Origin of the sequence: Janthinobacterium sp. LPB2021202312-11-4 (genome assembly GCF_037049705.1) — a bacterium.
GTDB lineage: Bacteria > Pseudomonadota > Gammaproteobacteria > Pseudomonadales > Pseudomonadaceae > Aquipseudomonas.
In genome coordinates this window covers 1-57,276 of sequence record NZ_JBAGKV010000030.1, presented here as the reverse complement: position 1 = coordinate 57,276, position 57,276 = coordinate 1, and the positions used below count along the sequence as shown (strand labels likewise).

Here is a 57,276-nt window from a genome sequence, read left to right as displayed (position 1 = left end):
CAGTCAGTGTTTGCGGCCGGTACTGAGCGGGTGCTGCGTTATCAGGATCTGGCGGCGCTGCGTGAAGGGGATTACTTCAGCGAGGGCAAACTGCGTGACTGCGACGGGAATGAGATTCCGGTGGTGGAAGCGGCCCATGAGTCGAGTGAGCATCGGGCGGCTCATGCAAAAAGCGGTGAGCATGTCTGATTGCTGCACTGGCTAAACGGGCTGTAGATCAAAAGATCGCAGCCTTCGGCAGCTCCTGCAGAGACTCGCGTCATCTGTAGGAGCTGCCGAAGGCTGCGATCTTTTGACTTTTCATGCACCCACAAAAAAGCCCCTGAACCTTTCGATTCAGGGGCTTTTCGTTACTTCTGTCTGGCTCCACGACCTGGACTCGAACCAGGGACCCAGTGATTAACAGTCACTTGCTCTACCAACTGAGCTATCGCGGAATGGCGTGTATGTTACTGATTCAAAAAGAGAAGTCAAGCACCCATTGGTCACTTGAGCGATTCAGTGGCGGCAACGGTAGTTTATCGGCCATTGGCGGTTACCAGAACCGTAGCAGAGGTCTACCATAGCCGCCCGGAAGTGTTTACACGCGCTGCCGGCCATTCGCCGAAAAGGTAAGCGCCATGAACCATCCAGTACTCACATCGCCAAACAACGGGGTGTTCGCATGAGCATCGCCCAGATCAGCCTGCCCAAAGGGGTTGGCCCGCACGCCGAGAAACTGTTCGACGCCATCACTCAGGCCAGCACCGCCGACGAACTGAATCGCGCCGGTGGCAAGGCTGAAGGTTTTGTCCTTGGCCTGGAAAGCGCCAAGGCGATCAAAAGCCAAGTGGCTGAATCGCTTTACGTGGCGTATGACGACGCCGCCAGCCAGCGCGCAACCGAACTGGCTTAACCGCCGAAGGTGAAGGTGCCGAGCATCAGCTTGGCATACAGCGACGTGGCGCCCAGTTGCACCAGCCACAGGGCCAGGCCGCCAAGAAACACGCCGGCAGCCACTTGCAGCACCAGATTGTTGCCGCGTTTGGTCGGGGTGGTGCGGGGCGCGAAATGGTCCAGTTCGTCCCGGTCAGCGCGTAGGTCGTCGTTTTTCATGTGAGCTCTCGTCGATATTCCAGGGTGTACACAAACGTTGTAGGAGCAAGGCTTGCCCGCGATGGCGGTTGATCAGCCAGTGGCTATGTTGAATGTCATAGCCTCATCGCGGGCAAGCCTTGCTCCTACAGTGGATAGCTGTGTGGAGTTTAGAGGGCACAGACATCGCTTTGACACTTATCTGCGACAAATAAAAAACGGGAAGCCCAAGGGCTCCCCGTTTTCGTATCACGCTGAGACTCAGATCACCGCAACGATGGCCTTGGTCACCGCGTCGATGTTGCTCTGGTTCAGCGCTGCCACGCAGATGCGGCCGGTGTCCAGGGCGTAGATACCGAACTCGCTGCGCAGGCGAGTCACTTGCTCAACCGTCAGGCCGGAGTAAGAGAACATGCCGCGTTGACGACCGACGAAGCTGAAGTCGCGCTGCGGTGCCTGTTTCGCCAGCGCCTCGACCATCTGGATGCGCATGCCGCGAATCCGCAGGCGCATTTCGGCCAGTTCTTCTTCCCACTGCGCGCGCAGTTCCGGGCTGTTCAGCACGGCGGCGACGATGCTTGCACCGTGGGTCGGCGGGTTGGAGTAGTTGGTGCGGATTACGCGTTTGACTTGCGACAGCACGCGGGCGCTTTCTTCTTTCGATTCGCTGACGATCGACAGGGCGCCCACGCGCTCGCCGTACAGCGAGAAGGATTTGGAGAACGAGCTGGAGACAAAGAAGGTCAGGCCCGATTCGGCGAACAGACGCACAGCGGCGGCGTCTTCGTTGATGCCGTCGCCAAAGCCCTGGTAGGCCATGTCGAGGAACGGTACGTGACCTTTGGCTTTCACGACGTCCAGAACGTTGTTCCAGTCCGCCGGGCTCAGATCGACGCCGGTCGGGTTGTGGCAGCAGGCGTGCAGCACAACGATGGAACCGGACGGCAGGGCGTTCAGGTCTTCCAGCAGGCCGGCGCGGTTAACGTCGTGGGTCGCGGCGTCGTAGTAGCGATAGTTCTGCACCGGGAAACCGGCGGTTTCGAACAGTGCGCGGTGGTTTTCCCAGCTTGGGTCGCTGATTGCCACGACGGCGTTCGGCAGCAGTTGCTTGAGGAAGTCGGCACCGATTTTCAGGGCGCCCGTGCCACCAACGGCTTGGGTGGTGAGGACGCGGCCGGAAGCGATCAGTGGCGAGTCATTGCCGAACAGCAGTTTCTGCACGGCCTGGTCGTAGGCGGCGATACCGTCGATTGGCAAGTAGCCACGGGAAGCGTGTTGAGCGACGCGAATCGTCTCGGCTTCGACAACGGCGCGCAGGAGTGGAATTCGCCCCTCCTCGTTGCAGTAAACACCGACCCCCAGGTTGACCTTGTTGGTACGGGTATCGGCGTTGAATGCTTCGTTGAGGCCCAGGATTGGATCGCGTGGTGCCATTTCGACAGCGGAGAACAGGCTCATTTTTGCGGCGGCTCTGAATGGAGTGTGGAGGGACGTGTCGCGCTCCAGCCGAATGCACTAGAGCGGTGCACAAACGGGGAGCTAGTATAAAGGCCATCTGCGATGGCTGGCGACAGACGATTCGGCTTTTGGGGCAAGTTTTTTCGATTATTTTTCGACCGTTAGTCGATTGGCATCGTCAAAGACTTCGAGGGATGTAGGACGTTTGCCTTGAAAGCGCGGGCAATCGGCTCCACATTGAGCTCAATCCAGTTTTTTCCTCGGGCGACATCGGTCGTTTGCGGTCTTTCTCGTTCCTGTCCGGTTTGACCGTGCAAGGCGCGAATCCAGAGGTTTCGTATGTCTGAATTCCAGCTAGTCACCCGCTTCGAGCCCGCCGGCGATCAGCCGGAAGCCATCCGCCTGATGGTCGAAGGCATCGAAGCCGGGCTGGCGCACCAGACGTTGCTCGGTGTGACCGGCTCGGGCAAGACCTTCAGCATCGCCAACGTGATCGCCCAAGTGCAGCGTCCGACCCTGGTGTTGGCACCGAACAAGACCCTGGCCGCGCAGTTGTACGGCGAGTTCAAGGCGTTCTTCCCGAACAACGCCGTCGAGTACTTCGTTTCCTACTACGACTACTACCAGCCCGAGGCCTACGTGCCGTCGTCGGACACCTTCATCGAGAAGGATGCCTCGATCAACGACCACATCGAGCAGATGCGTCTCTCGGCGACCAAAGCGCTGCTGGAGCGCAAGGACGCGATCATCGTTACCACGGTGTCCTGCATCTACGGCTTGGGCAGCCCGGAAACCTATCTGAAAATGGTCTTGCACGTGGATCGCGGCGACAAGCTCGATCAGCGCGCCTTGCTGCGCCGCTTGGCAGACTTGCAATACACCCGCAACGACATGGATTTCGCCCGGGCGACTTTCCGGGTGCGCGGTGATGTGATCGACATCCACCCAGCGGAATCGGATTTTGAAGCGATCCGCATCGAACTCTTCGATGACGAAGTGGAGAAAATTTCCGCCTTCGATCCGTTGACCGGTGAAGTCACCCGCCAGTTACCGCGTTTCACCTTCTACCCGAAAAGCCACTACGTCACCCCACGGGAAACCCTGCTCGGCGCTATCGAAGGCATCAAAGTCGAGCTTCAGGAACGCCTGGACTACCTGCGCAGCAATAACAAACTGGTAGAAGCCCAGCGTCTGGAGCAGCGCACCCGGTTTGACCTGGAGATGATCCTCGAACTGGGTTACTGCAACGGCATCGAAAACTACTCGCGCTACCTGTCGGGCCGTGAGTCCGGCCAGGCGCCGCCAACCTTGTTCGATTACCTGCCGGCCGACGCCTTGCTGGTGATCGACGAATCCCACGTCAGCGTGCCGCAGGTCGGCGCGATGTATAAGGGCGACCGTTCGCGCAAAGAGACGTTGGTGGAGTACGGCTTCCGCCTGCCATCAGCGCTGGATAACCGGCCGATGCGGTTCGACGAATTCGAACAAATCAGCCCGCAGACGATTTTTGTCTCGGCCACGCCGGGCAACTACGAAGCCGAACACGCCGGTCGCGTGGTCGAGCAACTGGTGCGCCCGACCGGTCTGGTGGACCCGCAAATCGAAATCCGTCCGGCGCTGACCCAGGTCGACGACCTGCTCTCGGAAATCGGCAAGCGCGTGGCCCTGGAAGAGCGGGTGCTGGTCACCACGCTGACCAAGCGCATGTCCGAAGACTTGACCGATTACCTGGCCGACCACGGCGTGCGTGTGCGTTACCTGCACTCGGACATCGACACCGTGGAGCGGGTCGAAATCATCCGCGACTTGCGCCTCGGCACCTTCGATGTGCTAGTGGGGATCAACCTGCTGCGTGAAGGCCTGGACATGCCGGAAGTGTCGCTGGTGGCGATTCTGGACGCGGACAAGGAAGGCTTCCTGCGTTCCGAGCGCTCGCTGATCCAGACCATCGGCCGGGCGGCGCGTAACCTCAATGGTCGGGCGATTCTGTACGCCGACCGGATCACCGGTTCGATGGAGCGGGCCATCGGCGAGACCGAGCGCCGTCGCGACAAGCAGATTGCATTCAACTTGGCCAACGGCATCACGCCCAAAGGCGTGTTCAAGGACGTCGCCGACATCATGGAAGGCGCCACCGTGCCGGGGTCGCGCAGCAAGAAGCGCAAAGGCATGGCCAAGGCTGCCGAGGAAAGTGCCAAGTACGAAGCCGAATTGCGCTCGCCGGGCGAGATCGCCAAGCGTATCAAGGGGCTGGAAGAGAAGATGTACCAGCTCGCCCGCGACCTGGAATTCGAAGCAGCGGCGCAGATGCGCGACGAGATTGGCAAGTTGCGGGACCGGTTGATCGCTGTCTGACAGACCCCTGTAGGAGCTGCCGAAGGCTGCGATCTTTTGATCGTTGCCCTTAACAAGATCAAAAGATCGCAGCCTTCGGCAGCTCCTACAAAGGATTGTGGTGCATCAGTGAGCTTCCCCAGCCTTCAACCCCGCCGGCAAGGCCTTGGTCAGCAGCACCGCCAGCATGCTGATCCCCAGCGCAATCCCGACAAAGTGAAACGCATCGTTGTAGGCCATGATCGCGGCCTGCTGGTGGACGATTTCACTCATCTTGCCCAGTGCCGCGTTGTCACTGCCAAACCGGTCCGCCATTGACGCCATGCGCTCCGCCACCTGCGGATTGCTTGGCACAATCGATTCGCGCAAGTAATCGAAGTAGGTCTTGGTCCGCGCATCCAGCAACGTGGCGAGGAGGGCGATGCCGATCGCGCCGCCGAGGTTACGCAGGATGTTGAACAGGCTCGACGCCGACCCGGCATCCTGCGGCAGGATGTACGCCGTGGCGATCAGTGAGATGGTCACCATGATCAACGGCTGGCCCAGTGCGCGGATGATCTGGATCTGATTGAACTGCGGTCCGGCGAAATCCGGATTCAACACGCCCGAGGAAAAACTCGCCAAGCCAAACAACCCGAAACCGAGGGTACACAGCCATTTCGGCGGGATAAATTTCATCAGTTTCGGTACCAGCGGAATCAGGAATAGCTGCGGCACCCCCATCCACATGATCACTTCGCCGATCTGCAAGGCGTTGTAGTTCTGGATCTGCGCCAAGTACAGCGGCAGCAGATAAATCGAGCCATACAACCCGACGCCCATGCCCAGGCTGGAAATACTCGATAAGCCGAAGTTGCGATTGCCCAGTATTCGCAGGTTGATCAGCGGATTGGGTTTGGAACACTGCACGATCACAAAGGTGATCAAACTGAACAGCGCAATGCTGCCCAGGCTGACGATCAGGTTCGATTCCAGCCAGTCCTTACGGTGACCTTCCTCAAGAAATACCTGCAAACAACCGAGGCCGACGCCGAGGGTGAGAATGCCCATGTAGTCAGTGCTTTTGAGCAATTCCCAGTGCGCCTCTTTCTTCTCCAGGCCATACATCAGGCCGGCGATCATGATCAGGCCCGGTGGGATGTTGATGTAGAAAATGTATTCCCAGCCCCAGTTTTCCGTCAGCCAGCCACCGATGGTCGGGCCGATAGAGGGCGCGAACGTCGCGGTCATGGCGAACATGGCCATGCCTTTGGCGCGGTGGTGTTCCGGGAGTTTGATCAGCGTCAGGGTAAACGCCAGCGGGATCAGTGCGCCGCCGGTGAAGCCCTGCAAGGCACGGAAGACGATCATGCTCTCCAGACTCCAGGCCATCGAGCACAGCAGCGAGGCGGCGAGAAAACCCAGCGATACCCACACCGCCAGACGCCGGGCCGACAGCAACTGCACCAGCCACGCGGTCAGCGGGATCATGATGATTTCCGCCACCAGATACGAAGTGGAAATCCACGAGCCTTCTTCCAGGGTCGCCGACAGCGCACCCTGAATGTCCTTGAGCGATGAGTTGGTGATCTGGATATCGAGCACGGCCATGAAGGCGCCGAGCATCACGCTCATCACCGCAATCCAGTCCCGCCGGGTCGGTTCCCCGGCCGGGCGGATCAGTTGATCACCGGCCATCGTCAGGGGCGTCTTTGATGTTCACTTTGACGGTGACCGACATGCCCGGGCGGATCTTGCCGTGCAGGGGATTGTCTGCGGCGAACGTCAGTTTTACCGGAATCCGCTGTACGACTTTGGTGAAGTTGCCCGTGGCATTGTCCGGCGGCAACAGACTGAACTGCGCACCTGAAGCGGCGAACAGGCTTTCGACCCGCGCCTGGATCGGCGTGTCGCCATAGGCATCAAAAGTCAGTTCGGCTTTCTGGCCGGGCTGCATGTGGCCGATCTGGGTTTCCTTGAAATTGGCCTGAATCCAGATGTCCTGGTCCGGGACGATCGACAGCAGATAAGCGCCGGCCTGCACATACTGGCCATTGCGGGCGGCGCGCTGGCCGATCAGGCCGCTGATCGGCGCGTGGATTTCGCTGCGGGTCAGGTTCAACTGCGCCTGGGCCAAATCGGTCTTGGCGTTGGCGATCATCGCATCCAGGCGTTTGATTTCGGCGCTCAGGGCGTTGACTTGCTGGCGCTGACTCTGTGCGTCGGCCTGGGCCTTGGTCACTTGCGAGCGGGCGATGTGGTTGTCGGCGGAGAGGGTGGTCACCCGTTCTTCGGAAACGTAACCGGGTTTACGCAAGGTCTGGGCGCGGGACAGATCGATCTGCGAGCGGCCAAGGCTGGCCTGGCTGGAGGCGACTTGCGCATCGCTGGCGGCGATCAGGCTGCTTTGTTGGGTCAGTTTGCTGCGGGCTTGCACCTGCTCGGCTTCGCGCATGGCCAGGGCGGCGTTGGCGCGATCCACGGCGAGGTGGAAGTCATCGCCCTCAAGTTTGATCAGCAGTTGGCCTTTTTCGACGTGCTGATTGTCCTGCACCAGCACTTCATCGATGCGCGCGCCCAATTGGCTGGAGACGCGGGTGATCTCGCCCTGGACATAGGCGTTGTCGGTGCTTTCATAAAAGCGGCCCTTGAAAAACCAGTGAGCGAAAAAGCCCCCGGCAATCAGCAGGACGATCAGCAGGAAAATAAACAGGCGACGCTTGAGTTGGGCAGGCATGGGGCAGACTGTAGTCGAGAAAGTGTAAGGAAAGTTATCAGCAGCTGAATCTGGCATACAGCCGATAAACGGTAAATGCCATCGGCTGATATTCGGCCATTCACCACGGCATACGGGCGTTGTAGACGCAACCTTGGCTTAAATGCCCTGCTGACTGGAGCCGGGCGGGCATCGCCTGTTACCATTCGCCCCTTTGTTTGATCTTCATTTCGAGACTTGCCATGACCACCGTCCGCACGCGCATCGCGCCATCGCCTACCGGGGACCCCCACGTAGGTACCGCTTACATCGCATTGTTCAACTACTGCTTTGCCAAGCAGCATGGCGGTGAGTTCATCCTGCGGATCGAAGACACCGATCAATTGCGTTCGACCCGCGAGTCCGAACAGCAGATTTTCGACGCCCTGCGCTGGTTGGGTATCGAGTGGAGCGAAGGCCCGGATGTCGGCGGCCCGCACGGTCCTTACCGTCAAAGCGAGCGCGGCGATATCTACCAGAAGTACTGCCAGCAACTGGTGGAAATGGGCCATGCCTTCCCGTGCTTCTGCACCGCCGAAGAGCTGGACCAGATGCGTGCCGAGCAAATGGCCCGTGGCGAAACCCCGCGTTACGACGGCCGCGCGTTGCTGCTGTCGAAAGAAGAAGTCGCTTCCCGCCTGGCCGCCGGCGAACCTCATGTGATTCGCATGAAAGTGCCGAGCGAAGGCGTGTGCGTGGTGCCGGACATGCTGCGTGGCGACGTCGAGATCCCGTGGGATCGCATGGACATGCAGGTGCTGATGAAGACTGACGGCCTGCCGACGTACTTCCTGGCCAACGTGGTCGATGACCATTTGATGGGTATCACCCACGTGCTGCGCGGCGAAGAATGGCTGCCGTCGGCGCCGAAATTGATCCTGTTGTACGAATACTTCGGCTGGGAACAGCCGGAGCTGTGCTACATGCCGCTGCTGCGTAACCCGGACAAGAGCAAGCTGTCCAAACGCAAGAACCCGACCTCGGTGACCTTCTACGAGCGCATGGGCTTCATGCCGGAAGCGATGCTCAACTACCTGGGCCGCATGGGCTGGTCGATGCCGGACGAGCGCGAGAAGTTCTCGTTGCAGGAAATGGTCGACAACTTCGACCTGAGCCGCGTCTCCCTCGGCGGGCCGATTTTCGACGTCGAGAAACTCTCGTGGCTCAACGGCCAGTGGCTGCGTGACCTGCCGGTGGAAGAGTTCGCTTCGCGCTTGCAGACGTGGGCGCTGAATCCTGAATACATGATGAAGATCGCGCCTCATGTGCAGGGCCGGGTTGAAACCTTCAGCCAGGTTGCGCCGCTGGCCGGGTTCTTCTTCGCTGGTGGCGTGAACCCGGATGCCAAGCTGTTCGAATCCAAGAAGCTCTCGGGCGATCAGGTTCGTCAGTTGATGCAGTTGATCCTGTGGAAGCTCGAAAGCCTGCGCCAGTGGGAAAAGGACAGCATCACCGCGACGATTCAAGCGGTGGTCGAATCCCTGGAACTGAAGCTGCGTGACGCGATGCCTCTGATGTTTGCCGCGATTACCGGGCAGGCGAGTTCGGTGTCGGTGCTCGATGCGATGGAAATCCTCGGCCCGGACCTGACGCGTTTCCGTCTGCGCCAGGCCCTCGACCTGATCGGTGGCGTGTCGAAGAAGGAAAACAAGGAGTGGGAAAAACTGTTGGGCAACATCGCCTGATTACCGGCGAGGCCTAGAAAGATCGCAGGCTGCGTCAGCGCCTACATTGAAATGCAACCCCTGTAGGCGCTGCCGAAGGCTGCGATCTTTTGATCTTGCTCTTCGGTGCTCCCCAAAAGATCGCAGGCTGCGCCAGCTCCTACGGGCCTGCGTTCTTTCCCACACCCCCGGTTTTTCGGGGTGAGGGCGGTAAGTGATTGTTATGTCGGCAAAAAACTTTGAAATATTTTAAAAATAAGTTTGACAGCCTTTCGATGCGCCATTAAGATTCGCCCCGTCCTCAGCGATGAGGGGCTATAGCTCAGCTGGGAGAGCGCTTGCATGGCATGCAAGAGGTCGACGGTTCGATCCCGTCTAGCTCCACCAATTTACACTTCAAGGTCTGGCCACACCGGCCTTGAAGCGATCAGCACTCAGCGTTGATCTGTTGTATAGAAGGGTTTGCGTCCCCTTCGTCTAGTGGCCTAGGACACCGCCCTTTCACGGCGGTAACAGGGGTTCGAGTCCCCTAGGGGACGCCAGTTTTACAGAAGCAGTGTCGCAAGATGCTGCTCCGCCGCCAGGCGATAAATCGGGGCTATAGCTCAGCTGGGAGAGCGCTTGCATGGCATGCAAGAGGTCAACGGTTCGATCCCGTTTAGCTCCACCAATTTTACAACTCAAGGTCTGGCCACACCGGCCTTGAGGCGATCAGCACTCAGCGTTGATCAGTTGTATAGAAGGGTTTGTGTCCCCTTCGTCTAGTGGCCTAGGACACCGCCCTTTCACGGCGGTAACAGGGGTTCGAGTCCCCTAGGGGACGCCACGATTACCCGCTCTGCGGGATTTATAAGGGTCATTCAATTATTGAATGGCCCTTTTGTTTGTCTGGCGTTTGGCCAATTCTCCTTTTTCTCAAAACTGTTCTTCAGACCAGCGGTCACAGCCATGACTTGCGCAAATTTATTATGCGAATAATATTCTAATCGTAATATTCGGAGGCAACGATGAACGATAAAAAAGCTCAAACCCGCGAACGCATCCTCAAGGCTGCCAGCGCAGCGCTGATCCAGCGCGGCCCGGCCGAGCCGAGCGTGGGCGAAGTGATGGGCGCGGCCGGTCTGACCGTCGGCGGCTTCTACGCGCACTTCGAAAGCAAGGACGCGATGATGCTGGAGGCGTTCAAGCAACTGCTCAGCCACCGTCGTGAGCTGATTGCCGATATGGATGCCGAATTGACCGGTGAAGAACGTCGCGCCTTGGTCGCTGCGTTTTACCTGTCGCGCAAACACCGTGACTCCTCGGAGTCCGCGTGCCCGATCCCTGCGTCGGTGGGTGAATTGGGTCGTCTGCCGGATGAGTTCCGCGCGGCGTTGAATGAACACTTGGAAATCATGGTCGCGCAGTTGGCGGCCAGCCCGGAAGACACCGACAAAGCCCTGGCCGACATGGCCCTGATGGTCGGTGGGTTGGCGCTGGCGCGGGCGTTGGGGCCAGGCGAGTTGTCCGATCGATTGCTGCGCGCCGCCAAGTCAGCGGTGCTGTGACCTGAAGGCATTGGCCTGAGGAGTGAGAGCGATGAGCACGTTAAAGTGGGTTCGTGGCGTTAATGGCACCTTGGGCTGGTTCGCACCAAAACTGGTGGCGAGCAAAATGCGGTTGGCGTTCATGACGCCACGTTCGTTTGCTCCCCGTGACTGGGAATTGCCGCTGCTGGCGAAATCCGAGCGAATTACTTTACGCTTCGGCCTCTCGGCGTTGCGCTGGGGGCAGGGCCCGACGGTCTTGCTGATGCACGGTTGGGAGGGGCGGCCGACGCAGTTCGCCAGCCTCATCACTGCGCTGGTGGAGGCCGGTTACACCGTTGTGGCCCTCGATGGTCCGGCCCATGGTCGTTCGCCAGGTCGCGAAGCGAATGTGGTGCTGTTCGCCCGGGCCATGCTCGAAGCCGCCGCTGAATTGCCACCCCTGCAAGCGGTGATCGGCCATTCGATGGGTGGCGCCAGCGCGATGCTCGCCGTGCAGTTGGGGTTGCGCACCGAAACCCTGGTCACGATTGCCGCTCCGGCGCGAATTCTCGGTGTGCTGCGTGGTTTTGCCCGTTATGTACGGCTGCCGCCGAAAGCGCGCTCGGCGTTTATTCGCCAGGTCGAGAAAGACGTCGGCATGCGCGCAGCCACCCTGGATGTCGCGCACTATCAACTGGACATGCCGGGGCTGATCGTCCACGCCGAAGACGATTGCTATGTGCAGGCCAAGGAAGCCCAACTGATCCACGAAGCCTGGTTCGACAGTCGCCTGCTGCGCCTGGAGGAAGGTGGTCACCAGCGCGTGCTGGCAGACCCTCGGGTGATTGATGGGGTGTTATCACTGCTGGCGGGCCGCAGCCTTCAAGCGCGGCAATCGGCCTGAGCATCCGTTACACTGCCCCGGTCGAATTTATCTGACCGGGAGTGGGGCATGGGCTGGGATCGGGCAACGCCATTTATCATTGATCTGGAAGTCGGCGCCGAGGACATCGACGGGCTGGGCCACGCCAACAACGCGGTGTACGTGACCTGGCTCGAACGCTGTGCCTGGCGCCACTCGCAACGGCTCGGCTTGGACCTGGTCGAGTACCGTCGGCTGGATCGGGCGATGGCCGTGGTGCGTCATGAGATTGATTACCTCGGCGCCGCCTATGAAGGCGACGAGTTGCAATTGGCGACCTGGATCGTCGATTGGGACCAGCGCCTGAAAATGACCCGGTACTTCCAATTGAAACGCCCCAGCGACAACACCACGCTGCTGCGCGCGCAAACCACTTTCGTCTGCATCGAACTGTCCACCGGCAAGCCCAAGCGCATGCCGGCGGAGTTTATCGAGGGCTATGGCCCGGCGCTGCAAACCCCAGGCTGACACCGCTCTGTGTAGGAGCTGCCGAAGGCTGCGATCTTTTGATCTTGATTTTGAAAGGCAAGATCAAAAGATCGCAGCCTTCGGCAGCTCCTGCGGGGTGAAACCTGTAAACTGCCGCACGTTTTTTGTTGAGTGTGTTTTCCCATGCAAATTGCTTTGGCGCCCATGGAGGGGTTGGTCGACAACATCCTGCGGGACGTGCTGACCCGCGTCGGCGGTATCGATTGGTGCGTGACCGAATTCATTCGGATCAACGATCAACTGCTCACGCCTGCCTATTACCACAAGTTCGGCCCGGAACTGCTGAACGGTGCCCGAACCGCGTCCGGCGTACCGCTGCGCGTGCAATTGCTCGGTTCCGACCCGGTATGTCTGGCGGAAAACGCCGCGCTGGCCTGTGAGCTGGGTTCCGAAGTCATCGATCTGAACTTCGGCTGCCCGGCCAAGACCGTCAACAAGTCCCGTGGCGGCGCGGTCCTGCTTAAAGAACCTGAACTGCTCAACGAAATCGTCGAAACCGTGCGCCGTGCGGTGCCTGCGCATATTCCGGTCACCGCCAAAATGCGTCTGGGCTTCGACAGCCCGGACGGCGCGCTGGTCTGCGCCACCGCCCTGGCCGAAGGCGGCGCCGCCCACATCGTGGTGCACGCGCGGACCAAGACCGACGGCTACAAACCGCCGGCCCATTGGGAATGGATACCTCGGGTGCAAGAAGTCGTCAAAGTGCCGGTGTTCGCCAACGGCGACATTTGGAGCGTCGAAGACTGGCGCCGCTGCCGCGAAATCAGTGGCGTTGAAGACATCATGCTCGGTCGTGGCCTGGTTTCGCGTCCGGACCTGGCCCGGCAAATCGCCGCCGCCCGCGCCGGTGAAGAAGTGATCGAGATGACTTGGGCCGAGCTGCTGCCGCTGATCCAGGATTTCTGGCTGCAAGCCAAGGCGCAGATGACACCTCGCCAATCCCCGGGCCGCCTGAAGCAATGGCTGGCGATGCTGACCCGCAATTATCCTGAAGCGGTGGCGCTGTTTACGGTGCTGCGGCGTGAAACTGAACTGGATCATGTCTCGCGTTTGCTGGGGCTGCAGGTGGCGGAAGCGGCCTGAAAAAATCTGCAAATAATCTCTTGAAATGTAATTGGCGGTCCCTATTTAAGGGTTACGCGATGCCGAATTCGGGTCGCGGAGATAAAAAACTTGCTGATTGTTTTCAGGAGATTTGAATCATGAGTACTGCATTTTCCTTAGCGCCACTGTTCCGTTCCTCGGTAGGTTTCGACCGTTTCAACGACCTGTTCGAAACCGCCCTGCGCAACGAGCCAGGTAGCACCTATCCGCCTTATAACGTGGAAAAACACGGTGACGATCAATATCGCATCGTCGTGGCGGCCGCCGGCTTCCAGGAATAAGACCTGGAGCTGCAAGTCGAGAAAGGTGTGCTGACCATCAGCGGCGGCAAACGCGACGCCAATGACAGCGTGACTTACCTGCATCAGGGCATCGCCCAGCGCGCGTTCAAGTTGTCGTTCCGATTGGCTGATCACATCGAGATCAAGTCCGCCGACCTGAGCAACGGCCTGTTGAGCATCGACCTGCTGCGGGTTGTTCCGGAAGAGGCGAAAGCCAAACGCATCCCGATCAACGGGACGCAGCAGCCGGCTCTGCAACACTGAGCCGAGCAATGAGAAGGGCGCCATTGGCGCCCTTTTTTTTGTGCCTGAGTAGGAGCTGCCGAAGGCTGCGATCTTTTGATCTTCGCGTCGGGCATTGCGCTGCAAAAACAAGATCAAAAGATCGCAGCCTTCGGCAGCTCCTACGGGGTGGCATGTTACTTGAGGAGTTTTTGGAACGCCTCCACCGGCAACGGTCGGCTGTGCAAATACCCTTGGTACAAATGGCATCCCAGCCCTTGCAGAAACTCCAGTTGCTCTGGGGTTTCAACACCTTCGGCAATCACTTCCAGGCCAAGGCTGCGAGCCATGGCGACGATGGCGCGGATGATTTCGGCGTCGTTGGGGTCGGTGGTGGCGTCGCGGATGAACGACTGGTCGATTTTCAGCGTGTCCACCGGCAGGCGCTTGAGGTAAGTCAGCGAGGAATAACCGGTGCCGAAGTCGTCCATGGCAAAGCTCACGCCGAGTTTCTTCAAGCGGCGCATTTTGTTGATGGTGTCTTCCAGGTTCTGGATGACGATGCCTTCGGTGATCTCCAGTTTCAGCAGCGAACAGGGCAGGCCATGGTTGCTGAGGCTGCGTTCGATACGTTCGACAAAATCGTTCTGGCGGAATTGTCGCGGGCTGATGTTCACGCACAGGCTGAAATTGAGCGGGTCGATCAGGCCCTTGGCGATCAATTGTTTAAAGGCATCGCAGGCTTCGTCGAGAATCCAGGTGCCGACCTCCAGAATCAGCCCGCTGTCTTCCAACACCTTGATGAATTCGGTGGGCGATTGCGCGCCCAGTTCCGGGTGATTCCAGCGCACTAGGGCTTCGGCGCCGATGATGCGATTGTCCTGGGCATCCACTTGCGGCTGGTAATGCACGCTGAATTCGCCCCGGGACAGGGCCAGACGCAGGTCGGTTTCCATGCGCAACCGCTCACTGGCGGCCTTCTGCATGGTGTTGTGGTACATCTGCGTGGTGTTGCGCCCCGAATCCTTGGCCCGGTAAAGGGCAATGTCGGCGCGCTTGAGCAAGTCCGTCGGGGTCGAGCCGTGATCGGGGATCAGTGCGATGCCGATGCTCGGCGTGACTTGCAGGCGCTGGCCGTCGAGGAACATCGGTTCCGACAGCAATTCGCGCAAGGTGTCCGCCAGTTCCCGAACCTGCTCGCTGACCTCGCTGCGTGAACCCTCCAACCCGCTGAGCAACACCACAAACTCATCACCGCCGAGCCGCGCCACGGTGTCTTCCATGCGCACACTCGCTTCGAGCCGCGCGGTGATGATCTTCAGCACCGTGTCGCCCACTGGGTGGCCGAGGGAATCGTTGATGTGCTTGAAGTGGTCGAGATCGAGAAACATCAACGCGCCACGCAGGTTGTGGCGTTTGAGCAGGGCGATCTGCTGACTCAGGCGATCCATCAAGAGTGCGCGGTTGGGCAGGTTGGTCAGCGGGTCGTGGTAGGCCAGGTGACGGATCTGCGCTTCGGCGTTTTTCAGCAGGCTGACGTCACGGGCGGTCAGCAGCAGGCACGCGGTTTCGTTGAGGGTGATGGGTTCGACCGACACTTCCACGGTCAACAATTCGCCGCGTTTATTGCGCCCGAGCATTTCCTGGTGATGCACGCGGCCCTTGATCTGTAGCTCGGCCAGCAGCGCCGAGCGTTGTTTTTCTTCAGCCCAGATCCCGACCTGATACACGGTTTTGCCAATCACTTCGTCGGCGCGGTAACCGGTCAGGCGACAGAAACCGTCGTTAACCTCCAAATAGCGCCCCGTGTCGCGCTCGGTGATGGTGATGGCGTCGGGGCTGGAGTGAAACGCCTTGGCGAATTTCTCCTCGCTGGCCTTGAGCGCCGCTTCCGAACGCTGTTGCTGGGTGATGTCGCGCAGGGTGGTGACGATGCACGGTTGGTCGCCGACGCTGATCTGGCGGCTGGAGATCACGCAAGTCAGGGCCTGGCCGTCCTTGTGCTGGACGAGGATCGCGACGTTGTTCAGGCCTTGTTCGCGAATCACCTGCTCGATTCGTTGCAGGCTTTTCGCCGAGGCGTCCCACAGGCCGATTTCGTCGGCGCTGCGGTCAATCACATCGCTTGTGGTCCAGCCGAAGGTCTGGGTAAACGCGGAGTTGATTTCGATGAACAGGCCGCTGTCCTGGCGGGTGACGCAGATCGGGTCCGGGCTGACCTGGAACAGCGTGGCAAATTTCTCCTCCGATGCGACCAGCCGCTGTTCCCGTTCAACCTGATCAGTGATGTCCAGCAAGGTCCCGGCCATGCGCAGCGGCAGGCCGTTTTCATCGCGGTAGAGTCGGGCGCGGCTTTCCAGGTAGCGCGAACTGCCGTCGGGCAATTGCACGCGGTAGGTCAGTTGATAGTTGCCCGCCGGCCCTTCGCGCAGGCTGCGGTAGGCGTTGCGCATGCTGTCGCGTTCTTCGCCGGGTACGCCTTCGAAAAACTCGTCGAAGGCTTCGTGGAACGGTTTGGCTTCCAGCCCATGGAGTTGCGCTGCACGTGCCGAGCCATAAAGCATGCCGCTGGGAATGTGCCAGTCCCAGGTGCCCAATTGCGCCGAGTCCAGGGCCAGGTCGAGGCGTTCCTGGCTGTCTTTGAGGGCGTGTTCGGCGACTTTGCGCTCGGTGGTGTCGAGGAAAGTACTCAACAGGTACGGCTGGCCCTCAAGCTCGACTTTTTGCGCGCTGAGGATGCCGTCGTGGACCTGGCCATTGCTGGCGCGAAACTGCACTTCCATGCTGATCAGTTCGCCCTTGGCCTTGGTTGCCTTGACCAGCGCCGCCCGTTGCTCCGGGTGCACCCAGAGGCCCAGTTCCAGGGTGGTGCGGCCAATGGCACTTTGCACCGGCCAGCCGAACAGGCTTTCGAAATACTGGTTGGCCTCGCTGATCAAGCCGTCTTCCTGGCGGGTCAGCAACACCATGTTCGGGCACAGGTGAAACAGCGTGGCGAAGCGCTTTTCCGAGCTGCTCAGGGCTTGTTCCCGTTGGCGCTGGTGGGTGATTTCACGAATCACCCCGATCATTCGTGGCCGGCCGTGTTTGTCGGGCAACAGGCTGCCGTTGATCTCCAGCCAGTGCAGGCTGCCATCGGGCCAGCGGATGCGGTGATGCATCGCCTGTTCCAGTGGCGCGCCGGCGATCACCTGATGGAACGCGCGAATGGTTTTTGCCCGATCCTCCGGTGGCAGCAGGTCAAGGTATTCCAGGTCTTCCGGCAGTGGCTGCCGGGGATCGAAGCCAAACAGCGCCTGAGTGCCCCGGGACCAACTGATCTGCCCGCGCTCGATGTCCCAATACCAGGCGCCCAAGTGAGCGCCATTGAGGGCCGCCAACAACTGCGGAGCGCTTTCCCAGCTTTGCTCGGAGCGATGCGGATCAATGGCCTGAATACGTGGCATGGGCGGAATACGGTCAGCGGGTTTGGGCATTGGCAACAGGCCTTGGGCTGATTGGGGCGTTAGGCACAGGGTTTCGCGGCTCTATAGGAGTAGCACAAGTTAGCCGGGAGTCCCTGGCAGATCGATTTGCGCATCCAGCAAGGCCATAAATGCCCGCGCCGCGTTCGACAGCGTCCTTTCCGTGTGCAGGATATAGCCTAGCTGGCGAGTGAGTTGTATGCCGGGCAAAGGTATGCGCGCAACCTGTTCATCGAGCATGGTGCGCGGCAAAACGCTCCAGGCCAGGCCGATGGAGACCATCATCTTGATGGTTTCCAGATAATTCGTGCTCATGGCGATGTTCGGCGTCAGGCCCTGGGCCTCGAACAGGCGCTGGACGATGTGGTGGGTAAAGGTGTTGCCACCGGGGAAAACTGCCGGGTGCAGGGCGATGTCCGCCAGGCTGACCGGGCCGTTGCTGATCAGCGAATGCTCCGGGGCGACCACGAAATCCAGCGGGTCGTCCCACACCGGCGTGGCCTTGACCAGCGCATGGGGCTCCGGCGCCAGGGTGATGACCGCCAGTTCAGCGCGGCCATGCAGAATTTCTTCGTAGGCCACTTCCGAATCGAGGAACTGAATATCCAGCGCGACCTGTGGGTAACGTCGGGTGAATTCCCGCAAGAGTGGCGGCAAGCGGTGCAGGCCGATGTGGTGACTGGTGGCCAGGGTCAGGCGACCAGTCACTTCGCCGTTCAGATTGGTCAGGGCACGGCGGGTATCGTCCAGCACGTTGAGAATCTGATAAGCCCGTGGCAGCAGGGCGCGGCCGGCCTCGGTCAGGCCCACTTCACGGCCCAGGCGATCGAACAGGCGCACCTTCAATTGCTGCTCCAGGCCAGCGATGCGCTTGCTGATGGCCGGTTGGGTCAAGTGCAGCCGTTCACCGGCGCCGGAGAAACTGCCGGTCTCGGCAATGGCGATAAAAGCGTTGAGGTTGGCCAGATCCATTCCAGTATTCCAGTTGGTTATCCAAAGCATGAAAAATATGAATTTGAGTTATTTAATGTAACCCCCTAGGATCAGCCTCACAAGCCAAGGGGTTATTGAACCGCTGCACAACCCAAGGCATAGAAAATAGAAGCAAGCTGATGAGGACCGTCTGATGGCCGGCAAAACGCTTTACGACAAGCTCTGGGATTCCCATGAAGTGAAACGGCGCGACGATGGGTCGTCGCTGATCTATATCGACCGCCACATCATCCATGAAGTGACTTCGCCCCAAGCTTTCGAAGGCCTGCGCCTGGCCGGGCGCAAGCCTTGGCGTGTCGATTCGATCATCGCTACCCCGGACCACAACGTGCCGACCACCCCGGATCGCAAGGGCGGCATCGAAGCGATTACCGACCAGGTCTCGCGTTTGCAGGTTCAGACCCTCGATGACTACTGCGACGAATATGGCATCACCGAATTCAAAATGAATGACGTGCGTCAGGGCATCGTTCACGTGATCGGCCCGGAGCAGGGCGCGACCTTGCCGGGCATGACCGTGGTCTGCGGCGACTCGCACACCTCGACCCACGGCGCATTCGGCGCGTTGGCCCACGGTATCGGCACTTCCGAGGTTGAGCACGTGTTCGCCACACAGTGTCTGGTCGCCAAGAAAATGAAAAACATGCTGGTGTCGGTCGAGGGCAAATTGCCGTTCGGCGTGACCGCCAAGGACATCGTCCTCGCTGTGATCGGCAAGATCGGCACCGCTGGCGGTAACGGTCACGCCATCGAGTTCGCCGGCAGTGCGATTCGCGACTTGTCCGTCGAAGGCCGCATGACCATTTGCAACATGTCCATCGAGGCTGGCGCCCGTGTGGGTCTGGTCGCCGCTGACGAAAAAACCGTGGAATACGTCAAGGGCCGTCCATTCGCCCCGAAAGGCGCGGAATGGGACATGGCAGTCGAAGCCTGGAAAGATCTGGTGTCCGACGCCGATGCGGTGTTCGACACCGTGGTTGAACTCGATGCCACCCAGATCAAGCCGCAAGTCAGTTGGGGCACCTCGCCCGAGATGGTGTTGGCCGTTGATCAAAACGTGCCGGACCCGGCGAAGGAAATGGACCTGGTCAAGCGCGGTTCCATCGAGCGCGCCTTGAAGTACATGGGTTTGAGCGCCAATCAGGCAATCACCGATATTCAGCTGGACCGCGTATTCATCGGTTCCTGCACCAACTCGCGGATCGAAGACTTGCGCGCCGCAGCGGTAATCGCCAAGGGCCGCAAAGTGGCCTCGACCATCAAGCAAGCCATCGTCGTGCCGGGCTCGGGCCTGGTGAAGGCGCAAGCCGAGGCCGAAGGCCTGGACAAGATTTTCCTCGAAGCCGGTTTCGAGTGGCGTGAACCGGGTTGCTCGATGTGCCTGGCGATGAACCCGGACCGTTTGGAGTCGGGCGAGCATTGCGCCTCGACGTCCAACCGCAACTTCGAAGGGCGTCAGGGCACCGGTGGCCGTACCCACCTGGTCAGCCCGGCCATGGCCGCGGCGGCTGCCGTCAACGGTCGTTTCATCGACGTTCGCGAACTGATCTGAGGAACCGCACATGAGAGCTTTTACCCAACACACCGGTTTGGTCGCGCCATTGGACCGGGCCAACGTCGACACTGACCAGATCATTCCGAAGCAGTTCTTGAAATCGATCAAGCGCACCGGTTTTGGTCCGAACCTGTTTGACGAGTGGCGCTACCTGGACGTGGGCTATGCCTACCAGGACAACTCCAAGCGTCCGCTGAACAAGGATTTTGTGCTCAACGCCGAGCGTTATCAGGGCGCCAGCGTCTTGCTGGCCCGGGAAAACTTCGGTTGCGGCTCCAGCCGTGAACATGCGCCGTGGGCGCTGGAAGAATATGGTTTCCGCAGCATCATCGCGCCGAGCTATGCCGACATTTTCTACAACAACAGCTTCAAGAACGGCTTGCTGCCGATCATCTTGAGCGACGCTGAGGTTGATGAGCTGTTTCAGCAGGTTGAAGCCAATCCTGGCTACCAGTTGACGGTCGACCTGCAAGCCCAGACCGTGACCCGACCGGATGGCAAGACCTATAGCTTTGAATTGGACGAGTTCCGCAAGCATTGCCTGGTCAATGGCCTCGACGACATCGGCCTGACATTGATGGATCACGAGGCGATTGCGTCGTTTGAAAGCAAGCACCGGGCGAGCCAGCCGTGGTTGTTTCGCGACGTTTGATCTTTTGATCTTAAAACCAGCAACCCAAAATGGAGCTCCCCATGACTAGCACCGCCCAGCACAGCCAAGTCGTACAAAAGCAATTCGGTGAACAGGCCTCGGCCTACCTGAGCAGCGCTGTTCACGCCCAAGGCACCGAATTCGCGCTGCTACAGGCTGAACTGGCCGGGCAGGGCAATGCCCGTGTGCTGGACCTGGGTTGCGGCGCCGGTCACGTGAGTTTCCACGTCGCGTCACTGGTAAAAGAAGTGGTGGCCTACGACTTGTCCCAGCAAATGCTCGACGTGGTAGCGGCTGCGGCGATTGATCGTGGTTTCAGTAACGTCACGACAGTCAACGGTGCCGCCGAGCGCCTGCCATTCGCCGATGGCGAGTTCGATTTCGTCTTCAGCCGTTATTCGGCGCATCATTGGAGCGATCTCGGCGTGGCCCTGCGGGAAGTGCGCCGGGTGTTGAAGCCGGGCGGCGTGGCGGCGTTCGTCGATGTGTTGTCGCCGGGCAGTCCGTTGTTCGACACCTATCTGCAAAGCGTCGAAGTGCTGCGCGACACCAGCCATGTGCGCGATTATTCCGCCGGCGAGTGGTTGCGCCAGGTCAGCGAGGCGGGGTTGCATACCCGTAGCACCACCCGTCAGCGACTGCGTCTGGAGTACACCTCATGGGTGGAACGCATGCGCACGCCAGAAGTGATGCGCGCCGCCATCCTCGAGTTGCAGAAGTCGATGGGCAACGAAGTGCGCGAATATTTTGAGATTGAGGCCGATGGTTCGTTTAGTACCGATGTGTTGGTACTGATGGCTGAGCGATAGAATTTTTCCGGTGGCGCCCACGGGCGCACCGACTGATGACATGAGGAAAGCATGAGCAAGCAGATTCTGATTCTCCCAGGCGACGGTATTGGCCCGGAAATCATGGCCGAAGCGGTCAAAGTGCTGGAGCTGGCGAACGACAAATACAGCCTGGGCTTCGAACTGAGCCACGACGTGATCGGCGGCGCCGCCATCGACAAACACGGCGTGCCGCTGGCCGACGAAACCCTGGATCGCGCTCGCGCTGCCGACGCGGTGCTGCTGGGCGCCGTGGGCGGCCCGAAATGGGACACCATCGAGCGTGACATCCGCCCTGAGCGCGGCCTGTTGAAAATCCGTGCGCAACTGGGCCTGTTCGGCAACCTGCGTCCGGCGATCCTCTACCCGCAACTGGCCGAAGCCTCGAGCCTCAAGCCTGAAATCGTTGCTGGCCTGGACATCCTGATCGTCCGTGAACTGACCGGCGGCATCTACTTCGGCGCGCCACGCGGCACCCGTGTGCTGGAAAACGGCGAGCGTCAGGCTTATGACACCCTGCCGTACAGCGAAAGCGAAATCCGCCGCATCGCCCGCGTCGGTTTCGACATGGCTATGGTGCGCAGCAAAAAGCTCTGCTCGGTGGACAAGGCCAACGTGCTGGCGTCCAGCCAACTGTGGCGTGAAATCGTCGAAGAAGTGGCCAAGGATTACCCGCAAGTCGAACTGAGCCACATGTACGTCGACAACGCCGCCATGCAACTGGTGCGCGCCCCGAAGCAGTTCGACGTGATCGTCACCGACAACCTGTTCGGCGACATCCTGTCCGACCAGGCCTCGATGCTCACCGGTTCCATCGGCATGCTGCCGTCGGCGTCCCTGGACACCCACAACAAGGGCATGTACGAGCCGTGCCACGGTTCGGCGCCGGACATCGCGGGCAAAGGCATCGCCAACCCGTTGGCGACTATTTTGTCGGTGTCGATGATGCTGCGTTACAGCTTCAACCAGCAGGTCGCAGCCGATGCGATTGAGCAGGCCGTCAGCCTGGTTTTGGACCAGGGCCTGCGCACGGGCGACATCTGGTCCAGCGGTTGCACTAAAGTCGGAACGCAGGAAATGGGTGACGCAGTAGTCGCCGCGCTGCGGAATCTGTAATCTCTCGGGCCCGCTGCCACTTTCAACTTCGAAAGCAGCGGCCCACTTTTTAAAGAAGGTGTAGTTGCGATGAAACGTGTAGGTCTGATCGGTTGGCGCGGTATGGTCGGTTCCGTGCTCATGCAGCGGATGCTGGAAGAGCAGGATTTCGATCTTATCGAGCCGGTGTTTTTCACCACTTCCAATGTCGGTGGCCAAGGCCCGTCCGTGGGCAAGGACATTGCTCCGCTCAAGGACGCTTACAGCATTGAAGAGCTGAAAACCCTCGACGTGATTCTGACCTGCCAGGGTGGCGACTACACCAGCGAAGTCTTCCCGAAACTGCGCGAAGCCGGCTGGCAGGGTTACTGGATCGACGCCGCTTCCAGCCTGCGCATGCAGGATGACGCGGTGATCGTGCTGGACCCGGTGAACCGCAAGGTCATCGACCAGCAGCTCGATGCGGGCACCAAGAACTACATCGGCGGCAACTGCACCGTCAGCCTTATGCTGATGGGTCTGGGCGGCCTGTTCGAGGCCGGCCTGGTGGAGTGGATGAGCGCCATGACCTATCAGGCGGCCTCCGGTGCCGGCGCGCAGAACATGCGTGAACTGATCAAGCAAATGGGCGCGACCCACGCTGCTGTCGCCGATCAACTGGCCGACCCGGCCAGCGCGATCCTCGACATCGACCGTCGCGTGGCCGAAGCCATGCGCAGCGACGCGTACCCGACCGAAAACTTCGGCGTACCGCTGGCGGGCAGCCTGATCCCGTGGATCGACAAGGAACTGCCGAACGGCCAGAGCCGCGAAGAGTGGAAGGCCCAGGCCGAGACCAACAAGATCCTCGGTCGCTTCAAGAGCCCGATCCCGGTGGATGGCATCTGCGTGCGCATCGGCGCCATGCGTTGCCACAGCCAGGCGCTGACCATCAAGCTGAACAAAGATGTGCCGATCGCCGACATCGAAGGGCTGATCAGCCAGCACAACCCTTGGGTCAAACTGGTACCGAACAGCCGCGAAGCAAGCATTCAGGAACTGAGCCCGACGAAAGTCACCGGCACCCTGAACGTACCGGTCGGCCGTCTGCGCAAGCTGAACATGGGCACCCAGTACCTGGGCGCGTTCACCGTCGGCGACCAACTGCTGTGGGGCGCGGCCGAACCGCTGCGTCGCATGCTGCGGATTCTGCTTGAGCGTTGATCGATTGATGCAATGAAGAGCCCGTGCCTTGAAAGAGGTGCGGGTTTTTTCTTTGAGGCGAAAAAAGATCGCAGCCTTCGGCAGCTCCTACGGAACCGGGTTTACACGCGGCCAATGTAGGAGCTGCCGAAGGCTGCGATCTTTTGCTCTAAATTGCCGAACGGCCACCCACCCGGTAAAGTGCCGCTCCCCCCGTTTCGCCAGAGGTAGAACCATGAGCCAGTCTTTCGATATCGCCGTGATCGGCGCCACCGGCACTGTCGGCGAAACGCTGGTGCAGATTCTCGAAGAGCGGGATTTCCCGGTCGGCAACCTGCACCTGCTGGCCAGCAGCGAATCCGCCGGGCATTCGGTGCCGTTTCGCGGCAAAAACGTGCGAGTGCGCGAAGTCGATGAGTTCGATTTCAGCAAGGTGCAACTGGTGTTCTTCGCCGCTGGCCCGGCCGTCACCCTGAGTTTTGCCTCCCGCGCCACGGCCGCCGGTTGCTCGCTGATTGATTTGTCTGGCGCCTTGCCGGCCGATCAAGCGCCGCAAGTGGTACCGGAAGCCAATGCCCAAGTGTTGGCCGGTCTGAAAAAGCCGTTCCAGGTCAGCAGCCCGAGCCCGTCGGCCACCACATTGGCCGTGGTGCTGGCGCCGTTGCTCGGCGTGATCGACCTGCAGCGCCTCAACGTGACCGCCAGCCTGGCCGTTTCCGCTCAGGGCCGTGAAGCCGTGACCGAACTGGCCCGGCAAACCGCCGAGCTGCTCAACGTGCGTCCGCTGGAGCCGACCTTTTTTGACCGGCAAATGGCTTTCAACCTGTTGGCCCAGGTTGGCAAACCCGATGAGCAAGGTCATACGCTGCTGGAAAAACGCCTGGTGCGCGAGCTGCGTCAGGTCATGGCGTTGCCTTTGTTAAAGATTTCCGCGACTTGCATTCAAGCCCCGGTATTTTTTGGCGATAGCTTTAGTGTGACTTTGCAGTCAGGGAGCGCTGTGGACCTGGCAAAAGTGAACGCTGCGCTGGAAGACGCGCCGGGCATCGAGCTGGTGGAAGCCGGCGATTATCCGACCGCCGTCGGTGATGCAGTGGGGCAGGATGTGGTCTACGTCGGTCGGGTTCGCCATGGTGTCGACGACCTGTCGGAACTAAATCTGTGGCTGACGTCAGATAACGTACGCAAAGGCGCTGCGCTCAATGCTGTGCAGGTGGCTGAATTGTTGATAAAAGACCTGCTGTAAAAGATACTTGGCAACAATTTGTCGAATGATTCTAGCCGAGCGCTATGCTTGGCCGGAGTGCTAGACGGCAAGTCACCCTGTGGGGCTTTCCGGGGCATCAAAGAAATGATCGCGCGCGACGACCCTTCGCCGTCGCGCGCAATGCCTTACGGCAGCGACTTTCAACACCTTCTCGCTGGCCGAGGAATGTTCAAACAAAGGATGAGGCTATGGTTCAAGTTCGCAAACTGGTGTTAGCAATAGCGGCCGCCTCGGCGCTGTCCTCCGGTATGGCGCATGCCCTCGGGCTCGGGGAACTGACCCTGAAGTCGACCCTGAACCAACCGCTGGTGGCCGAGATCGAGCTGCTCGACGTCAAGGACCTCACCGCTGCCGAAGTGGTGCCGAGCCTGGCGTCTGCCGACGATTTCACCAAGGCCGGTGTTGACCGTCAGGCGTTTCTCAATGACCTGACCTTCACCCCGGTCATCAACGCCAGCGGCAAAAGCATCCTGCGCGTGACCTCCAGCAAACCGCTCTCTGAACCGATGGTGAAATTCCTGGTTCAGGTGATGTGGCCGAACGGTCGCTTGCTGCGCGATTACAGCGTGCTGCTCGATCCGTCCAAATTCTCGCCACAAACCGCCAATGCGGCCGCGCAACCCGTGCCGGTCCAAGCGGTCACCGCACCGACCACCGGTGCGACCAAGCCTTCGACCTACACCACCACGCCGCGCGACACCCTGTGGGAAATCGCGGCGAAGGCGCGCAATGGCGGCTCGGTGCAGCAAACCATGCTGGCCATCCAGGCGCTGAACCCGGATGCGTTCATCAACGGCAACATCAACCTGCTGAAAACCGGTCAGGTCCTGCGCATGCCGGATCAGGCGCAAAGCACCACTCTGCCGCAACCCAAAGCCATCGCAGAGGTCGCTGCGCAGAACACCGCGTGGCGCCAGGGGCGTCGCTATGTGGCCAAGCCCGGGGCAGGGCAGCAGCAACTCGATGCCACCAAGCGCGGTCGAGCGGATGCAGAGTCCACACAAACGGCCAAAGACAAGCTGAGCCTGGTGTCTGCTGCCCCCGGCAAGGGCCGTAAAGGTGCCGGCGGTGATGCCAAGAATCTGAGCAACAAACTGGCGGTGACCCAGGAAAGCCTCGACACGACCCGTCGTGACAATGCCGAACTGAAAAGCCGCATGACCGATCTGCAAAGTCAGCTGGACAAGCTGCAACGCCTGATCGAGTTGAAAAACAATCAACTGGCCAAGCTGCAAGCCGAAGGCGCCGCGACCCCGGCTGCACCGGCGGCGGCCACTGCCGCTGCTCCTGCGATCTCGGCTGCGCTGACGCCAGCGCCAGCGGCCCCGACTGCCGCTGCTCCTGCGGTGCCGGCGCCTGTTGTGACCGCGCCCGAGGCGACTCCAGCCCCGGTCGTCACACCGGTCGAGCCGACACCTGCGGTGTCCGACGACAAGACCTTCAACGACCTGCTGACCAACCCGATCCTGCTGGGGCTGGTGGGCGGTGGCGCGGTGGTTCTGCTGCTGTTGCTGCTGTTGCTGGCCCGTCGCCGCAAAGCCCAGCAAGAAGCCGAGAAGCATTTGCGCATGGCGCGTGCCTTGTCTGAGGAACAGGAGTTTTCTGTCGAGCAAGACTTGCCGGAAAGCAGCTTCGAAGGCCTTGAAGTACCGCCGCCCGCCGTGAAACTCGCGACGCCGCCGGCTGCTCCGACACCTGCGCCAGCACCAGCCCCGGTGATTGCACCGGTCGTGGTTACGCCACCGATTGCCGCGCCGTTGGTTGCGCCGGCCGCCGAGCGTAATGACGATGTGCTGGGCCAGGCCCAGTCGCACATCAACGCCGGGCGCCTGAACCAGGCCGCCGCGTTGCTGGAAGACGGTATCAAGCAAGAGCCGCAACGCAGTGACCTGCGCCTGAAACTGATGGAAGTCTACGGCCAGCAAGGCGATCGTGATGCGTTCGTGGCCCAGGAGCGTCAGTTGGTGGCCAATGGCGATAATTTCGCCCAGGTCGAGCAACTGAAAAGCCGCTTCCCGTCCATGGCGCTCGCCGCGGTCGGTGGTATCGCTGCCGCAGCCGTCGCGGCCGAGCTCGACGCTCAATACGTCCAGGACCTGCTGCTGGATGAGCCTGCGGCGCCAACGCCGGCGGCCGACGACCTCGACAGCGCGTTTGACTTGAGCCTGGATGACCTGGAAAACGTCTCTCCAGCGGTGGTTGCGCCGGAGCCGGAACCTGACGCCTTGGCGCAGCTGGACGAATTCCCGCTGGACGACGACTTGAGCTTTGAATCGGTGCTGAAACAGCAGGCGGATATCAAGGAAAACCTCGACGACCTGTCGGACTTCGATCTGGACATGGACCTCGGTGGCGATGCTTCGCCGGCGATGCTGGCTGACGATGATTTCCTGCTGGATCTGGACGAGGGCGTTAAAGACCTGCCCGCCGTCGAAGTGCCAACCGTGACCGAAGCGGCGCTGGACGATCTGGAGTTGCCGGCGGATTTCGACTTGTCCCTGGCTGACGAAATGGATGCGCCTGAAGCACCAAACGCCTTCACCACAGAACTGGATGACGTCAACGCCGAGCTGGATCGTTTGTCCCAGAGCATCGCCGAGCCAACCTTCACCGCTGAAGATGCCGCCGCTTCGGTGGCTGACGAGCCGGAGTTCGACTTCCTCTCCGGTACCGACGAAGTCGCGACCAAACTCGATCTGGCCCAGGCCTACATCGACATGGGCGACAACGATGGCGCCCGGGACATCCTCAATGAAGTGGTGACCGAGGGCGATGCCGGGCAGAAGAGCGAAGCCAAGGAAATGCTTTCGCGTCTGGCTTGATCCTGTCGTCGGTAATAAACAAAACGGCAGCCCATTGAGGCTGCCGTTTTGTTTTGGTGAGGCAGAAGATCGCAGCCTTCGGCAGCTCCTACAGGGGATTGCGTACACCCGTAGGAGCTGCCGAAGGCTGCGATCTTTTGACCTTAAGCCAACAAATCCTCATAAAACGCGCCAAACGGCCGGGTAGGGTGGGCAATCTGGATTTCCAGAATCCACAGTCCGACGTTCGGGCAATCCTCGAAATTCCCCAAATCCCCGGCACGATAGATCGCGTGCGGGAAATCACTGACCCGGTGACCCTTGATCTCCAGGTTCAGCTTCCAGCCCATGGCGCTCGCCTGTTCATCGGCATAGCGATACAGTTCGGGGCCGGCCACTTGCTGCGTGCGCCAGTACTCGTGGACCTGATCGAACAGGGTTTTGGCCGCCACGGCACAGGCCTTCATGTCGGGATCGTTGCCGACGACGAAGGTCGCGCCCGAATCACCTTCATGGCGATCCCAGACCACTCCGAGGTCAATAAAGAAAATATCGTTGTCAGCCAGCACTGGATCGCCGACCGAAGGTTGTTTGAAGGTTTTCAGGGTGTTGTCGCCGAAACGGATCTTCGATGGATGCCAGATGCGGTCCATACCCAGTTCGTTCAGCACCTCAAGGCTCATATCCAGGGCCTGGGATTCGCGCATGCCGGGTTTGATCCGGCGGGCCATTTCGTCGATGGCTTCCCAGGTTTTGCGCTTGGCGTGCTGCATGCCTTCCAGGCTGTAGGCCAGGCCGACGGCTTCCTTGTTCAGAGTGGCAGTCATCATCAGGTCTCGGTTTTTTGTGTTTTCGTTGTGTATTTATCTATATAGCGAAATCTGTAGGGGCGATGCAATGGCGCAAATGCCACGCGGCTCTGGCGTCCGGGCCTTGCGGCCTTATAATGCCTGCCTTTGCGCATATCAGCAGGCTGTCACCCCTTGGCAAATATAGATAATCCGGCCGCCGAAATGGCGGCCGACGGCTTTTTCCGGATCGCGTTGGGCGTGGAATACAAAGGTTCGCGTTATCGCGGCTGGCAACGCCAGGCCTCCGGCGTGCTGACCGTGCAGGAAACCCTCGAAAACGCCTTGTCCAAAGTCGCCGATTCGCCGGTGTCGCTGCATTGCGCCGGGCGTACCGATGCGGGCGTGCATGCCTGTGGCCAAGTGGTGCACTTCGACACTCAGGTCGAGCGTTCGCTGAAAGCCTGGGTCATGGGCGCCAACATCAATTTGCCCCACGACGTCAGCGTCAGTTGGGCCCAGGTCATGCCGCCGCACTTTCACGCGCGGTTCAAGGCCATCGCCCGGCGCTATCGTTATGTGATCTACAACGATCAGATCCGCCCGGCGCACCTGAACGAAGAAATCACCTGGAACCACCGTCCGCTCGACGTCGAGCGCATGGCCGAGGCCGCCCAGTATCTGGTTGGCACCCATGACTTCAGCGCATTTCGCGCCGGGCAGTGCCAGGCCAAGTCGCCGATCAAGGAATTGCATCACCTGCGGGTCACCCGCCACGGCAAGATGATCGTGCTGGACATCCGCGCCAGCGCCTTCCTGCACCACATGGTGCGCAACATCGCCGGGGTGTTGATGACCATTGGGTCCGGCGAGCGTCCGGTGGAATGGATGAAGGAAGTGCTGGAAAGCCGCATTCGTCGTTCCGGCGGCGTGACGGCGCACCCATACGGTCTGTATCTGGTGCAGGTGGAGTACCGAGACGAGTTCCAATTGCCCGACCGTTACATCGGGCCGCACTTCCTGACCGGTTTCACCGAACTTGACGGCTGACGCCCTCGAACGCATTTGTTACCATCCGGGACTTTCTCGGATTTGCCTTGGGGTTCTATCGACATGTCAGCCGTTCGCAGCAAGATTTGCGGGATTACCCGCATAGAAGATGCGTTGGCGGCAGTCGAGGCCGGGGCGGATGCCATCGGGTTCGTGTTTTACGCCAAAAGCCCACGGGCGGTGACGTTCGCGCAGGCGAGGGCAATCATCAAAGCCTTGCCGCCCTTCGTGACCACCGTGGGTTTGTTCGTCAATGCCAGTCGCTGCGAGCTGGGGGAAATCCTCGACGCGGTGCCGCTGGATTTGCTGCAGTTTCACGGTGACGAAGACGCCGCCGAGTGCGAAAGCTGGAATCGGCCTTACATCAAGGCCCTGCGGGTCAAGGCCGGGGATGACATCGCGGCGGCGTGCGATGCGTTTCCAAGTGCCAGCGGTATCCTGCTCGACGCTTACGTTGAGGGCGTGCCGGGCGGAACCGGCGAAGCGTTCGACTGGTCTTTGATACCACAAGGCTTGAGCAAGCCGATTATCCTGGCCGGCGGCCTGAATCCCGACAACGTCGCCGAAGCGATTGCCCGGGTTCGGCCGTATGCCGTGGACGTCAGCGGCGGAGTAGAGGCGAGCAAGGGCATCAAGGATCACGCAAAGATTCAGGCATTCATCAAAGCCGTACGTAGGAGCCTGTAGGAGCCTGTAGGAGCTGCCGAGTGAAACGAGGCTGCGATCTTTTGACTTTGTTTTTTTAACAAGCAAGATCAAAAGATCGCAGCCTCGTTTCACTCGGCAGCTCCTACGAGGCCAACGAGGCCAACGAGGTTGACGAGGTTGACGAGGCTGACGGGACCGACGTTGATGTGACGGCTGGCTAACTGCCGCCGTCCACAGCTCTGTAGAAAAGAGGCTGAGGGTTTTTGGGGTGTACGCAGGTCAGTTTCACTGACCCGGCATCCCGGCGATCATCGCCACACATATGAATTTAGCTCAAGGGCATACGCGGGGCTGCGAACCAAAGCGTTCGGGCCGCCGGTACTGGAGAAAGAAAGCATGAGCAACTGGTTAGTAGACAAACTGATCCCTTCGATCATGCGTTCCGAGGTCAAGAAGAGCTCGGTGCCTGAAGGTCTGTGGCACAAATGCCCGTCTTGCGAGGCTGTGCTTTATCGTCCGGAGCTGGAAAAGACCCTGGACGTTTGCCCCAAGTGCAACCACCACATGCGTATCGGCGCCCGCGCCCGCATCGACATCTTCCTCGACGCCGAAGGCCGTGCCGAACTGGGCGCAGAACTGGAGCCGGTTGACCGTCTGAAGTTCCGCGACGGCAAGAAGTACAAGGATCGCCTGACCGCTGCGCAAAAGGCCACCGGCGAAAAAGACGCACTGATTTCCATGAGCGGCACCCTGCTGGGCATGCCGGTGGTGGTGTCGGCGTTTGAGTTCTCCTTCATGGGCGGTTCGATGGGCGCCATCGTCGGTGAGCGTTTTGTTCGCGCTGCCAACTACGCCCTGGAAAACAAATGCCCGATGATCTGCTTCGCCGCCTCCGGTGGTGCGCGGATGCAGGAAGCCCTGATCTCCCTGATGCAAATGGCCAAGACCTCTGCGGTACTGGCGCGTCTGCGCGAAGAAGGCATTCCGTTCATCTCGGTGCTGACTGACCCGGTCTACGGCGGCGTTTCCGCCAGTCTGGCGATGCTGGGCGACGTGATCGTCGGCGAGCCGAAAGCCCTGATCGGCTTCGCCGGTCCGCGCGTGATTGAGCAAACCGTGCGTGAAAAACTGCCGGAAGGCTTCCAGCGCAGCGAGTTCCTGCTGGAGCACGGCGCGATCGACATGATCATTCACCGTCAGGAACTGCGTCCGCGCCTGGGCAACCTGCTGGCACAAATGATGGGCCTGCCGACGCCGAAATTCGTCGCCGCGCCCATCGAGCCAATTGTGGTTCCGCCGGTGCCTGCCAACATATGACTGAGCGCACCCTTGGCGAATGGCTCGCCTACCTTGAGCAGTTGCACCCTTCGGCCATCGACATGGGCCTGGAGCGCTCGCAACAGGTAGCGTCCCGCATGGGACTTGGCAAGCCGGCGCCTCGGGTGATCACGGTCACCGGCACCAACGGCAAGGGTTCCACCTGTGCGTTCGTGGCGTCGTTACTGCGCGCTCAGGGCCTGAGCGTTGGTGTCTACAGCTCGCCGCACCTGCTGCGTTACAACGAGCGGGTGCAGGTCAACGGCGTTGAAGCGACTGACGCCGAGCTGTGCGAAGCCTTCGCGGCGGTCGAGGCCGGCCGTGGCGAAACCTCCCTGACCTACTTCGAAATGGGCACCCTGGCGGCATTCTGGCTGTTTCAGCAGGCAAGCCTCGACGCGGTGGTGCTGGAAGTCGGCCTGGGCGGGCGTCTGGACACGGTCAACGTGGTGGATGCGGATATTGCGCTGGTTACCAGCATTGGCGTCGATCACGTCGATTACCTGGGCGATACCCGCGAATCCGTGGCCTACGAGAAGGCCGGCATTTTCCGTCAAGGCGCGCCTGCACTCTGCGGCGACCTGAATCCTCCTCAACCTCTACTGGACAAGGCGCGCGAGCTGGCTTGCCCGTTTTTCCTGCGTGGACGCGATTTCGACCTCGGTATCACCGATCAACACTGGCAGTGGCGTGGTCTGGACGCTCAAGGGCGAGTGGTCGAGCTGCATGACCTGCCGTTGCTCGATCTGCCGATGGAAAACGCGGCGCTGGCGTTGCAGGCTTACCTGTTGCTCGGCTTGCCGTGGGTGGATTCACAGATTGTTGAAGCGCTGAAAGCTACGCGCATTGTCGGTCGTCTCGATCGTCGGCAAATCAACTGGCAGGGCAAGCGTCTGAATTTGTTGCTGGATGTGGGGCATAACCCTCATGCGGCTGAGTTTCTGGCCCGGCGTCTGGCCAGCCGTCCACCGGTCGGCAAGCGTCTGGCGGTGTTCGGGTTGCTGGCGGACAAGGATTTGGACGGTGTGGTCGGCGAATTGACTGCTAGTGTCCATGCATGGGCCGTCGCGCCGCTGGATTCGCCTCGGGCGCGTCCGGTTGCGGATTTGTACGCGGCCCTGGAGAACCTTGGCGCGTCGGTAACGTCCTATGGCAGTGTGGCGGCCGCCCTGGAAGGGCAGTGCGCACTCGCATCAAGCGACGACGAGATTCTGTTGTTCGGATCATTTTATTGTGTCGCCGAGGCCCTTGAATGGCTGGCCCGGCACTCCACGGAGGAAGCGGCAAATGGCTTTGCTGGATAAGGCGTACAAGCAGCGTATGGTCGGTGCCCTGGTATTGGTGGCGCTGGCGGTGATTTTCTTGCCGATGCTGTTTTCCCGCCAGGACGAACAACGTCAGGTGATCGTACAGGCGCCGTCCGCGCCGCAAGCGCCTTCGGTGCCACAAGTGCAGGTTGAGCCCGTGGTGGTCCCCGAGCCACAAGCCTTGCCTCAGGAGCCTGTGCCAAGCGACGACGAGATTGCTGATGAGCAAGCACCTTCGGCGCCGATTGCACCGGCTGCACCTGCGGCTCCGGCACCTGTTGCCAAGCCCGTTGCGCCGCCTGCGCCTGTCGCCAAACCGGCGCCAACCCAGCCAATCGCTGCTGCGCCGGCAAAACCGGACACCACCCAGAGCCGCGTCGATGCCAATGGCCTGTCGATCAGTTGGTCGGTGCAACTGGCCAGCCTGTCGAGCCGCGCCAGCGCCGAAAGTCTGCAAAAGACCCTGCGCAGCCAGGGCTACAACGCTTACATCCGTACGGCCGATGGCAAGAATCGGGTGTTTGTCGGGCCGCTGATCGAGCGTGCAGAAGCCGATCGTCTGCGTGACTTGCTGAGCCGCCAGCAGAACCTGAAAGGTTTTGTCGTGCGTTTCCAGCCTGAGCGCGGTTAACACTATCGCCCCGATTTGAAATGCACTGACAATCGCAGCTTACCGATAAGCATGGGCTCTGCTAAAATGCGCCGCCTTATCCGTCTGTAGGCTGCACTGTGCCATTTACCTGGGTTGACTGGGCGATCGTTGCAATCGTCGCCATCTCCGCATTGATCAGTCTGAGCCGCGGCTTCGTCAAAGAAGCACTGTCGCTGGTGACGTGGATCATCGCAGGAGTCGTCGCCTGGATGTTCGGTGGTTCATTGTCCGAGTACCTCGCCGGATACATCGAAACGCCATCGGCTCGCGTGATCGCGGGCTGCGCAATCATGTTTGTCGCCACGTTAATCGTAGGCGCAATGATCAATTATCTTATCGGCGAATTGGTTCGCGTCACCGGGCTCTCCGGGACCGATCGATTCCTCGGCATGGCTTTCGGCGCCGCGCGTGGCGTGTTGCTGGTGGTCGTGGCGGTCGGGCTGTTGAGCCTGGGGCCGGTACAGCAGGACAGCTGGTGGAAAGAATCACAGCTCGTGCCAAAATTTTTATTGGTCGCAGATTGGTCCAAAAACCTGATTCTCGGGTGGAGCAGTCAGTGGCTTGCCAGCGGTATCAGCGTACCCGCTGAATTACCGTTCAAGGAACATCTCTTGCCGACGGCCAAAACGCCTCAGTGAGTTGTGTTCAGTTCAGATCCATTAAGTAGGGGTTGCGTCGCATGTGTGGCATCGTCGGTATCGTCGGTAAGTCGAACGTCAATCAGGCGCTGTATGACGCGCTAACCGTGCTCCAGCACCGCGGCCAGGACGCTGCCGGTATCGTAACCAGCCATGACGGCCGGTTATTCCTGCGCAAGGACAATGGCCTGGTACGTGACGTGTTCCATCAGCGTCACATGCAGCGCCTGGTCGGTCACATGGGTATTGGCCATGTGCGTTACCCGACCGCAGGCAGCTCGACTTCGGCCGAAGCTCAACCGTTTTACGTCAACTCGCCTTACGGCATCACCCTGGCGCATAACGGTAACCTGACCAACGTTGAACAACTGGCCAAGGAGATTTACGAATCTGACCTGCGCCACGTCAACACCAACTCCGATTCGGAAGTGCTGCTCAACGTGTTCGCACACGAACTGGCCCAGCGCGGCAAGTTGCAGCCAACCGAAGAAGACGTATTTGCTGCCGTGACTGACGTGCACAACCGTTGCGTCGGTGGTTACGCGGTCGTGGCGATGGTGACCGGTTACGGCATCGTCGGTTTCCGCGACCCGCACGGCATCCGTCCGATCGTCTTCGGTCAGCGTCACACCGACGAAGGCGTCGAGTACATGATCGCCTCCGAAAGCGTGTCCCTGGACGTGCTCGGTTTCACCCTGATTCGCGACCTGGCACCGGGCGAAGCGGTCTACATCACTGAAGACGGCAAGCTGCACACCCGTCAGTGTGCGACCAACCCGTCCCTGACCCCGTGCATCTTCGAACACGTCTACCTGGCGCGTCCGGACTCGATCATCGACGGCGTGTCGGTCTACAAGGCCCGCCTGCGCATGGGCGAGAAACTCGCCGAGAAGATCCTGCGCGAACGTCCAGAGCACGACATCGACGTGGTTATCCCGATCCCGGACACCAGCCGTACCGCGGCCCTGGAGCTGGCGAACCACTTGGGCGTCAAGTTCCGCGAAGGCTTCGTGAAGAACCGCTACATCGGCCGGACCTTCATCATGCCGGGCCAGGCTGCACGGAAAAAATCCGTACGCCAGAAGCTCAACGCCATCGAACTGGAATTCCGCGGCAAGAACGTCATGCTGGTGGACGACTCGATCGTTCGTGGCACGACGTGTAAGCAGATCATCCAGATGGCCCGTGAAGCCGGCGCGAAAAACGTCTACTTCTGCTCCGCAGCGCCGGCCGTTCGCTACCCGAACGTCTACGGCATCGACATGCCGAGCGCTCACGAGCTGATCGCCCACAACCGTTCGACCCAGGATGTGGCTGATCTGATCGGCGCCGACTGGCTGATCTATCAGGACTTGCCTGACTTGATCGAGGCGGTCGGCGGCGGCAAGATCAAGATCGAAAACTTCGATTGCGCAGTGTTTGACGGCAAGTACGTCACTGGCGACGTCGACGAGGCTTACCTGAACAAGATCGAGCAGGCGCGTAACGATGCCTCCAAGGTCAAGACGCAGGCAGTCAGTGCGATCATTGATCTGTATAACAACTGAGTAAACGAACGGCCTGGTTGCGATGATGGGTCTGTAGGAGCGAGGCTTGCCCGCGAAGCTTTTAGCGCCCCTAAAGGGAGCCTTCGCGGGCAAGCCTCGCTCCGACAAGGCGTCATCTCCTGCAGGCCGGTTTTGTATCCATTACCGAGCAAGGCAAGGAGTGACAGCATGAGTCAGGATTGGGATGCCGGTCGGCTGGACAGCGACCTCGATGGCGTAGCGTTCGATACCCTGGCCGTACGCGCCGGTCAGCACCGCACGCCGGAAGGCGAACACGGTGATCCGATGTTCTTCACTTCCAGCTACGTCTTCCGTACCGCTGCCGACGCGGCGGCACGCTTCTCCGGTGAAGTGCCGGGCAACGTTTACTCGCGCTACACCAACCCGACCGTGCGTGCGTTCGAAGAACGTATCGCCGCGCTGGAAAGCGCCGAGCAAGCGGTGGCCACGGCCACTGGCATGGCCGCGATCATGGCGGTGGTGATGAGCCTGTGCAGCGCTGGCGACCACGTGCTGGTGTCGCGCAGTGTGTTCGGTTCGACCATCAGCCTGTTTGAAAAGTACTTCAAACGCTTCGGCATCGAAGTCGATTACGTGCCTCTGGCGGACTTGTCCGGCTGGGATGCGGCGATCAAGGCCAACACCAAATTGCTGTTCGTCGAGTCGCCGTCCAACCCGCTGGCCGAGTTGGTGGACATCGCCGAACTGTCGAAAATCGCTCACGCCAAAGGCGCGATGCTGGTGGTCGACAACTGCTTCTGCACACCTGCGTTGCAGCAGCCGTTGAAACTGGGCGCAGACATCGTCGTGCACTCGGCAACCAAGTTCATCGACGGCCAGGGTCGTTGCATGGGCGGCGTTGTGGCCGGTCGCAGCGAGCAGATGAAAGAAGTCGTCGGTTTTCTGCGCACCGCCGGGCCGACCCTGAGCCCATTCAACGCCTGGATCTTCCTCAAGGGCCTCGAAACCCTGAATCTGCGGATGAAGGCGCACTGCGCCAACGCCCAGCAATTGGCCGAGTGGCTGGAGCAGCAGGACGGCATCGAGAAAGTCCATTACGCCGGCCTCAAGAGCCATCCGCAGCACGAACTGGCCCAGCGTCAGCAGAAAGGCTTCGGTGCGGTGGTGAGTTTTGAAGTCAAGGGCGGGAAAGAGGGCGCCTGGCGCTTTATCGATGCAACCCGACTGATCTCCATCACCGCCAACCTCGGTGATACCAAGACCACCATCACGCACCCGAGCACCACCTCCCACGGCCGTCTGGCGCCGCAAGAGCGTGAAGCGGCGGGCATTCGTGACAGCCTGATCCGCGTTGCGGTCGGCCTGGAAGATGTAGCGGACTTGCAAGCCGATCTGGCGCGCGGGTTGGCTGCCTTGTGATCGAGATGTCTACACCAAGCGGTACCCATGGCCGTGTTGCGCTGGTCACCGGTGCCGCGCGCGGTATCGGCCTGGGCATCGCGGCCTGGCTGATCAGCGAAGGCTGGCAGGTGGTGCTGACGGATCTGGACCGGGCGCGGGGTTCGAAAGTGGCGAAGGTACTGGGCGACAATGCCTGGTTTATCGCCATGGACGTCTCGAATGAAGGGCAGGTAGCGCTGGGCGTTGCCGAAGTACTGGGGCAGTTCGGGCGTCTGGATGCGTTGGTGTGCAACGCGGCCGTCGCCGATCCGCACAACATCACCCTGGAGAGCCTCGATCTGGCCTACTGGAACCGTGTGCTGGCAGTGAACCTCAGTGGTCCGATGTTGCTGGCCAAGCACTGTGCGCCGTACCTGCGTGCTCACAACGGTGCCATCGTCAACCTGGCCTCGACCCGCGCCGGGCAGTCGGAACCGGACACAGAAGCTTATGCGGCGAGCAAGGGCGGCTTGTTGGCCCTGACTCACGCGTTGGCGATCAGTCTGGGGCCGGAGATTCGCGTCAATGCGGTCAGCCCGGGCTGGATCGATGCGCGGGACCCGAGCGCACGGCGTGCCGAGCCGCTCACCGATGCCGATCATGCCCAGCATCCTGCGGGCAGGGTAGGGACGGTCGAGGACGTGGCGGCGATGGTGGCCTGGTTGTTGTCCAGGAACGCCGGGTTCGTCACGGGCCAGGAGTTTGTGGTCGATGGTGGCATGACCAAGAGGATGATTTACAGCGAGTAATACGTGTCGACCTGGCCGGCATTGATGTTGGATGGACCATCGTCTTCGCGAGCGAGCCCGCTCCCACAGTGGATCTGTGTCGTACACATAATCCGTACTCACCGACAATCCACTGTGGGAGCGGGCTCGCTCGCGAAAGCGGTCTGACTGCCGAAGAGCGATGTTGGCCGTTGCCAACACCTTGCGGAATGACACGATTTTGTCTTTTTCAGAAAAACTTCAATCCTGCTATTGACTTAGGTTCGCTACCTGCGTAAATTTCGCGGCCTCGGAGATGCAAACCGGGTGATTAGCTCAGCTGGGAGAGCGTCTGCCTTACAAGCAGAATGTCGGCGGTTCGATCCCGTCATCACCCACCACTTCCGAGAGTCTTGCGAAAGCAAGATGGAAGCTTTTAAAAGCCTCCACCGACGCGCAGCGGTAGTTCAGTCGGTTAGAATACCGGCCTGTCACGCCGGGGGTCGCGGGTTCGAGTCCCGTCCGCTGCGCCATATTTCCGAAGCAGGTTTTGCCTGGTTCGAGATTGAAAAGCCTCGAAGCTTTCAATCAGACGAGTTAATTGGACGCAAGTCCAAAGCGATACGCAGCGGTAGTTCAGTCGGTTAGAATACCGGCCTGTCACGCCGGGGGTCGCGGGTTCGAGTCCCGTCCGCTGCGCCATATCTGCTTCAAGGCACACTGAACGCCTTGGAGCTACGAAGAGAAGCCGCTGGCTTACTTCGAGTCGATAGCAAAGACCCTGGTCGAAAGACCGGGGTTTTTTGTGTCTGAAATTTGGCCTTGCCTCCCTCCACATCCCCCTCAAGCACACCTTTCTGCTCAGCCGATGCATAAAGCCCTTCCTTCGCGGTGCCGACATTAATTAGAATCACTCTCATTTACGATAACTCCTTGGCACAGGGCTTCTTGAGATGAGTGATGCAGCGATGCCGAAGGAGCAAACCTTCCACGACCTGTACCGCGATCACCGTGGCTGGCTGGAAAGTTGGTTGAGCCGGCGCCTGAGCAACGGCTGTGATGCGGCGGACTTGAGTCAGGATACGTTCCTGCGTTTACTCGCCAGCTCCCAGCGGATTGCCGACCTGCAAGAACCCCGTGCCTATCTGCTGACCGTGGGCAAGCGCCTGCTGAGCAATTTCTACCAGCGCCGCAGCCTCGAACAAGCCTACCTGGCGGCATTGGCCGCAATGCCCGAAGACTGCGTGCCATCCCCCGAGACCCGTTGGCTGCTGCTGGAAACCCTGCAAGCCCTGGATGAATTGCTCGACGGGCTGCCGAGGGCGGTACGTCGGGCATTTCTCTGGAGTCAACTCGAAGGCCTGACCTATCAGCAGATTGCTGAGCGCTTGCAGGTGTCGGAACGCACGATCAAACGCTATATGGCGCAAGCCTACGAACATTGCCTGTTGGTGGACCTGTGAACAGCCCGACAGCCGATGCCCGTCAGGTGGTGCGCGCGGCCGCGCAATGGCTCGCATTGCTGGAGTCTGGCCAGGCCAACGAGCAGGACCGGGCGAATCTGCAGCGCTGGCGCGACAGCTGCGCCACCCATGAGCATGCCTGGCAAAAGGCTCAAGCCTTGCGTCAGCGGTTTGCCGATTTACCTTCTGCGTTGGCGCTGAAAAGTCTGGATCGCCCCGAACCGGGTCGGCGAGTGGTGCTCAAGCGCGCCTTGGGCGCCGTGGCATTGGTGCCGGCAGCCTGGTTGATCAGTCGCCAGTTGCCGCTGGAGGTGTGGCGCGCCGATCTGCACACCGCCACCGGCGAGCGCAAAAAAGTTCAGCTCGCCGACGGCAGTTCGTTGCAGCTCAACACCGCCAGCGCCGTGGATGTGGATGTGCAGAACCGCCGTTTGAAACTGATCGAGGGCGAGTTGTCGCTGAACGTGCCGGGCGCATCGCCGCTGACAATCCAGACTCGGTTCGGCCAGGTCATCGTCAGTCAAAGTGAAGTGTGTGTTCGCCAGGACACTCGCGGTTGCCGAGTTTCGGTCTACAACGGCGCCGTGCAGTTGCAGCCCTTGCAAGGGCCGGTGTTGACCCTGCGCAGCGGTCAGCAGATCAACCTTCAAGCCTCCGGCGCCGGGGCGATCTTGCCGTTCGATGCGCTGATGCCGGGTTGGCGTGAAGGCGTGTTGATGGCGAAAGACCAGCCGCTGGGAGATTTCCTGCGCGAACTCGGCACCTATCGACCGGGCGTGCTGCGTTGGGAGCCTGAATTGGAAGCCCTGCGCGTCACCGGCAGTTTCCGTCTGGACGATACCGATCGCGTACTGGCGCTGCTCGCCGCCAGCCTGCCTCTGGAGGTGCATTCGCGAACCCGTTACTGGGTCACGCTGCTGCCACGCAAAAATAGTGTGTGAAGCCTGTCCCCTTTTTCGGCTCGCTTGTCATTCAAGGCATGTGAACGAATCAAGAGAGCTTCTTCAATGCCCGTAGTCACCCCTTGCAGTTTTCGACCGTTGTTGCGTTTGAGCCTGTTGCTGAGCCTGAGTGCCAGTCCGCTTTTTATCCCCGTCAGTTGGGCCGAAGACAGCGCCCGGCGCAGCTACCAGGTGCCGGCCGGCAGCCTGAGCGATGCACTGACGCGTTTCGCCGGATTGGCCGGGGTCAATCTGTCGGTCGATCCGGCGCTGGTGAGCGGTCGCCGCAGTGCCGGGTTGTCGGGTGAATTTGCCGTGGAGGAGGGCTTCGCCCGACTGTTGCAAAATTCCGGTCTGCAACTGCAACCGGTGGGCGAACAAGCCTACATCCTCACCCCTGCGCCGGAAGGCAGCAGCCTGCAGCTGGCGCCGACCTCGATTCTCGGGGCCTCGGGCGGGACGGGCGGCGAGGTGTATACCGGCGGTCAGGTCGCGCGCAAGGGCTCCCAAGGCTTGCTGGGCTCGAAAGATTTCATGGAAACGCCGTTCAGCATGACCACCTACACCAGTGGGGCGGTCAAAAACCTGCAGGCCCGCACCTTGGGTGACCTTGTGGCCAGTGATCCTTCGGTTCGCGCTACCAACCCGGCGGGTGGGCGCTATGAGCAATTCACTATTCGCGGGCTTAGCCTGTTCAATAGCGATGTTTCCTACAACGGCCTCTACGGTGTCCTGCCGACCTACACGATCGACATGGAGATGGCCGACCGCGTCGATATCCTCAAAGGCCCGAGCCAGCTCATCAACGGCATCTCGCCGCGAGGCAGTGTCGGCGGCGGCATCAACGTGGTGCCCAAGCGCGCCACCGACAAGCCCATCACTTCGTTCACCACCAACTACGCGTCCAACAACCAGATCGGTGGTGCCGTGGATATCGGCCGACGCTTTGGTGAGGATGACAAGTTTGGTATTCGTTTCAACGGCGTGAAGCAGTCCGGCGACACCGAATGGGATCACCAGAGTGTCGACCGCGACATGGCTGTGCTGGGTCTGGATTTTCGCGGTGAGCGCCTGCGGCTCTCGACGGACGTCGGGCACACCGAGCGCGATACCGACGCGCCGCAGGAGCGCGTGATCGTCGGCGCCAACGCACAGGTCCCGCATGCCAGCGACGTGCGCAGCAACTATGCGCAACCCTGGAGCAAGGCGCGCACCGAGGACACGTTCGGCACGGTGAATGGCGAGTTCGATGTCAGCGATTCGGTCATGCTGTATGGCGGTGTGGGCGCACGCAAAAGTAATCATGACTTCCTCCGCCACGCCGTTTCGATCACCAACAACGCGGGTGATTTCAGCGTTCAACCCCGTGACTTCACCCGTGACGAAAATGTACGGACGGCCAATGCGGGTGTGCGCAACTGGTTCCATACCGGCCCGGTCAGCCACGAAGTCAACCTGGCGGCCAGCTACTTCTACATGGACTTCGAAAACGGCGGCGCCCGTTATGCCTCGGCCCCCAGCAACCTCTACGACCCGGTAGAAACCCCCACGCCTAACCGGCCCACGCGCCAGGATTCAAAGGTCTATACCGAGAACCGCTTCAGCGGCGTGGCGTTGTCCGACACCTTGGGGTTCTTCGATGACCGCGTGCTGCTGACCCTCGGCGCCCGCTGGCAGCGGGTCAAGGTTGACGACTGGACCGATAACGTCAAAGGCGACACGGCCTACGATGAGGAAAAGGTTTCGCCGTCGGGCGGCCTCCTGTTCAAGGCCACCGACAAGCTGTCGCTGTACGCCAACTACATGGAAGGCCTGAGCCAGGGCAAGATCGCGCCGTCGACCTCGGTGAACGAAGACGAAATCTTCCCGCCATTCATCAGCCGTCAGGTCGAGGTTGGCGCCAAGTACGACGCGGGGCCGTTCGCCGTGACTGCGGCGGTGTTCCGGATCAAGCAGCCCGCCTATGAAACCAACGCCACGACGCGGGTCTTCGGCCCGAACGGCAAACGTGAAAACAGCGGCGTGGAGGTGAGTGTGTTCGGTGAACCGCTCGACGGTTTCCGTCTGCTCGGCGGCGTCATGTACATCGACAGTGAGTTGAAAAACACCACCAACGGCACCTTCGACGGCAACCGTGCGCCGGCCACGCCGAAATACAACGTCAACCTCGGTGCCGAGTACGACGTGCGCTCTGTGCAAGGCTTGACCCTGACCAGTCGCGCCATTTACTCCAGCTCGCAGTATCTGGACCAGTCCAACGTCAAGGAAATCGACGCCTGGACGCGCATGGACGTCGGCGCACGCTACGCCTTCAAGGTTGACGACAAGAACATCACCTTGCGCGGCAATATCGAGAACGTGGCGAACAAGCGCTTCTGGAGTTCGGCCGGGGCTTCGGATGACAGTGAGCCGGGGTTGACGTTGTCGACGCCGCGCACTTACCTGCTGTCGGCGACTGTCGATTTTTAAACCGCAAGATCAAGATCGCAGCCTTCGGCAGCTCCTACGGGGATCGCATTCCAACGTAGGAGCTGCCGAAGGCTGCGATCTTTTTTTGATTCATTAGTCAGTTTTTTGTAACCGGTTGTTTGCGGCAAGCGCAGAAACCTATAAAGTTAACCTTTCGGTCAGCTTTGCACTGTCATTTCAGCCCTTTGAACCGTCAAAAAGGGCTTCTGCAAGACTCGAGATCCCCAGAACATAACCACAAGGGCGGACCCATAACCGTCCAGAGGATGATCCATGTCCAACCGTGATATATCCCGGCGCTCGTTCCTTCAGGGCGGGCTGGTGGCGGGTGTGAGCGTGACGCTTACACCGCTCAGCACCCAGGCGCTGGCTGCCTTGATGGAAAACAGCGTGACCGTGCCGTCCGAGCAATGGCTCGGCAACAACGGCAAGGCGCGCTCGCGTAACGATGCCTTGTCCAAGGTCTGCGGCAGCAAAGTCTTTGCCCGCGACATCCGCGCCAAGGACATGCCGGGCTGGCCCCAGCAGCAGGGCCACGCCCTGTTGCTGAAAATCACCAAGGCTGACCGCATCTACGCGGGTTACGACCTGGCGTGGCTCGGTGCCGAGTTGCAGCCCGACCGCATCGTCACCGCCGCCGACCTGGACAAGGACGGCATCGTCTTCCCGGAAGAGCACGCGCCCGATCCGTTGCTGCCGGAAGGCAAGGTGCCGATGTTCATCGGCCACCCGGTGGCGATCCTGATCTGGAACGACTTCGAGCGTTTCCGCCAGGCCAAGGCCAAACTCAAATTCAACGACAAAGCCATTCGTTACGGTGCCCAGGCGCCGTTCTACGAAGGCGATCCGTATGGCAGCTTCCGCTACGTGCGCGTCGGCGGCGCGACCTCGGCGGACGAAGACGAATTCGCCAGCCTCAAGGATTCGATCCTGTTCCCGATGCTAAAAAACCGTCGCCCGGTGTGGAATTCCCAACCGGACCTGCACGGCAACCTGACCGAGCGCGGTTTGTTCTACGCCGACCGCATGAAGCAGCAAATCGACAGCCCGCCGGACAACTGGCTGGTGTTCGACGAGCGCTACAAAACCCCGTCGATCGAACCCGCCGCGATGGAGCCGGACAACGGCAACGGCTGGTACGACCCGGCGACCAAGACCTTGCACTTTGTCGTCGCCACCCAGTGCCCGCTGGAAGCCGCCACCGAAACCGCGAAGATGATCGCGCCGTCGCGTTTCGGCCTGGCCAACCTGAACATGCACCCTGGCTACACCGTCGGTTACGGTTCCAAGGACCACAACATCTTCGTCTACTACGCCGCCCTCGCTGCGTTGTACGGTGCTGGTGTTCCCGTGCGTCTGGCCAACGACCGTTACGAGCAATTCCAGAGCGGCATCAAGCGTCACCCGTTCGACATCCGCTACCAATTGGCCGTGGACAAGAACGATCACAGCTTCAAGATTTTCCGCGCCGAGATGAGCGTCGATGGCGGTGGGCGGATCAACTACAGCCCATCGGTGGCAGCGGTTGGCGCCACGGCGGCGCAGTCGATCTACTACATGCCGCAGAACGATTTGCAGGTCACGGCCTACCATTCCCGCGCCGTTGAAGCGGGTTCGATGCGCGGTTACGGCACCCTGCAAAGCATGGCCTCGACCGAAATGATGGTCGACGAAATCGCCGGTCGCCTCGGCATCGACGCCATCGACCTGCGCAAGAAAAACGCCATGCTCTCGGGCATGAAAAACACCCAGGGCGCGGTGCCGGCCGGTGCGTTGCGCTTGCATGAAATTCTCGACAAAGCGGCTGTTCACGAAGTCTGGAAAAACCGCGACCTGATCAAGCTCAAGCGCGAAGCCGCCGACCCGGACAACTGGTACGGCGTCGGTTTCGCCATCTGCCAGAAAGACTTCGGCACTGGTTCCGAAGCGCCGATGGCGAGCATCGAATTCACCGCCGAAGGCCACGTGACCCTGCGCCATATCGGCATCGAAATCGGCACCGGCATGTCCACCTCGCAAGCCTTGGTGGTGGCGGATTTCATCGGCATCCCGGCCACCGAAGTGAAGACCGGCGAAACCGAATGGAAAGAGTTGCAACTGATCACCGGCGGCAACCCGTACATCATGAGCCAGGCTGAACAGGACGGTTTTCTGCGCAATCCGCGCTGGGTCGGCAAGTTGGCCTCGGCCTCGTCGGCGACCAACTCCGCCTACTATTTCAGTCACGCCACCCGTGAAGCCTCCCGCGTGCTGTTCAACCACGGCTTGTGGCCGGCGGCGTTGCAGATCTGGGGCCAGGGGCCTTACGGCGGCCAGGCCAACCCTTACGTGGTGCGCCGCGAAGATGCGCATTGGGTCGACGGCAAACTCACCGCCAACGGCATGCAGCCCCTGAGCTTTGAGCAACTGGCGAAACACGCCCACGAAAAAGGCCTGGTCACTGGCGCGACCGTGCACGGCTTCAACCGCTGGAGCTGGGCCGAGGCCGAGTTCAGCATCGACGGTGTGCGTGAACGCCTGCCGCTCGACGGTCTCGCCGTGAAGTACGGCGACGGAGCCCCGAACGCGAAGAAAGCGCAGATGACCAGCGCCGGTTTCCACTTGCTGGATCGTCAGAACGTCCACTACCCGGACACCCAGTTGAACAACGCGTCGGTGACTTACTACAGCCCGGTCGCGACGCTGGTGGAATTGAAAGTGAACAAGGGGTCGGCCGAAGTGCAAGTGCTCAACCATCACTCGTGGGTCGAGTGTGGTCGGGTGCTGGTGGAGGAACTGGTCAGGGGCCAGCTCGAAGGCGGGATCGCCATGGGCATCGGTCATGCGTTGATGGAAGAGATGCCGCTGTACGAAGGCGGGCCGGGGGAGGGTGACTGGAACTTCAACCGTTACCGCTTGCCGATGGCCCGGCACGTGGCGGTCTGGAACCAGACGGCGGAGATCCTGCCGCCGCTGTCGCCAAGCGACCCGTCCAAGGGCATTGCCGAAGTGGTGATGATCCCGATTGTCGGCGCCATCGGTAACGCCGTGGCCCACGCCATCGGCAAACGGGTCCGCGACCTGCCTATCACTTCCGCCCGCATCAAGGAGGCCCTCAATGGCTAACCGTCCGTTTCAACTGACCCTCAACGGTCAATCCGTCGGCCCGGTGGACATCCCTGATGACCTGCCGATGATCGATTACCTGCACGAATACAAAAACCTCACCGGCTCGCGCCTCGGCTGCGGCCAGGGCATCTGCCACGCCTGCGTGGTGATCGTCGACAACCCGGACGGCACCAGCGAAGAAGTGCGCACCTGCATCACCGGCGCGCATTACTTCGAAGGCAAGAAAGTGCGGACCATCGAAGGCCACGCGACACGCGATGAGCAGGGCAAGGTCACCGAACTGAACCCGATCCAGCAGCACTTCGTCGATGAGTTCGCCTTCCAGTGCAGCTACTGCGCACCGGGTTTTGTGAATGCCGCGACTGTGCTGGTTGAGAAGTTGCAGCGTCAGCCGATCGTTAAAAGTCAGCTGGAAAAAGTCATTGAAGACAGCCTCGGCCACCACATCTGCCGCTGCACTGGCTACGTGCGTTACTACAGCGCGACGCGCAACGTGCTGACCGATCTCGGCCTGGTCAAGGAGGGTTAAGCATGAAGACTCTACTTTCCCGCCTGGCATTGGCGGTCGGTCTGGCTGCGCCGGTGTTATTGGCCCACGCGGATGATCAGGTCAAGCGCGGCGAATACCTCGCACGCGCCGCTGACTGCATGGCCTGCCACACCGCACCGGGTAGCGCGCCGTTTGCTGGCGGCCTGCCCATTGTCTCGCCGTTCGGCACGATCTACGGCACCAACATCACCCCGAGCAAAGAGCACGGCATCGGTTTGTACAACGATGACGAATTCTTCGCCGCGCTCACCGAGGGCAAGCGTCGCGATGGCGCAAACCTGTACCCGGCGATGCCTTACACCTCGTACCACTTGATGCCTCGCGAAGATTCGGACGCGATCCACGCGTACCTGAAAACCGTCGAGCCCATCGAACGCGCCGCACCGGTCACCCGCCTGAGCTTCCCGTTCAATGTGCGCCTGGGTTTGATGGGCTGGAACATGCTCTACGGCAAGGACGTGAAACTTGCGCCGACCGAAGGCAAAAGCGAAACGTTCAAGCGCGGCGAGTACATGGTCGAAGTGCTCGGCCACTGCGGCGAATGCCACACTCCACGGGGTTTGCCCGGCGCGATGCAGCAGGACAAACGCCTGACCGGCGGCCTGCTCAACGGCTACCTGGCGCCAAGCCTGTTGGCCAATGACCTGGCCGCGCGGGGCTGGAATCATCAGGACCTGAGCACCTTCCTTAAACACGGGATGAGCGCCCAGGGCACAATGTTCAACGAGATGTTCCCGGTGTTCCACAACAGCACCCAAGGCCTCAGCGACCCGGACCTGGCGGCGATGGCGACTTACCTCCTGGGTGATCCAGCCCCGGCGGCGAAGGTGTTGACCGAAGTGGCGCTGGAGCAAATGAGCCCAAGTGCCCAGCGCGGTCGCCAGGATTACCTCAACGTCTGCGCCGGTTGCCACGCGCCGAACGGCGAGGGCAAGCCGCACATCGCGGTGGCCATGCGCGGCAACACCACATTGCGCCTGGAAGATCCGCGCAATTTGCTGCGGGTGATCGAGGACGGGATCGGCGAGCAGAAATTTTCCGGGTTCGAGCGCATGCAACCGATGCCGGGGTTTGCCGACAAACTCAGTCACGAGCAACTGACTGATCTGTTGAATTACTTACGCCAAGGTTGGGGTGGGCAGTCGGCGGAACTGGCGGTCAGCGATGTGCAGAAGTTGCAGGCAGAAGCGCCGGCAGCCGAGCACAAGGCGCGCTGATATGCAGCATCTGGATCTGCAAGTCATTCGCCGGGCGCTGGAATGGTCGACGGCCGGGCAGCGTGTTTGGCTGTGCACGGTGCTCGCGACCTACGGCTCGGCGCCCCGTGCGCCGGGTTCGTTGCTGGCGGTGAACGTGGACGGGCAGTGGATCGGCTCGCTGTCGGGTGGCTGCGTCGAGGAGGATTTTCTTGAGCGCGTGGCTGAAGGCGCGTTTGAAGAGGCGGTCAGCGTCGTGCGGTATGGCGAAGGCGATGACCCGCGTTCCCGGGTGAGTTTGCCCTGTGGCGGCGTGCTCGATGTGCTGGTGGAGAAGCTTGAGCCTGAGTGTGAGGTTCAGGCGCATCTGCGTGAGCTGGAGTCGGCGTTGTTGGGTCAGCGCCGCTTGATCCGCGAAGTCGATCTGGCCAGCGGCGCGCGCAGTGTCTTTGCCGACGGCGAACAGGGTGTGCGCATCGAACGTGAGATCGACCGGGTGCGCGTGCGGATCGGCGCGGCTCAGCGGTTGTTGCTGGCCGGGTATTCCAGCGTCGCCCAGGCCTGTGCGGAGTTTGCGGTGGGCCTGGGTTTCGAGGTGATCCTTTGCGATCCCCGGGATGAAGTGCTGGAAGGTGTGGTGCTGGCGGGTGTCGAAATTCGCCGCCAGTTGCCGTCGGTGTTTATTGCCGACGGCGGCTGTCACAGCGACACCGCTGTGGTGGCGTTGACCCACGATCCGCGCATTGATGACTTGGCGATGATGGAGGCCGTGCGCACCGATGCGTTTTACATCGGCGTGATGGGCTCGATGCAAACGTCACAGAAGCGCTTTGAGCGGTTGCGCAGGATTGGCGGGTTAGGGGATGCCGAGTTGGCGCGGATTCATGCGCCGATTGGCCTGAACCTGGGTAGCAAGACCCCGGCGGAAATAGCCCTTGCCGTACTCGCCGACATCCTGCGAATCCGTAGCGGAATCCCCCGGGATCGCCTCTGATCCTTGTAGGAGCGAGGCTTGCCTGCGAAGAGGCCGTGTCAGTCGATACCAATGTCACCTGACACACCGCTTTCGCGAGCAAGCCCGCTCCCACAGGGGATTTGTGGTGTTTGGGATTAATTTGTTTCGGGCTGCGCCTTCAAGAAATCAATAAACGCCCGCAACTTCTTCGGTGTGTTATTGCGCTCAAAGTAATACAGATACAACGTGCTCGTCGGCACCCAATCCTCCAGCACTGACACCAGCGCCCCACTGTCCACATGTTCCGCAATCGGTGCATGGGACAAATACGCAAACCCAAACCCATCCAGCGCCGCCCGCAACAACAAATCACTGTCATTGGTTGCCAGCCGCCCCTTGACCGCAATCCGCGTGTGCTTGCCGTCCTTCTCAAAGTCCCAGCGGGGCAGGGCGCCTGACGCGGCGCTGCGATAATTCAGGCATTCATGCTGCAACAAATCCTGCGGCTGCTGCGGCAGCGTCCTACCTGCCAAGTACTCGGGGGAGGCCACCACCACAAAACGCATGTCCGGCAGAATCGGCACCACCACCATGTCTTCGGCCAGCACATCGTCGTAGCGAATGCCGGCGTCGAAACCCTGGGTGACGATATCGATCAGGCTGTTGTCCACCGCCACTTCCAGATTGATACCCGGATGCGCCAGCAGAAACTCGCGCAGCAGCGGTTGCAGGATCAAGCGGCTGGCGCTGGAGGGCACGCTCAAACGCAGCGTTCCCGCCACCTCATCACCCGCCGCCGAGGCGCTGCTCAAGGCCAGCCCCAAGTCTTCCAGCAGCGGTGCGATCTTGCTGATCAACTGTTCGCCTGCTTCAGTGACATGCACGCTGCGGGTGGTGCGGTTCAGCAGCCTCAGGCCCAACTGTTTCTCCAGTTCGCGCACGGCATGACTGACCGTGGACACCGACAGCCCCGTGACATCGGCAGCGTTGGTGAAGCTTTTGGCCTGAGCAACCTGCATAAACAGCCGCAACTGTTGAAAATCCGGATCTTTCATTGTGTGGTTTTTCCGAAAAGGGCTTGCAGATTATGGCCCTTTTTAGCAAAGCCAGGCGTGTCCATACTCAGCCCCATGGCTCGCACGGGCGGGCAGCTCTCTGGAGGAAGATCCGCATGACTGCATCGACTACAAAACCGGTCTGGTTCATCACCGGCTGTTCAACCGGTTTCGGCCGCCAACTGGCCTTGCACACCCTCAGCCTCGGCTACCCGACCGTGGTCACGGCGCGCAACCCGGCGCAGGTCGAAGACATCGTCAAAGGTCACGAAGACCTTGCACTGGTCTTGAAACTGGACGTGACCGACCCGGCGCAGATCGACGCGGCTGTGAAAGCCGCCCAGGCGCGTTTCGGCCGTATCGACGTGCTGGTGAACAACGCGGGGATTGGTTACTTCGGCTCATTCGAAGAAAGCGACCTGAATGAAGCGCGCAAGATGATGGACATCAACGTCTGGGGCCTCGTCGAGATGACCCGCGCGGTACTGCCGGGCATGCGCCAACAGCGCAGCGGGACCGTGGTGAACATCTCGTCGGTCGGCGGGATCGTGGCGTTCCCGGCGGTGAGTTTCTATCACGCGACCAAGTTTGCGGTGGAAGGGATTTCTGAATCCCTGGCCCAGGAAGTCGCGCCGCTGGGCATCAAAGTGCTGATCGTCGAGCCCAGCGGTTTCCGCACCGATTGGGCGGGGCGCTCGGCCAATGAGGCGAGCCGGACCATCAGCGACTACGACGAGACGGCAGGCAAGCGCATGGACATGATCCGCGGCTACAACGGCAAGCAACCAGGTGATCCGGTGCGGGCAGCGGTGGCGATTGTGGATGCGGTCGAGGCTGAGCATCCACCGTTGCGTCTGCTGCTGGGCAAAGCCGCACTGGCCGGTGGCCGCGGCAAAATCGAAGCCCTGCGCAAGGATTTTGAAGGCTGGGCGAACGTCAGCGAAGGCGCGGACTTCCCCGATTAACAGGCAAAACCCAAAACAAAATGTGGGAGCGAGCTTGCTCGCGAAAGCGGTCAGTCAGTTAATAAAGATGTCGACTAAAACACCACCCCTGTAGGAGCGAAGCTTGCTCGCGAAGACGGCATGTCAGGCAACATCAATGTCGACTGACACGGCCCCCTTCGCGAGCAAGCTTCGCTCCTACAAGGGATTGCGGTGTGGCTTAGTACCCGAACTTATCCCGCAACCCGTAATACCAAGCCCCCAACGCCGCAAACGGCGTGCGCAACAATTGCCCGCCCGGGAACGGGTAATGCGGCAAATCCGCAAACGCATCAAACCGCTCCGCCTGCCCGCGCAACGCCTCGGCTAATACCTTGCCCGCCAAGTGCGTGTACGTCACACCGTGCCCGCTGCAGCCCTGGGAATAGTAAATGTTGTCGCCCAACCGCCCGACCTGCGGAAGACGCGACAACGTCAGCAGGAAATTTCCGGTCCAGGCGTAATCAATTTTCACGTCCTTCAACTGCGGAAACGCCTTGAGCATCTTCGGCCGGATAATCGCCTCGATATTCGCCGGGTCCCGGGCGCCATACACCACGCCGCCGCCGAAAACCAAACGCTTGTCCCCGGTCAGTCGGTAGTAATCGAGCAAATAATTGCAGTCCTCAACACAGTAATCCTGTGGCAACAGACTCTTGGCCAGCGTATCGCCCAAGGGTTCAGTGGTGATCACCTGAGTCCCGCACGGCATCGACTTCGCCGCCAACTCTGGCACCAGGTTACCGAGGTAAGCGTTGCCGGCCACGATGATGAACTTGGCTCGGACCTTCCCCTGTAGCGTATGCACCACCGGGTTCGCCCCGCGCTCAATGCGCACCGCCGGCGACTGCTCATAAATAGTGCCGCCCAACGACTCCACGGCCGCTGCTTCACCCAGCGCCAGGTTCAACGGATGAATGTGCCCGCCGCTCATGTCGAGCATGCCGCCGACGTATTGATCGCATGCCACCACGTCACGGATGCGCTTTTGATCCAGCAGCTCAAGCTGCGTATGACCAAACCGTTCCCACAAACGCTTCTGCGATTCCAGATGACCCATCTGCTTGGCCGTGATGGCCGCGAACACACCGCCGTCCTTCAAGTCGCACTGGATATTATATTTGGCGACCCGCTCACGAATGATCCGCCCGCCCTCAAACGCCATCTGCCCCAGCAACTGAGCCTGCTTGGGGCCGACACTGCGTTCGATCACGTCAATGTCACGGCTATAACTGTTAACGATCTGCCCGCCATTACGCCCCGACGCGCCAAACCCGACCTTGGCAGCCTCAAGCACCGTTACGCGAAAACCGTTCTCCAGCAGAAACAGGGCAGAAGACAACCCGGTATAACCGGCGCCGATCACACAGACATCAGTCTCAACGTCATCCTGCAACGCCGGGCGCGGTGGAACCGCATTGGCCGATGCGGCGTAATAGGACTCTGGGTAAGGAGTGTTCGCCATCCTGCTGCCTCTGTTTAATATATTTTACGAGTGCGCCGATCCTACCCGACTTAAAAAACCGCCGCCAGCCACCGGAAAATCTGCGTCGCAGCAGCGAAATTAAATATTTTGCATATTCATAGGGTTAGCTCGAAAAAAGGTGTTGACACCCCTCCGGAATTCCGTAGAATGCCGCCTCACAGCAGGCACGTAGCTCAGTTGGTTAGAGCACCACCTTGACATGGTGGGGGTCGTTGGTTCGAGTCCAATCGCGCCTACCAAACAAAATCCGCTCTGCTGGGCGGTCTAGAAGGGCTCACCGAAAGGTGGGCCCTTTTTTGTTGTCAAAAGGTGATGGATCTATTTAAAGGTAAATTTTCTAAATAGATCCGTCACCTTTTTGCCCTAATATGGCTCGGGACACTTGAAATCCCATGCCTCGATTATCAAGTCTTTCACGTCTTCGCCAGTCGTTGTGATGCCAAGGCATACGTTGTTCTTTTTGTAATTAAACTCGCAATATGGGAATCCCTCGGTGCATCTTTCGACTTCATTAACTCCTATATCTTTCAGTAGTCTCATGGTTCCGCTGGGGTCAATGTAGTCCGTTAAATTTGGCTTCCAGCCATGTTTAATCAATGCTTTTCTTGCGCTTAAAAATGGTATTCCTTTCGTAATAGGTACGTCCGTTGCGTTTGCAAAAACGCTAACGCCGCAAAGAATGACGAAAGCAGTGTTGTTTAGTTTCATTTCGTGGTTCCACCAAATTTCTTGTAAGTGGTTACGACATCCTCATAAGGCATGTACGGTTGCTTGGAGGGAAGTCAGTGGCGCTGACAGCGCCGGTGATGGGGCTGCCGCAGGCGGGTTTGTCGGTCATTCGGGCGGCAGCGAGGCCATCGAAGTTCACGTTGGGGGAGCCGCTGGCAATCGGAATCGTGCCGTGTCCCTGCCGAGGGGCAATTGGTGGGACTGTTGCTCGGGCAGCAGGTTTGCCACTCACGGGAAGTCCTTTTCAAGGTTTCAAATGGCGCGCTGGCAAGCTGTCGCTGAATTCGACGATGCGACCTGCCCATAGAGGCGTTATGAAATGTTCGGACGGTGTGGGGAGAGGCGTGGTATGGGGCGCGCATTCGCTGGGGAAGGCCCGTCCGTGGGTGAAGAACGCATAAAATTTAACCGTCCGTGTAAATTTGCCTGCGGATGATCCTACTAGGCTCTGTACGAAAAGTAATGTCGTAAACACCGCATAGCACAGGCCAGAGAAACCATCGCCGCATAACTTTTCGCGAGTTTGTCGAAGCGCGTCACGATGCGGCGATTCTCCTTCAGCCAGCCAAATATACGCTCGATGATATTGCGCTGCCGGTACTTGGGACGGTCAAACAGCCTCGGCAACCCCGGCTTAGGTTTACGTTTCATGCTGCGCAGAGGAATCACCGGCTGCATCCGATACCGGTCGCAGTACCGACGCAACGCTTCTGCGTCATAGCCTTTGTCCGCCAGCAACCATCGGCAGCGTTTGCGAGGGCGCCCGCGCAAGCTGGGTATGTACGCTTCATCGAGCAACGGCTGGGCGTAAGCAATATCGCTTGCTTGTCCGCCCGATAATAAGAACTTCAGCGGGACACCGTTGGCATCGCAGAGCATGTGGATCTTGGTGGTCAGGCCGCCCCGGCTGCGCCCGAGCGCGTGGTCTTGCGGTTCTTCAGGCCCCCTTTTTTCCCGGCACCAGAAGAGGCCCGGGTTGCTCGTACTGCGGTGGAGTCAATCATCCAGGTCTCCAGATCGATTAACCCTTGCTCGTTGAGCTTGATGTGAAGCCGCTTGAGCATCTGGTCAAACGCCCCGCGATTGCGCCAATCACGAAAGGGCTGATATACCGTGGACCAGGGGCCGAAACGCTCGGGCATGTCGCGCCAAGCGGCGCCCGAACAGAGCACCCAAAGCACACCGTTGAGCATCAAGCGATCATCTGTTCTCGGGCGTCCGCTACGGCGCGGTTCGTCGAAGATATCCGCAACCAAATCCCAGGCTGCGTCGGGGAGTTCGTACCGTTTGGCCATCGTGGGCTCCTGCCTTTGATAGTCGCGGACTTTACTGAATCTCAACGGCTATGGAACTCAAATTGGTTTCGGCGGATTTCGTACAGAACCTAGCATCGATGATGCTATCGTTGAGCCATTATTGGCGCGAAAAGGGAGTTTTTCATGAAAAAGATTTTTCTTATAACGATTGTTGCGGTAACAGTAGCCCTTTCAGGGAGTGTTTATGCCCGTGGAAGCAGTTTCGTTGGGCATTCTTCATACAAATCTAGTTATTCCTCAGGAAGTCGTTCTGATCATACTGTTAGCGGATATACTCGAAGTAATGGTACATATGTTCAACCGTCGCACGCTACAAACCCTGATGCCACCAGGAACAATAATTACAGCACGAAGGGGAATGTGAATCCGTACACCGGGCAATACGGAACCAAGCCCCGTGATGGGAAGTAGCTTGTCAAGGTTATAGAAAAGTGAAAGTATGTTTTGGAAGGCTTGCCGTTAAATATCTCCATCACATTCTATGGGTCATCGCTTGTGTGAGTGTATGGCGATATTAGGCTAAGGTATGCAGTAGTATTTGGAAACCCATAAAGAGGTTTACTATGAAGGCGTTATCTGCAATGGCTCTGCTGGTATCGATAATTGGTACCACAGTTGTTTCGGCCGCCACGTTTGATGGTAATCAATGTCTTGGCGATTGCTCAGGGCATCAGGCGGGGTATGACTGGGCTGAGCAGAACGGCGTGGACGATGAGTCATCTTGCACTACACCATCCGAATCTTTTAATGAAGGTTGCCAGTCATACATAGAAGAGAGCAGCGGGGCTATCTCATCGAGTGATGATGATGATGACGACGATGAAGACGATGAATAGTTTGCATGCTGGGAATGCGTAAAGTAGAAAGGTGACAGTAGAAAGGTGACGGATTTATTTTAAACGGTTCATGCCTTAAATAGATCCGTCACCTTTTTGCACTGGGTAATCGACGAATACCAAGATGGCCGTAGAAAAAACTTTGTCTTTTTGAAGGTGACTATGTGTATTTTGGCTGGTGCGAACACTTCTGAGTGCAATGCCTTATAGAAAGCCGCCTGCTTTTTCGGGTTGTCTAGGCAGGCCGTAGAGCTTGAACTGGTGGCCAGTTGCGATTATGATCGCGCCCTTTTCAAGGGAGTAACTCGATGTTTCCAAGATATTTCCGCTGGATTTCGCTACTGGGTATTTTTGCTGCGGTAGCAGTACTCGTAACCTTTGGACTACAAGTGTTTACCGGACAAGCTCGAGCAACGGAGTTAATACGTCCGATTATTGCCGCTGTCGCCTTTGGCTGGGCCTTCACGCAGTCGACTAAGGCCTGAGTTATCTTTGAAATCAATACCGCAAAAAAAGGTGATAGAGCTATTTTTATGGATTCGTAAATAAATTCGTCACCTTTGTGTTCATTCCACGAGGGGCGGTTAATGCAGGGAGTGCTTAAGTGCGAAAGTTTATGGGTTTGATTGTTTTGCTCGGTTTTTCGTATAGCCTGTCAGCCTACGCAGGGGATGGGGCTCTGAAAGTAACAACTTTTGGGGCTATTTTTACGACTTCGGTTGAAGTGACTTTTTTCCCTACGTCGCTCACCGATGATAGCGAAGCAAGCACGCGAAACAGTCGTAAAAAACAAGATCAGAAGATCGTTGATGCACGAGACGATGCTGCTGCATTCGTTGCAAGCGACGGCGGTATCCTCGGAGCACATCTGGAAGCCGCATTGTCGTTGCTCGGAGACTTTCGATCAGAAAATTCGGTAGATGAGATGCAGTTGGCGAAGGCGATTTTGGCTTATCAATCACAACCCTAAATTTGACGCAAAAAAAGTGATAGATCTATTTTGTATAAATAAATCCGTCACCTTTTCGCTACCTTATTTTTACTTTAATCTAAAAATTATCGGTTTTTTGAAATCAAGCCATTCATATATTGATTTAAATCGCGCAAATCCTGAATTCCCCAAGAGTGCGGTGCTAACTTTACGCCGTTCTCGCGCAAAGTTTTTGGAATCAAGTCTCCATTTGGGCGAAGTATTATCGATGAGACAATAACGCCCGGATAATCATTTAGTCTTTTTTTGAAGGCGGATGTTGTGAGGTCGGGGGTGGGTGGATTGCTTTTATTAGCTAATGGTCCAGTTGCTTTGAGATCTGTGCCGTGGCACATGACACACCTCTGTAAATAGAGGTTTTTCCCATTGATATTGTCGGCGAATGATAGTGATGTTTGAATTGACGATAAAATCCCCAAGATGGCGACAATTACTATTTTCATTTTCCATATGACCTTGCTGTATCAGTCAGATTTGTAAAAAAGGGGACTGTAAAAAAGGGGGCAGATTTTGGATCTCTATTCCATGTCGCCCTTGCTTGGTTTTGGAGGCGCGTCGGGACACTCATTGGCCCATCGCGTAACTATGATGTTATTGAACTGCTCCCCAATGGTGTCGACGCGCAGGCAGTTGCCGCTCTTTGAGTAGAACAAGATGCAGCGCGAGCTATCAAAAGAGCAGACATCGACCTCAAAGAACTTGCGTGCAGCCAGCTCCCGCTCCGTGCCGCTATATTCATAGCCTTTGGCATGCATCCGTGTAGGCTTCCACCCTTGTTTGACGAGCTTGGTCCTAGCCTGAACCAATGGCTCGTCGACGGCTATGCCGGCCGGCCCGCGTATGTCGTTCACGGCTTGCGAGCCATCCGCAAAAACTGCGCTGGTTCCAACGCAATAAAGTGCTACGAGCGCGAGGATCGAAGCTTTCATTTGACAGTCCCTCCAGCCGATTTGTAACTCGCCAAAAACGTTGAATACTTGACATACGGTTGCGGTGGATAGTGATTAGCCTTACCGGGACCTTCGGGAAGTGCCGCCCATCTTGTTGCCACCTTCGGCATTGCGCCCGGGATGTCGCCGGCCTTGATCTCGTCGATTACACCGAGGGTGCGCAGAATGTCTACCGCCATAAGGTCTTGCGTATGAGGCGAAAAGTCTGTGAGCCCCATCTTTTCGGCATACTCGCGCCAAGTAACAATGTTAATTTGATACCTGCCCGATGCGGTAATTGAGTCGCCGTAACCTGCACCCGGATGGGTGGACTCATCAGTGAAAGTCCATATTCCAGTTTGAAAACCCTTCGCCCAGCCATAACCATATTTCGCGTGATAGTTACCGCCTTCGGATTCGGCAATAGCATCCAGAAACGCCTTCACGTTCTTATTCTTCAAATACTCTTCATTCTCTTCGCGTCTTTTCTTTTGTTTGGATGGCAACGCCGCCGTTTTTGGCGTGTTGTCGTTAACCGGTGTCACCGTTTTTGTGTGACGGGCCGACATCTTTTTGCCGTTTACGCTT

Annotated in this window: 51 protein-coding genes and 9 tRNA genes (1 of these 60 only partly in view); 44 read left to right on the top strand and 16 right to left on the bottom strand. The window is 59.5% G+C overall.

The genetic code is table 11. The features are described from left to right. Positions 1-189 carry the end of a nucleobase:cation symporter-2 family protein gene (locus V5E99_RS25480; RefSeq protein WP_499804974.1) on the top strand. 1,329 nt of this gene lie to the left of the window's left edge, so only the last 189 of its 1,518 coding nucleotides appear in the window; its start codon lies off the left edge, out of view; its stop codon occupies positions 187-189. Between the two features lie 172 nt (positions 190-361). On the opposite strand, the gene V5E99_RS25475 is transcribed toward V5E99_RS25480, so the two are convergent. After that, positions 362-437 (bottom strand) — tRNA-Asn (locus tag V5E99_RS25475). 227 nt (positions 438-664) lie between these two features. Here V5E99_RS25475 and V5E99_RS25470 point away from each other — a divergent pair. Next, positions 665-895 (top strand): hypothetical protein, encoded by a 231-nt coding sequence (locus tag V5E99_RS25470; protein WP_033061947.1) that lies wholly within the window; start codon positions 665-667, stop codon positions 893-895. Here the strand turns inward: V5E99_RS25470 and V5E99_RS25465 are convergent. Together V5E99_RS25465 and V5E99_RS25460 are read right to left on the bottom strand one after the other, a co-directional pair. Then, positions 892-1,095 (bottom strand): hypothetical protein, encoded by a 204-nt coding sequence (locus tag V5E99_RS25465; protein ID WP_499804973.1) that lies wholly within the window; start codon positions 1,093-1,095, stop codon positions 892-894. The two genes, V5E99_RS25470 and V5E99_RS25465, sit on opposite strands and share 4 nt — an antisense overlap. Positions 1,096-1,335: 240 nt before the next feature. Beyond that, a complete protein-coding gene (locus V5E99_RS25460; RefSeq protein WP_499804972.1) occupies positions 1,336-2,532 on the bottom strand; it encodes an amino acid aminotransferase in 1,197 nt (398 codons plus the stop codon). A 339-nt stretch (positions 2,533-2,871) separates the two neighbouring features. On the opposite strand from V5E99_RS25460, the gene uvrB reads away from it, so the two are divergent. Continuing rightward, positions 2,872-4,887 (top strand): excinuclease ABC subunit UvrB, encoded by a 2,016-nt coding sequence (gene uvrB / locus V5E99_RS25455; protein ID WP_499804971.1) that lies wholly within the window; start codon positions 2,872-2,874, stop codon positions 4,885-4,887. A 105-nt stretch (positions 4,888-4,992) separates the two neighbouring features. Here uvrB and V5E99_RS25450 read toward each other — a convergent pair whose 3' ends face one another. Both V5E99_RS25450 and V5E99_RS25445 read right to left on the bottom strand, forming a co-directional pair. After that, complete coding sequence (locus tag V5E99_RS25450) at positions 4,993-6,543, bottom strand: MDR family MFS transporter (protein ID WP_499804969.1); 1,551 nt, start codon at positions 6,541-6,543, stop codon at positions 4,993-4,995. Further along, entirely contained in the window at positions 6,533-7,582 is a 1,050-nt protein-coding gene (locus V5E99_RS25445) for an HlyD family secretion protein (RefSeq protein WP_499804967.1), read from the bottom strand. The genes V5E99_RS25450 and V5E99_RS25445 overlap by 11 nt, the downstream gene beginning before the upstream one ends. A 221-nt stretch (positions 7,583-7,803) precedes the next feature. Here V5E99_RS25445 and gltX point away from each other — a divergent pair, with 221 nt between their 5' ends. From gltX to V5E99_RS25390, 11 genes are all read left to right on the top strand, one after another. Continuing rightward, the gene (gene gltX, locus V5E99_RS25440; protein WP_499804966.1) at positions 7,804-9,285 is read left to right on the top strand and encodes a glutamate--tRNA ligase; all 1,482 of its coding nucleotides are present in this window, start codon (positions 7,804-7,806) and stop codon (positions 9,283-9,285) included. A gap of 290 nt (positions 9,286-9,575) precedes the next feature. Continuing rightward, a tRNA-Ala gene (locus V5E99_RS25435) sits at positions 9,576-9,651 on the top strand. A 79-nt stretch (positions 9,652-9,730) separates the two neighbouring features. Then, positions 9,731-9,806 (top strand) — tRNA-Glu (locus V5E99_RS25430). Positions 9,807-9,858: 52 nt separating this feature from the next. Next, a tRNA-Ala gene (locus V5E99_RS25425) sits at positions 9,859-9,934 on the top strand. Positions 9,935-10,014: 80 nt separating this feature from the next. Further along, positions 10,015-10,090, top strand: a tRNA-Glu gene (locus V5E99_RS25420). Between the two features lie 181 nt (positions 10,091-10,271). Continuing rightward, a complete protein-coding gene (locus V5E99_RS25415) occupies positions 10,272-10,811 on the top strand; it encodes a TetR/AcrR family transcriptional regulator (protein WP_499804965.1) in 540 nt (179 codons plus the stop codon). A 31-nt stretch (positions 10,812-10,842) separates the two neighbouring features. Next, positions 10,843-11,676 (top strand): alpha/beta fold hydrolase, encoded by an 834-nt coding sequence (locus V5E99_RS25410; RefSeq protein ID WP_499804963.1) that lies wholly within the window; start codon positions 10,843-10,845, stop codon positions 11,674-11,676. Between the two features lie 48 nt (positions 11,677-11,724). Further along, positions 11,725-12,162: an acyl-CoA thioesterase gene (locus V5E99_RS25405; RefSeq protein ID WP_499804962.1), complete on the top strand. Its 438-nt coding sequence runs from the start codon at positions 11,725-11,727 to the stop codon at positions 12,160-12,162. 144 nt (positions 12,163-12,306) lie between these two features. After that, complete coding sequence (locus V5E99_RS25400; RefSeq protein WP_499804961.1) at positions 12,307-13,266, top strand: tRNA dihydrouridine synthase; 960 nt, start codon at positions 12,307-12,309, stop codon at positions 13,264-13,266. A 119-nt stretch (positions 13,267-13,385) separates the two neighbouring features. Then, positions 13,386-13,568: an alpha-crystallin domain-containing protein gene (locus V5E99_RS25395; RefSeq protein ID WP_499804960.1), complete on the top strand. Its 183-nt coding sequence runs from the start codon at positions 13,386-13,388 to the stop codon at positions 13,566-13,568. A gap of 3 nt (positions 13,569-13,571) precedes the next feature. Beyond that, positions 13,572-13,832 carry an Hsp20 family protein gene (locus V5E99_RS25390; protein WP_499805007.1) on the top strand — a complete coding sequence of 87 codons (261 nt, stop codon included), beginning with the start codon at positions 13,572-13,574 and terminating at the stop codon, positions 13,830-13,832. Positions 13,833-13,987: 155 nt separating this feature from the next. On the opposite strand, the gene V5E99_RS25385 is transcribed toward V5E99_RS25390, so the two are convergent. Both V5E99_RS25385 and V5E99_RS25380 read right to left on the bottom strand, forming a co-directional pair. After that, a complete protein-coding gene (locus V5E99_RS25385; protein WP_499804959.1) occupies positions 13,988-17,266 on the bottom strand; it encodes an EAL domain-containing protein in 3,279 nt (1,092 codons plus the stop codon). 69 nt (positions 17,267-17,335) lie between these two features. Continuing rightward, entirely contained in the window at positions 17,336-18,226 is an 891-nt protein-coding gene (locus V5E99_RS25380; RefSeq protein WP_499804958.1) for a LysR family transcriptional regulator, read from the bottom strand. A gap of 154 nt (positions 18,227-18,380) precedes the next feature. On the opposite strand from V5E99_RS25380, the gene leuC reads away from it, so the two are divergent. The 7 genes from leuC (at position 18,381) to V5E99_RS25345 (ending at position 27,647) form a co-directional block, all read left to right on the top strand. Continuing rightward, positions 18,381-19,799 (top strand): 3-isopropylmalate dehydratase large subunit, encoded by a 1,419-nt coding sequence (leuC, locus tag V5E99_RS25375; RefSeq protein ID WP_499804957.1) that lies wholly within the window; start codon positions 18,381-18,383, stop codon positions 19,797-19,799. Positions 19,800-19,809: 10 nt separating this feature from the next. Beyond that, positions 19,810-20,454, top strand: coding sequence for a 3-isopropylmalate dehydratase small subunit (leuD, locus tag V5E99_RS25370; RefSeq protein ID WP_123403578.1), 645 nt, complete (start codon positions 19,810-19,812; stop codon positions 20,452-20,454). 41 nt (positions 20,455-20,495) lie between these two features. Further along, positions 20,496-21,263: a class I SAM-dependent methyltransferase gene (locus V5E99_RS25365; RefSeq protein WP_201202281.1), complete on the top strand. Its 768-nt coding sequence runs from the start codon at positions 20,496-20,498 to the stop codon at positions 21,261-21,263. Positions 21,264-21,314: 51 nt separating this feature from the next. Continuing rightward, complete coding sequence (gene leuB / locus V5E99_RS25360; protein WP_499804956.1) at positions 21,315-22,397, top strand: 3-isopropylmalate dehydrogenase; 1,083 nt, start codon at positions 21,315-21,317, stop codon at positions 22,395-22,397. Positions 22,398-22,466: 69 nt separating this feature from the next. Beyond that, positions 22,467-23,579, top strand: a complete 1,113-nt coding sequence (gene asd, locus V5E99_RS25355) for an aspartate-semialdehyde dehydrogenase (protein ID WP_149658895.1) — start codon at positions 22,467-22,469, stop codon at positions 23,577-23,579. Positions 23,580-23,793: 214 nt separating this feature from the next. Continuing rightward, positions 23,794-24,804: an aspartate-semialdehyde dehydrogenase gene (locus V5E99_RS25350; RefSeq protein ID WP_499804955.1), complete on the top strand. Its 1,011-nt coding sequence runs from the start codon at positions 23,794-23,796 to the stop codon at positions 24,802-24,804. A 209-nt stretch (positions 24,805-25,013) separates the two neighbouring features. Beyond that, positions 25,014-27,647, top strand: a complete 2,634-nt coding sequence (locus V5E99_RS25345; protein WP_499804954.1) for a FimV/HubP family polar landmark protein — start codon at positions 25,014-25,016, stop codon at positions 27,645-27,647. Between the two features lie 143 nt (positions 27,648-27,790). On the opposite strand, the gene V5E99_RS25340 is transcribed toward V5E99_RS25345, so the two are convergent. Next, complete coding sequence (locus V5E99_RS25340) at positions 27,791-28,456, bottom strand: M24 family metallopeptidase (protein WP_499804953.1); 666 nt, start codon at positions 28,454-28,456, stop codon at positions 27,791-27,793. Between the two features lie 183 nt (positions 28,457-28,639). On the opposite strand from V5E99_RS25340, the gene truA reads away from it, so the two are divergent. The 19 genes from truA (at position 28,640) to V5E99_RS25245 (ending at position 48,402) form a co-directional block, all read left to right on the top strand. Then, positions 28,640-29,464 (top strand): tRNA pseudouridine(38-40) synthase TruA, encoded by an 825-nt coding sequence (truA, locus tag V5E99_RS25335; RefSeq protein WP_499805006.1) that lies wholly within the window; start codon positions 28,640-28,642, stop codon positions 29,462-29,464. Between the two features lie 63 nt (positions 29,465-29,527). Next, positions 29,528-30,151, top strand: coding sequence for a phosphoribosylanthranilate isomerase (locus V5E99_RS25330; RefSeq protein ID WP_499804952.1), 624 nt, complete (start codon positions 29,528-29,530; stop codon positions 30,149-30,151). A gap of 357 nt (positions 30,152-30,508) precedes the next feature. Beyond that, the gene (gene accD / locus V5E99_RS25325; protein WP_162437753.1) at positions 30,509-31,429 is read left to right on the top strand and encodes an acetyl-CoA carboxylase, carboxyltransferase subunit beta; all 921 of its coding nucleotides are present in this window, start codon (positions 30,509-30,511) and stop codon (positions 31,427-31,429) included. Beyond that, complete coding sequence (folC, locus tag V5E99_RS25320) at positions 31,426-32,733, top strand: bifunctional tetrahydrofolate synthase/dihydrofolate synthase (RefSeq protein WP_499804951.1); 1,308 nt, start codon at positions 31,426-31,428, stop codon at positions 32,731-32,733. The genes accD and folC overlap by 4 nt, the downstream gene beginning before the upstream one ends. Next, complete coding sequence (locus V5E99_RS25315; protein ID WP_499804950.1) at positions 32,717-33,367, top strand: SPOR domain-containing protein; 651 nt, start codon at positions 32,717-32,719, stop codon at positions 33,365-33,367. The genes folC and V5E99_RS25315 overlap by 17 nt, the downstream gene beginning before the upstream one ends. Positions 33,368-33,465: 98 nt before the next feature. Continuing rightward, the gene (locus V5E99_RS25310) at positions 33,466-34,026 is read left to right on the top strand and encodes a CvpA family protein (RefSeq protein ID WP_499804949.1); all 561 of its coding nucleotides are present in this window, start codon (positions 33,466-33,468) and stop codon (positions 34,024-34,026) included. A 41-nt stretch (positions 34,027-34,067) separates the two neighbouring features. Then, positions 34,068-35,573: an amidophosphoribosyltransferase gene (gene purF, locus V5E99_RS25305; protein WP_123425738.1), complete on the top strand. Its 1,506-nt coding sequence runs from the start codon at positions 34,068-34,070 to the stop codon at positions 35,571-35,573. Between the two features lie 168 nt (positions 35,574-35,741). Next, on the top strand, positions 35,742-36,953 hold the full coding sequence (locus V5E99_RS25300) for an O-succinylhomoserine sulfhydrylase (RefSeq protein WP_499804948.1): 1,212 nt from the start codon (positions 35,742-35,744) through the stop codon (positions 36,951-36,953). 5 nt (positions 36,954-36,958) lie between these two features. Continuing rightward, positions 36,959-37,723 carry an SDR family oxidoreductase gene (locus V5E99_RS25295; RefSeq protein WP_499804947.1) on the top strand — a complete coding sequence of 255 codons (765 nt, stop codon included), beginning with the start codon at positions 36,959-36,961 and terminating at the stop codon, positions 37,721-37,723. A 283-nt stretch (positions 37,724-38,006) separates the two neighbouring features. After that, a tRNA-Val gene (locus V5E99_RS25290) sits at positions 38,007-38,082 on the top strand. Between the two features lie 55 nt (positions 38,083-38,137). After that, positions 38,138-38,214: transfer RNA gene (locus V5E99_RS25285), tRNA-Asp, on the top strand. A 92-nt stretch (positions 38,215-38,306) separates the two neighbouring features. Beyond that, positions 38,307-38,383: transfer RNA gene (locus V5E99_RS25280), tRNA-Asp, on the top strand. A gap of 251 nt (positions 38,384-38,634) precedes the next feature. Then, a complete protein-coding gene (locus V5E99_RS25275; RefSeq protein WP_499804946.1) occupies positions 38,635-39,144 on the top strand; it encodes a sigma-70 family RNA polymerase sigma factor in 510 nt (169 codons plus the stop codon). Beyond that, the gene (locus tag V5E99_RS25270; protein WP_499804945.1) at positions 39,141-40,085 is read left to right on the top strand and encodes a FecR domain-containing protein; all 945 of its coding nucleotides are present in this window, start codon (positions 39,141-39,143) and stop codon (positions 40,083-40,085) included. Before V5E99_RS25275 ends, V5E99_RS25270 begins: the two co-directional genes overlap by 4 nt. Positions 40,086-40,151: 66 nt before the next feature. Beyond that, positions 40,152-42,554 carry a TonB-dependent siderophore receptor gene (locus tag V5E99_RS25265; RefSeq protein WP_499804944.1) on the top strand — a complete coding sequence of 801 codons (2,403 nt, stop codon included), beginning with the start codon at positions 40,152-40,154 and terminating at the stop codon, positions 42,552-42,554. 273 nt (positions 42,555-42,827) lie between these two features. After that, a complete protein-coding gene (locus V5E99_RS25260) occupies positions 42,828-45,659 on the top strand; it encodes a xanthine dehydrogenase family protein molybdopterin-binding subunit (RefSeq protein WP_499804943.1) in 2,832 nt (943 codons plus the stop codon). After that, entirely contained in the window at positions 45,652-46,191 is a 540-nt protein-coding gene (locus tag V5E99_RS25255) for a (2Fe-2S)-binding protein (RefSeq protein ID WP_499804942.1), read from the top strand. The genes V5E99_RS25260 and V5E99_RS25255 overlap by 8 nt, the downstream gene beginning before the upstream one ends. 2 nt (positions 46,192-46,193) lie before the next feature. Further along, entirely contained in the window at positions 46,194-47,429 is a 1,236-nt protein-coding gene (locus V5E99_RS25250; RefSeq protein WP_499804941.1) for a c-type cytochrome, read from the top strand. Position 47,430: 1 nt separating this feature from the next. Further along, positions 47,431-48,402, top strand: a complete 972-nt coding sequence (locus V5E99_RS25245; protein ID WP_499804940.1) for an XdhC family protein — start codon at positions 47,431-47,433, stop codon at positions 48,400-48,402. A gap of 116 nt (positions 48,403-48,518) precedes the next feature. Here the strand turns inward: V5E99_RS25245 and V5E99_RS25240 are convergent, their stop codons facing one another. Then, a complete protein-coding gene (locus V5E99_RS25240; RefSeq protein WP_499804939.1) occupies positions 48,519-49,418 on the bottom strand; it encodes a LysR family transcriptional regulator in 900 nt (299 codons plus the stop codon). 116 nt (positions 49,419-49,534) lie between these two features. Between V5E99_RS25240 and V5E99_RS25235 the strand changes: the two genes are divergently transcribed. Continuing rightward, on the top strand, positions 49,535-50,383 hold the full coding sequence (locus V5E99_RS25235) for an oxidoreductase (RefSeq protein ID WP_499804938.1): 849 nt from the start codon (positions 49,535-49,537) through the stop codon (positions 50,381-50,383). 199 nt (positions 50,384-50,582) lie between these two features. Here V5E99_RS25235 and V5E99_RS25230 read toward each other — a convergent pair whose 3' ends face one another. Beyond that, positions 50,583-51,866: an NAD(P)/FAD-dependent oxidoreductase gene (locus V5E99_RS25230; protein ID WP_499804937.1), complete on the bottom strand. Its 1,284-nt coding sequence runs from the start codon at positions 51,864-51,866 to the stop codon at positions 50,583-50,585. 183 nt (positions 51,867-52,049) lie between these two features. Here V5E99_RS25230 and V5E99_RS25225 point away from each other — a divergent pair. After that, positions 52,050-52,126: transfer RNA gene (locus tag V5E99_RS25225), tRNA-Val, on the top strand. A gap of 124 nt (positions 52,127-52,250) precedes the next feature. On the opposite strand, the gene V5E99_RS25220 is transcribed toward V5E99_RS25225, so the two are convergent. From V5E99_RS25220 to V5E99_RS25210, 3 genes are all read right to left on the bottom strand, one after another. Then, on the bottom strand, positions 52,251-52,595 hold the full coding sequence (locus V5E99_RS25220) for a hypothetical protein (RefSeq protein WP_499804936.1): 345 nt from the start codon (positions 52,593-52,595) through the stop codon (positions 52,251-52,253). Between the two features lie 31 nt (positions 52,596-52,626). Further along, positions 52,627-52,848: a PAAR domain-containing protein gene (locus V5E99_RS25215; RefSeq protein ID WP_499804935.1), complete on the bottom strand. Its 222-nt coding sequence runs from the start codon at positions 52,846-52,848 to the stop codon at positions 52,627-52,629. A 209-nt stretch (positions 52,849-53,057) separates the two neighbouring features. Further along, positions 53,058-53,911 (bottom strand): IS5 family transposase gene (locus V5E99_RS25210; protein ID WP_499804934.1). Its coding sequence is split into 2 segments (ribosomal slippage): positions 53,058-53,567 and positions 53,570-53,911, totalling 852 coding nucleotides; the frame shifts between segments, so codons are not numbered across the junction. A gap of 584 nt (positions 53,912-54,495) precedes the next feature. On the opposite strand from V5E99_RS25210, the gene V5E99_RS25205 reads away from it, so the two are divergent. Next, positions 54,496-54,768 carry a hypothetical protein gene (locus V5E99_RS25205; RefSeq protein ID WP_499804933.1) on the top strand — a complete coding sequence of 91 codons (273 nt, stop codon included), beginning with the start codon at positions 54,496-54,498 and terminating at the stop codon, positions 54,766-54,768. Positions 54,769-55,372: 604 nt separating this feature from the next. Next, on the top strand, positions 55,373-55,738 hold the full coding sequence (locus V5E99_RS25200) for a DUF2388 domain-containing protein (RefSeq protein ID WP_499804932.1): 366 nt from the start codon (positions 55,373-55,375) through the stop codon (positions 55,736-55,738). A gap of 86 nt (positions 55,739-55,824) precedes the next feature. Here the strand turns inward: V5E99_RS25200 and V5E99_RS25195 are convergent, their stop codons facing one another. The 3 genes from V5E99_RS25195 to V5E99_RS25185 form a co-directional block, all read right to left on the bottom strand. Next, complete coding sequence (locus V5E99_RS25195; RefSeq protein ID WP_499804931.1) at positions 55,825-56,202, bottom strand: c-type cytochrome; 378 nt, start codon at positions 56,200-56,202, stop codon at positions 55,825-55,827. A gap of 75 nt (positions 56,203-56,277) precedes the next feature. Continuing rightward, positions 56,278-56,688, bottom strand: a complete 411-nt coding sequence (locus V5E99_RS25190; protein WP_499804930.1) for a hypothetical protein — start codon at positions 56,686-56,688, stop codon at positions 56,278-56,280. Beyond that, positions 56,685-57,276 (bottom strand): lysozyme family protein (locus V5E99_RS25185; RefSeq protein WP_499804929.1); only part of this gene is annotated, 592 nt, incomplete at its 5' end. The genes V5E99_RS25185 and V5E99_RS25190, both read right to left, overlap by 4 nt.

Bases quoted from the DNA above. Each gene is read 5' to 3' on its own strand.
- V5E99_RS25465 (WP_499804973.1), bottom strand. From the start codon at position 1,095: ATGAAAAACGACGACCTACGCGCTGACCGGGACGAACTGGACCATTTC.
- V5E99_RS25365 (WP_201202281.1), top strand. From the start codon at position 20,496: ATGACTAGCACCGCCCAGCACAGCCAAGTCGTACAAAAGCAATTCGGT.
- V5E99_RS25450 (WP_499804969.1), bottom strand. From the start codon at position 6,543: ATGGCCGGTGATCAACTGATCCGCCCGGCCGGGGAACCGACCCGGCGG.
- gltX (WP_499804966.1), top strand. From the start codon at position 7,804: ATGACCACCGTCCGCACGCGCATCGCGCCATCGCCTACCGGGGACCCC.
- V5E99_RS25380 (WP_499804958.1), bottom strand. From the start codon at position 18,226: ATGGATCTGGCCAACCTCAACGCTTTTATCGCCATTGCCGAGACCGGC.
- asd (WP_149658895.1), top strand. From the start codon at position 22,467: ATGAAACGTGTAGGTCTGATCGGTTGGCGCGGTATGGTCGGTTCCGTG.
- uvrB (WP_499804971.1), top strand. From the start codon at position 2,872: ATGTCTGAATTCCAGCTAGTCACCCGCTTCGAGCCCGCCGGCGATCAG.
- V5E99_RS25195 (WP_499804931.1), bottom strand. From the start codon at position 56,202: ATGAAAATAGTAATTGTCGCCATCTTGGGGATTTTATCGTCAATTCAA.
- V5E99_RS25395 (WP_499804960.1), top strand. From the start codon at position 13,386: ATGAGTACTGCATTTTCCTTAGCGCCACTGTTCCGTTCCTCGGTAGGT.
- V5E99_RS25190 (WP_499804930.1), bottom strand. From the start codon at position 56,688: ATGAAAGCTTCGATCCTCGCGCTCGTAGCACTTTATTGCGTTGGAACC.
- V5E99_RS25400 (WP_499804961.1), top strand. From the start codon at position 12,307: ATGCAAATTGCTTTGGCGCCCATGGAGGGGTTGGTCGACAACATCCTG.
- V5E99_RS25260 (WP_499804943.1), top strand. From the start codon at position 42,828: ATGTCCAACCGTGATATATCCCGGCGCTCGTTCCTTCAGGGCGGGCTG.
- V5E99_RS25350 (WP_499804955.1), top strand. From the start codon at position 23,794: ATGAGCCAGTCTTTCGATATCGCCGTGATCGGCGCCACCGGCACTGTC.
- purF (WP_123425738.1), top strand. From the start codon at position 34,068: ATGTGTGGCATCGTCGGTATCGTCGGTAAGTCGAACGTCAATCAGGCG.
- V5E99_RS25460 (WP_499804972.1), bottom strand. From the start codon at position 2,532: ATGAGCCTGTTCTCCGCTGTCGAAATGGCACCACGCGATCCAATCCTG.
- folC (WP_499804951.1), top strand. From the start codon at position 31,426: ATGACTGAGCGCACCCTTGGCGAATGGCTCGCCTACCTTGAGCAGTTG.
- V5E99_RS25235 (WP_499804938.1), top strand. From the start codon at position 49,535: ATGACTGCATCGACTACAAAACCGGTCTGGTTCATCACCGGCTGTTCA.
- V5E99_RS25340 (WP_499804953.1), bottom strand. From the start codon at position 28,456: ATGATGACTGCCACTCTGAACAAGGAAGCCGTCGGCCTGGCCTACAGC.
- leuB (WP_499804956.1), top strand. From the start codon at position 21,315: ATGAGCAAGCAGATTCTGATTCTCCCAGGCGACGGTATTGGCCCGGAA.
- V5E99_RS25245 (WP_499804940.1), top strand. From the start codon at position 47,431: ATGCAGCATCTGGATCTGCAAGTCATTCGCCGGGCGCTGGAATGGTCG.
- V5E99_RS25255 (WP_499804942.1), top strand. From the start codon at position 45,652: ATGGCTAACCGTCCGTTTCAACTGACCCTCAACGGTCAATCCGTCGGC.
- V5E99_RS25415 (WP_499804965.1), top strand. From the start codon at position 10,272: ATGAACGATAAAAAAGCTCAAACCCGCGAACGCATCCTCAAGGCTGCC.
- V5E99_RS25345 (WP_499804954.1), top strand. From the start codon at position 25,014: ATGGTTCAAGTTCGCAAACTGGTGTTAGCAATAGCGGCCGCCTCGGCG.
- leuD (WP_123403578.1), top strand. From the start codon at position 19,810: ATGAGAGCTTTTACCCAACACACCGGTTTGGTCGCGCCATTGGACCGG.
- V5E99_RS25265 (WP_499804944.1), top strand. From the start codon at position 40,152: ATGCCCGTAGTCACCCCTTGCAGTTTTCGACCGTTGTTGCGTTTGAGC.
- V5E99_RS25410 (WP_499804963.1), top strand. From the start codon at position 10,843: ATGAGCACGTTAAAGTGGGTTCGTGGCGTTAATGGCACCTTGGGCTGG.
- accD (WP_162437753.1), top strand. From the start codon at position 30,509: ATGAGCAACTGGTTAGTAGACAAACTGATCCCTTCGATCATGCGTTCC.
- V5E99_RS25300 (WP_499804948.1), top strand. From the start codon at position 35,742: ATGAGTCAGGATTGGGATGCCGGTCGGCTGGACAGCGACCTCGATGGC.
- V5E99_RS25330 (WP_499804952.1), top strand. From the start codon at position 29,528: ATGTCAGCCGTTCGCAGCAAGATTTGCGGGATTACCCGCATAGAAGAT.
- V5E99_RS25315 (WP_499804950.1), top strand. From the start codon at position 32,717: ATGGCTTTGCTGGATAAGGCGTACAAGCAGCGTATGGTCGGTGCCCTG.
- V5E99_RS25295 (WP_499804947.1), top strand. From the start codon at position 36,959: ATGTCTACACCAAGCGGTACCCATGGCCGTGTTGCGCTGGTCACCGGT.
- V5E99_RS25205 (WP_499804933.1), top strand. From the start codon at position 54,496: ATGAAGGCGTTATCTGCAATGGCTCTGCTGGTATCGATAATTGGTACC.
- V5E99_RS25240 (WP_499804939.1), bottom strand. From the start codon at position 49,418: ATGAAAGATCCGGATTTTCAACAGTTGCGGCTGTTTATGCAGGTTGCT.
- V5E99_RS25230 (WP_499804937.1), bottom strand. From the start codon at position 51,866: ATGGCGAACACTCCTTACCCAGAGTCCTATTACGCCGCATCGGCCAAT.
- V5E99_RS25445 (WP_499804967.1), bottom strand. From the start codon at position 7,582: ATGCCTGCCCAACTCAAGCGTCGCCTGTTTATTTTCCTGCTGATCGTC.
- truA (WP_499805006.1), top strand. From the start codon at position 28,640: ATGGCGGCCGACGGCTTTTTCCGGATCGCGTTGGGCGTGGAATACAAA.
- V5E99_RS25250 (WP_499804941.1), top strand. From the start codon at position 46,194: ATGAAGACTCTACTTTCCCGCCTGGCATTGGCGGTCGGTCTGGCTGCG.
- V5E99_RS25470 (WP_033061947.1), top strand. From the start codon at position 665: ATGAGCATCGCCCAGATCAGCCTGCCCAAAGGGGTTGGCCCGCACGCC.
- V5E99_RS25275 (WP_499804946.1), top strand. From the start codon at position 38,635: ATGAGTGATGCAGCGATGCCGAAGGAGCAAACCTTCCACGACCTGTAC.
- V5E99_RS25405 (WP_499804962.1), top strand. From the start codon at position 11,725: ATGGGCTGGGATCGGGCAACGCCATTTATCATTGATCTGGAAGTCGGC.
- leuC (WP_499804957.1), top strand. From the start codon at position 18,381: ATGGCCGGCAAAACGCTTTACGACAAGCTCTGGGATTCCCATGAAGTG.
- V5E99_RS25220 (WP_499804936.1), bottom strand. From the start codon at position 52,595: ATGAAACTAAACAACACTGCTTTCGTCATTCTTTGCGGCGTTAGCGTT.
- V5E99_RS25385 (WP_499804959.1), bottom strand. From the start codon at position 17,266: ATGCCCAAACCCGCTGACCGTATTCCGCCCATGCCACGTATTCAGGCC.